The organism is Apilactobacillus kunkeei DSM 12361 = ATCC 700308 (assembly GCF_001281265.1).
In the GTDB taxonomy this organism is placed as follows: domain Bacteria; phylum Bacillota; class Bacilli; order Lactobacillales; family Lactobacillaceae; genus Apilactobacillus; species Apilactobacillus kunkeei.
In genome coordinates, this window is sequence record NZ_JXDB01000013.1 from 1 (window position 1) to 57671 (window position 57671).

Below are 57671 nucleotides of genomic sequence, written 5' to 3' on the forward strand. Positions count from 1 at the left end.
CCAATCCCCTGTAGAATACAGAAAATCAGTTGCCCAATTAAATAGTTAGAAAGCTGCTTTTATTTATTTGTTCAAAATAATAGTTGCAGTTCCATTAATCTAGCTCTTTTTTTAATCATCTTTGCTGGGTAGAATCGATAAAAAGATATCAGATAATATTAATAAGATATCAATTGCTTGTAAATACCATGGTAGATGTTTAATTGCATAAACAAGCAATGATGGTATTACGAATGTGATAATAACCAGATATGGGCTTATCCCAATATCTCGGAAACGCCTCACGTATTGAGAAATATTGGGAATAATTGTTAATATTGAATAAACTATATAAATTTGAACACCTAGTTTATAATCGACTTGCTCAATTCCAGCGATAATTCCAGTGATGATTGTTAATCCTAAAAAACTCCACCAAAACTCTGATCTAGTACTACGACCTTTAAAATCAAAGTATCGGGTCCAATACATAGAAAATCCTTCAATAAAACTTAACATCACTTCACATCCAAATTTACTTTCTATTTAATGTTACATTCGAAAAATATTGTACCACTAAATCTTTCATTTTGGCACAAAAAAAGAGCGTTTACACGCCCTTTTTGATGTTTAATTATTTTCTATCTTTGCTTGGCATTACTAAAATAATGAAACCAATGATTGAGATAATTAGAACTAGGGTTTGAACTAGTACGTGCTTTTCGTATAAGTTTGATCTAGTTAATACAGCTGGAACCCCGTAGGTAATTAGTAGGAACCATGGAGTTACACCTGCGTCACGGTAACGACGGAAGTATAGTGAAATGGTAGGAATTACTGATGCAATCCAGTATAGGATACATACTGCGATACCAATTAATGCAGCAATACCGAATGACTTGTCGGCATGGCCGGTTGCAAATGATGTAGCCACTGCTACACCACCGAATGCTAGTGCAAAGACTGCGTAGATAATGGAGTTAATTAAGAATACCCACCAGAATTCTGATCTGGTACTTACTCCAGTAAAGTTAAAGTAGTTTTTCCAAAATTGTTTGTATGCTTTAATCATAATTATATTTCCCCTTTTTTCATATTCTATGTACATATTAATTAATCGCTTACAAAAAATCAATTTAAGAAATTATTAAGAATGCTTCGGATTATCTAATAATGATATAATTGAAGATACACGAGATATTTAGGGGGATTTTCATATGAACAATGTCGATATTTTAGAACAACAAGTTTTCGCTGCACGTAAGAAATTATCTACTCAGGAACAACTAATGGTAAACGATTATGTAGAAAATAATGCCATTAGCCCGGTGGCCGCATGGTTGCTATGGGTATTTTTAGGAGAATTCGGTGCACACCGTTTCCTATTTAAGAAGCCCTATGCTGCTTTAATGCTAATCCTAGAAATAATTGGATGGGTCACAATCTTCTTTATCATCGGTCTTGGTTTTCTAAGTGCCGTATGGATCTGGTGGATTGTCGATGCCTTCTCAATCCAATCATGGTTAAAGGAAAGCCGTCTACAAGCTGCATACAAAGGAATCACCCAAGTAACTGGTAAATCAGTGGAAGAATTAAGTGGTATTAACTACTCTTCATTTAATGGTGCTTCTTTTGTAAATTACAGCAACCAACCCCAACAACCAACTCAAGGTCAAGATCAAAATAATTTTGATCCTAACACTGGTCAACCTATCAACAACCAACCAGTAAATAATCAAACATCTTCAGCAAATGTTGAACCACAACAAAGTAATAATTCAACAAATTCTCAATCATCTAACGATACAGATGGCGATTTTACTGACTTCAGCAAACCAAAAGAATAACGTTTTGAGAGCTTCCAAAAAAATTGGAAGCTTTTTTTGTTGCATTATTTTTGTTAACCTGTTATCTTATATGTAACATGTTAATTATAAAGTAACAACTAGAAAGGTTGATGAAATTATGAAATACGCAATTAGTGCTGTTACCGGTAATTTCGGTAAAGAAGCAATCAAAGTTTTAATGAAAAACGTCCACAGATCAGATATCGTGGCTCTAGCAAGAAATGTAGAAAAGGCTGAAAAACAACTTCCAGCTGGCCTAGACGTCCGTCCATTCGATTACGGTAATCCTGATCAAATGGCAGAATCACTTGAAGGTATCGACAAGTTATTGTTTGTGTCATCACAACCAAACCCTGTCCTACCTCGTATGACTCAACACCAAAATGTTATCGATGCTGCTAAAAAAGCTGGTGTAGAATTCATTGTTTACACTAGTTTCCCACACGCAGAAACAGCTGATAACTTCTTATCACATGATCACACTCAAACAGAAGCAGCTATCAAGGAAAGTGGTATTGCTCACGCATTCGTTCGTAACAACTGGTATTTAGAAAACGAAGCCACTGTTTTAAAACCTGCCAGTGAGGGTCAACCATTCGTATACGGTGCCGGCGACGGTCACGTTGGTTGGGCATTAGAATCAGAATACGCTGAAGGTGCAGTTCGTGTCCTATTAAGCAAGTCACCAAAAGAAATATATGAATTCGCTGGTGAATCTCGTACTTACGCTGATTTAGCTGAAGCATTAAAGAATGCTACTGGAAAGGACTTTCCTGTTATTTCTGCTTCAGCTGAGGACTACAAGAAAGGCTTGAAGGATGCTGGATTAGATGATGCAACAGTTGAAATGGTATCAGATATTCAATCATTAATCGCTGATGGTCAATTAGACGAAGATACAAATGATTTAACTGCTGTGATTAGTCATTCACTTACACCAATTGAAGAAGCAATCAAGAAGGTAATCAAGTAATGAAGTATTCACATCGTTTGAGTGATGCTGTTCATATTTTGACCTACATTGGCGCTTCTGAAATCGTAGAAGATGATTTATCAAGTCGCGCAATCGCTGGTAGCATTAATTCCAATCCAAGCCTTGTCCGTCGTTTAATGTCGTCCCTAAAAAATGCTGGATTAATCACAAGCGAACCCGGACGCGCTGCTGTATCGTTAAGTAAGCCAACTAATGAAATTACCCTTCTCGATGTTTACAAGGCAATCGAAGAACCCGATTTATTCCATGTTGATGAAGAAACTAATCAACAATGTCCAATCGGCGCAAATATTCAATCTGCTTTGCATAAAGCATACAATGAAGTTCAACAACAAGCAGAATCCGAAATGAGCAAAATTACTCTAGCAGATATAGTAAAAGATGTTGTTGACGGCAATAAAAAAACACTATCCTAACGGATAGTGCTTTTTTAAATATGTACTTACTTTAATCATTGATAAAATCAAGTACCTTTATCTTACAAATATTAAGCTAATGCTGCACCAATAAATGATAGTACGAACAAGATAAAGATAATACCAATAAATGAAATAATAGTACCAGCAATTGCAAGACCTTTAGGTTGCTTAAATAAACCAATAATTGAGAAGATGGCACCTAATAACCATACAATAAAGTCAACAAATGGAATCCATGAAGTAACCAATAAAGCGATTAATGATAATACGAAACCGGCAGTACCGATACCATTAGCCTTAGCTTGGTTGATGTAAATTGATTGGTTACCACCGTTTGGTTGACCATTTTGTTGTTGAAAATCTGGTTGTTGGTTGTTTGAACCGTTATCCATTATGAAAAATCCCCCTAAATATAAATAAAAATAATTACATCTAATCGTTTTATAATTATTTCTTAACATAATAATAACCAAAAATAGACATAGGGTCAATTTTTTCTTATATTAAATTTACATTTTGTTTATTTTACATGTACCCATGATTAAAGTTTCTTAGTTTCTTTAGCGTTAACATTGAAACGACTGCAATTAGATACATTAGTGACATGAATACCATAATTTCGATCAATGAGAACTTAGCCATTAATAGTCCCATCAACACTGGCGAAAAACCACCTACAGATTTACCGATTGCCATAATCATGTTATTTGCTGTGGTTCTAATGTTGGTAGGATATAATCGACTAATAATGGCACCAAAACCACCATAGAAACCTGCTGCAAAGAATCCTGCTAGCGCACTAAACACTAGTAACGTCATGGCACTATGAGAAATTGCAATACCATAAATTGCCACAGCTGCAGACAACATAAAGAACGCAAAGGCAACTCTGGGACCAATTTTATCCATAATGTAACCAAAACTAATCATTCCCAAACTGATACCAACGATTGTCGCAATCATCCATAGTGACGACTTTGAAATTGAAACATGAAGTTGTTTTTGCATAATTGTTGGTAACCAAATCATTAATCCATAGTAACCAGCGTTTTCAACAATTACCATAATGGTGATGACAATCGTTTGCCATGCTAGTTGTGGCGTCTTAAATAGTTCAGAAAATGACACATGTGGAAGCTTGTGATTTTTCTGAACTTCAGCTTCATAAACCGGACTTTCCTTTAGGTGACGACGAATGAAATATGCTAATGCAACTGGAATTAATCCAAATAGGAATAATGTGTTCCAACCAAACATCGGAAGAACAATCGAAGCTATAATAGCAGCCATGATTCCACCCATTTGACCACCGGCGGCTGAGAAAGAAATAATCTTGCCCACCTTAAATCCTTGGAAATGTTCAGAAATCAATGACACCCCTGCACCAAATTCTCCACCAGATCCAACTCCAGCTAAAAATCTTAGTAGATAAATTTCATAAATGTTGTGAGCAAAGAATAATAATCCAGTAGCAAGAGCAAATAAGAAAATTGTATGTGAGAAGATTTTGACACGACCAAATCGATCGGCCAAAATTCCGAATAACAACCCACCAAATAGTTTACCTAAATTGGTAATAGTTGAAGTAAGTCCAGCTGCGGCAGGACTAATATGTAAACTCAAAATCATCGACGATAGCGCAAAAGATAAGAACATGCTATCCATATTTTCTAGCGCAAAACCAACAGTGGTAGAGGCTAGCGTCTTTTTTTGATCAAAACTAAAATGCTTTGATTCGTTAATGACATCCATTTAAAAGCTCCTCTTTTCGTTAAATAACGAACATTAATTGTATTTCCTTTTATAATATACGTATATTATGCTACTGTATTGAAAAAATGGCAATGTTTTTATATTTTTATCTACATTTAATATATGGATAATTAGACGCCATTAGAAATATTCCAATAAAAAAGGATGATTAACTAATTAATCATCCTTTTTGTTTTCCAAATTATTTTCAATATTTTGTTCTCTTTGTGAAGCTTCGATACGAATTAACATTTCCATTTGTAATTGATTCAACTGACTTTGATGCTTGTTATATTTTGTTTGTAAATCAACCTTGGCATGTAATAACTTTAATTCTTCTTCTGAACGTAGGTTAACGTGGTAATCATTTCTACGGTCTAAATCATCTTTTTCTCCAGCACGGTTTTGACTCATCATAATGATAGGTGCTTGAATTGCAGAAATACATGAAAGTGCCAAATTCAAAAGAATGAATGGATATGGATCAAAATGCCAACCGAATAATTGCATAACATTAATAATCATCCAACCAACTAAAAAGATAATAAAAGAGATTACAAACCCCCATGAACCACCAACTTTAGCTACTTGATCAGCCAGTTTTTTCCCAAACGTGTAGTTTTCTTGAAGTGCCTTATCGGCATCAATTACTTTAAAATCTTCGTTATTAATTTTTTGAGTTAAACGACGATCAATTTTATTAAACGCGGCCTCATCTTTTTGCATTGCTTTTTTAATATCAGCATATTGTTGTGCGTAATTTTCCATTATTTCAACTCCTAAAATATGTATAAACAAAAGTCTATACTTTATTCACAAGATATACAAAGATAAAATCTTACAGTAAAAAAGCTATGGTATAGACCATAGCTTTTTACTTATCTAAATGCTTTGTCACCGATATCAGTTCGGTACGAATAATCGTTTGTATTAACGTTGTCAGCAATTGCTTGATTAACTAATTTTTGTGCCTTTTTTAAGTCTTTATTCGAAGTAATTACCATCATAATACGTCCACCATAACTAACTAGTTGTTCATCTTGTTCTTCTACTCCCGCATAAACTACCGCAAGTTTATCATCGCTAAATTGAGGTAGTGTTAATCCGTTTTTATGGTTACCAGGGTACCCCTTAGCGGCTAGGACGTTACCAAGGAAGTATCGGTCGGTTTGCCAATCAACGTTTTGTTCTTGATGGTTCATTAGTTTGACAATCACATCCCCCAAATCACCTTGTAATTGTGGCAAGATGACTTGAGTTTCCGGATCACCCATTCGAACGTTGAATTCGATTACTTTAACACCATCTTTAGTCAAAATTAATCCAGCGTATAGAAAACCTTGGAACAAAATGCCTCGTTTGTGCATTTCATCCAACACGGGTCTAATCACCTTCACTAATCCTTCGTTTAAGACGTTATCACGAAATTGCGGAAGTGGACTGTATGCGCCCATTCCACCAGTATTGGGGCCCTTATCACCATCATAGATGCGCTTGTGATCTTGAGCTAATGGCATGGTTATGATATCCAATCCGTTTACCATTACAATCATCGAAAATTCTTGACCTTCCAGGTATTCTTCAATCAGGATTTCTTGGTGAACGTTATTATCATAGATTGAAGACAATGTTTCTTTGGCTTCTGCTAAGTCTTTAATGATGAAAACACCTTTTCCAGCAGCCAAACCGTTTAATTTCACAACAACTGGAAAATCATGTTCCTCCAAGTATTTGATAGATTCATCATAATTACTAAAAGTAGCATAGGCAGCTGTTGGGACACCAGCTGATTTCATCACTTCTTTAGCGAACTCCTTAGAGCTTTCCAATTGAGCAGCCTCTTTATTGGGGCCAAAAACCTTCAAACCAGCATTGGTAAATCTGTCAACAATGCCATCACTAAGTGGTTTTTCGGGACCGATTACCGTCCAATCAATTTGATTATCCAAGGCAAATTCAATTAGAACATCGAAATCTAGTTCTTCAATATCTAAGGTTTGAACCCTATCGATTACATTCATCATGGGATTACCAGGTGCTACAAAAACTTCTCGATTGACGTTCTTAGCTAAACTTTGTGCCATCGCATATTCGCGACCGCCTGAACCAATCAATAACCATTTTTCCATCTTCATCATAACCTCACTCTAGTGTTTGAAATGACGGTTGCCACTAAATACAAGGGCAATACCTAACTCGTCTGCTTTATCAATTGAATCTTGATCGCGAATACTTCCACCGGGTTCAACAATTGCTGTGATACCATGTTTTGCGGCAAATTCAACACAGTCATCCATTGGAAAGTATGCATCTGAACCTAATACTGCGTTTGCATAATCAGGCTTAGTTTCAGCCTTCTTGATAGCAATCTTAGTTGAATCAATACGGTTAGGTTGACCAGAACCAACACCTAAGGTCTGATGGTCGGTGGTAACTACGATTGCATTACTTTTAACGTGCTTAACAGCGTTTTGAGCAAATGCTAAAGCCTTCATTTGCTTTTCAGTTGGTTGTTTCTTTGAGACAACTTTGTATTCCGTTGGTTCTTCATGAAGTAAGTCACGTTCTTGAACTAACATTCCACCTAGCACACTTACTAAATCTTTCTTGTCAGGGTTAATCTTATCGAAATCAACAGTTAATAGACGGATGTTTTTCTTCTTAGCTAATACGTCGTAAGCTTCGTCAGTAAATGATGGAGCAATTACTATTTCCAAGAAGATAGCGTGCATCTTTTCGGCTGTTGCTAGGTCAACTTCTCGGTTTAAAGCGATGATTCCACCAAAGATTGAAGTTGAATCTGATTCATAAGCTAGGTTCCAAGCAGTTAGCAAGTCATCTGCAGTTCCAATACCACATGGGTTCATGTGCTTTAATGCCACAACAGTAGCTTGATCTGGAAATTCTGCGACAATACGAAGGGCGGCGTCTGCATCCCTAACGTTGTTGTATGATAGCTTCTTACCATGTAATTGTTTTGCATTAGCTAGCGAATATTTTTCAGGAATTGGTTCCTTGTAGTATGCCGCTTTTTGGTGACTGTTTTCACCGTAACGCATTGCTTCTACCTTTTCATATGTGAAAGTTAGCTTTTCTGGGAATTCTTCTTTGGTTAGGTAGTTGGCGATTAAAGCATCGTAAGCAGCAGTATGTCTAAATACCTTCGCTGCCAAACCGCTTCTGTATTCAGCATCAATTTCATCGGCGTCGTATCTTGCAATGTAGTCGTCATAGTCAGATACATCAGTAATTACGATCACGTCTTGGCTGTTCTTAGCAGCGGCTCTTAGCATTGAAGGACCACCGATATCAATATTTTCAATTGCATCGGCATATGTAACGTCTGGTTTTTCAATTGTTTCTTTAAATGGATACAAATTGACACAGACCAAATCGATTAATCCAATATTTTGTTCCTTTAGTTGTTGCATGTGTTCTTGATTGTCGCGACGAGCAAGAATTCCAGCGTGAATACGAGGATGTAATGTCTTCACACGACCATCTAGCATTTCTGAAAAATTAGTAATTTCTTCAACAGCGATCGCATCAACACCATTGTCCAATAATGTCTTCAATGTTCCACCAGTTGAGACAATATCGTAATCGCGTTGTTCTAGTTGCTTGGCAAATTCAACAATTCCATTCTTATCTGAGACACTTATCAATGCTAACTTTTTCAATTTAAATAACTCCCTTTTTAATTAATTGTAAAATCGTGCGTGGGTACAACTGATGTTCAACATCATGAATTCGATTTTCCAAATCCGCTAACGAATCACCTTCTTTTCTAAAAACCTCTTCTTGAGCAATAATCTGACCAGAGTCAATCCCCGAATCCACAAAATGAATCGTGACTCCCGTCTTATTAACTCCAGAATTATATGCATCTAGAATTCCTTGTTTTCCTGGAAAACTCGGTAGCAATGCTGGATGGATATTAATAATCTTGTTAGGAAAAGCATTTAGCAATGTATCACCTACAATACGCATATACCCGGCGAGTATAATAACTTTTACACCTTGTTCCTTTAATGCCTCTAAGATACGTCCCTCACGAATAGATCTTTTTTCACCCTTATGAAGCTCTTCTATCAAGACGTCAATACCTTTTCTTTTCGCTCTTTGCACTACATAAGCATCATGATGATCACATACTAATAACCTAATATCGATTGGTAGCTCTGCTTCAGCAATGGCGTCGAAGTTAGTTCCATTTCCGGAAGCAAAAATGGCAACCGGAAGCTTAGTCGATTTCAACTGCTTGTTGCTCACGTTTTACCACCTCACCAATCTCAAAATATTCTAGGCCGTTGTCTGTAAAGTAGTTGGTCACTGCTTGAACGTACTCTTCAGGAGCAACTAATACCATGCCAATTCCCTGGTTAAATACCAAATCCATATCACTTTGATCAAGGTTTCCCCAATCTTGTAGGCACTTGAAGATATTTGGCACTGACCAAGATGAACGGTCAATTTTAGCAGTCAAATCATTCGGAATTACTCGAGATAAATTATCAGCAATTCCTCCACCGGTGATATTGGCAATTGCATGAATCGCACCAGACTCAACGATTCCCTTAACATAGTGATAGTACAAACGCGTTGGGGTTAGTAATTCATCAATTAATGGTTGTGATAGTCCTTGGTATGTGGCGTTTAAATCAAGATTGGCATCCTTGATAATCTTTCGAACTAATGAGTACCCATTAGAGTGAATTCCAGATGACTTCAAACCGATTAACTTGTCACCTTTTTCCACGTTTTGTGAACCTAACAAACGCTTTTTATCAGCAATTCCTACCGCAAAACCGCTAAGGTCATAATCATCTTTCTTATAGATACCAGGCATTTCAGCCATTTCTCCTCCAATCAAGGAAAGGCCAGCTTGCTTACATCCCATCACAACACCAGAAACGATTTCTTTAATTTCTTCCGGAAGTAATTTACCAATTCCGATGTAATCTAAGAAAAATAATGGTTTCGCACCTTGTGCCAAGATGTCATTAGCACACATTGCGACCAAATCAACACCAATTGTGGTGTGACGTTTAGCTTGAATTGCTAACATCAACTTAGTACCCACACCATCAGTTCCTGAAATCAAAACTGGATCATCATATTTAGCGAAATGTGATTGAAGTGAATACATTGCGCCGAATCCACCTAGGCCATCAATTACGCTTTGATCATAAGTAGAAGCAACCATATTTTTAATGGAATCTACTGCCTTTTCGCCACTCTCAACATCGACACCGGCTTCTTTATATTGGTTAGCCATTCACTTCATCCTCCTCATATAGATGTAGTCTTTTTGCTTCTGAATCATATGTTTCTTGGTAGTCATACAAAGGTGTTGGATACTTGCCGTCAAAATAGGCTGTACACAAACCATGGTATTGATTGTCGCAATCAAGATCGATTGCATTGATTAACCCCTCAACACTTAGATACTTTAAAGAATCAGCTCCGATGATGTTTTTAATTTCTTCAACACTGTGATTGGCACCGATTAATTCGCTTGGCTTTTGAATATCGATTCCGTAAAAACATGGGTACTTCAAATCAGGTGAAGCAATTCGAACGTGGACTGATTTCGCTCCAGCATCCTTTAACATTTTGACGATAAAACGACTGGTAGTTCCACGGACGATTGAGTCGTCTACTAAGATGACGTCCTTGTCCTTGATGACTGATTTAACAACGGAAAGTTTCATTGAAACCCCGCGTTCACGTCGTTCTTGAGTTGGCTCTATAAATGTTCTGGCAACGTATTGATTCTTAATCAATCCCATTTCGTATGGAATGCCACTTTCAATTGCATATCCCATCGCCGCAGAAAGCGATGAGTTTGGCACCCCAATCACAACATCAGCCTTGGTTGGATTTTCGCGAGCCACCAACGCTCCCATACGTTTTCTAGCCTCATGAACCGAAACACCATGAATTACAGAATCAGGACGAGCGAAGTAAACATATTCCATTGAACAAATGGTTAGTTCAGTATCTTCGGTAAAGTGGTCAATCTTGATTCCAGAGTCATCAACAATAATGACCTCTCCTGGTTGAACATCCCTTACATATTCGGCTTGAACTTGATCTAAAGCACATGTTTCACTGCAGATAACCACAGCGCCGTCTTTTCTTCTTCCGACAACCAAAGGACGTAATCCGTTGGGGTCACATACTGCATACATTGCGTCTGGACTAAGTAATACATAGGCAAAACCACCGTGCATTTGATTGGCAGCTTCCTTGATACGACCTAAGAAAGTTTCTTGATTACTAACTTCAATCAAGTCACCGAAAATCTCACTATCAGAATCAGATTGGAAGATAGTTCCAGTTTTTCTAAGCATTTCTTTTAGAGTGTCAGCATTAGTTAAGTTTCCATTATGTGATAGTGCAAAATGAGTTTCGGTGTTTTCAAACATAAATGGTTGAACATTGTTGATGGTATGGCTTCCAGCAGTTGCGTAACGAATGTGGCCTAGTGCTGCATTTCCATGTAATCGATCAAATGAATGTGGGTCATCAAAAATAGCTCCAAGTAAACCTTGTCCGCGATATCGGTTTAGTCGTTTATTAGCGTCAATGGCAAGAATTCCAGCACCTTCTTGACCACGATGCTGCAAAGCGTGGAGACCACTGTAAGCGACTTTGGCAGCCGGACCTTCAACACCCCAGACTCCAAAAACACCACATTCATCGTTTAAGCTTTTGACTTCATTTGGCATGATAAACTTTCCTTCCAGATGGTTTTTAATGTAGTCACATCATCAACATATTGACCATCTTGTAGTCGTAGATTGATTTGTTGACTATCGTCGGTTACTCCAATCAAATGGGCTTTTTTACCAGCTAGTTTTTCAAAGGATTCTCGGTCTTCTTGGCTGACTGATACCACATATCTTGATTGAGTTTCTGAAAATAATTGTGCTTTAGTAATATCGATTTCACCATTTAAACCAAGATCGTTTTCAAATAATGATTCCAGTAGCGATACGATAATGCCACCTTCGCTCACATCGTGAGCAGATTCAATTAGGTGGTTATGAATTAAATCAAGAATTAAACGTTGGTTGCTAAATTCTTCTTCCAGGTCAAAATGAATTTTTCCTGAAATTTGGCCTTCTAGATGTTTTTGAATTTCTGAACCTGCAAAATCATCATTTGTGTCTCCAATAACGTAGACTAATTCACCAGTTTCCGAAAAGTCAGATTTAGTGATGTATTGATTATCTTCAATTAAACCAACCATCCCAATCATTGGAGTTGGGTAAATCGCCTTGTTATCAGTTTCGTTATATAGAGAAACGTTCCCAGCAATTACTGGTGTATCGAATTTTTCACAAGCCTTAGATATTCCTTCAACTGATTGATCCATTTCAAAGTAACTTTCTGAATCGTCAGGATTTCCAAAGTTCAAGCAGTCAGTGATACCGATTGGCACGGCACCGCTAGCAACAATATTTCTAGCAGCTTCTGATACAGCAATTTGACCACCTAGTTTTGGATTAAGGTAGATGTAACGACCGTTGGCATCAGTAGTCATTGCAAGTGATTTATTAGTTCCGCGAACACGAATCACTCCTGAGTCACTACCAGGTTGAACGACAGTGTTGGCTTGAACACGACAATCATATTGACGGTAAACTGACTCTTTAGAAGCGATTGTGGGTTGCCCAATAATCGTCTTAACCATGACATTAACGTTGCTAATAACTGGCACTTTGGCTTCTTTAACGTTCTTTAAACGTTCAGGTTCTACAACATCGTGTTGGTATTCTGGAACATCGTTTACCAAACTTGAAGTTGGAATGTCACAAACAACTTCACCATGATGAATCAATCTGTATTGTTTATCATCATTAACATGACCAATGACAACAGCGTCTAGGTGATGTTTTTCAAAGATTTCAAGAATTTCATCTTCATGGCCCGCTTTGACACAAAGCAACATTCTTTCTTGTGATTCGGATAGCATAATTTCATATGGCGTCATCCCAATTTCTCTTTGAGGAACTAAGTCTAAATCAAGATCCACTCCACTATTAGCTTTGTCAGCCATTTCAGCTGAAGAAGATACTAGACCAGCTGCACCCATGTCTTGAATTCCAACTAAGATATCCTTGTGGTTATGAGTCACTTCCAGACATGCATCAACAAGTAATTTTTCCATAAATGGATCACCAACTTGAACCGCAGAACGATCAGATTCTTCTTCAGTACTGAATTGACTTGAAGCAAACGTTGCACCGTTAATTCCATCACGTCCAGTCTTAGCGCCGACGTAGATGATGGAGTTTCCAGCACCTGAAGCTCTTCCTGCCTCGATGTCTTCTTGGTCCATCAATCCGACACACATAACATTTACCAAAGGGTTACCGTCATAACATGGATCAAAACTTATTTCACCACCAACTGTTGGCACCCCAATACAGTTACCATAACCAGCTATTCCAGCAACAACCTTATCTAATAAAAATCGATTTTTATCATTAGTTAATTCACCGAAACGAAGACTATCTAAAGAAGCGACCGGTTTAGCTCCCATTGAGAAAATATCCCTGATGATTCCACCCACACCAGTAGCAGCACCTTCATAAGGTTCAACATAGCTTGGATGGTTATGACTTTCGGCTTTAAATACCACCGCTTGGCCATCACCAATATCTAAAACTCCAGCACCTTCCCCAGGTCCTTGTAGAACACGAGAACCATCTGACCAGAATTTTCTTAAGACAGGCTTAGAATTCTTGTATGAGCAGTGTTCGCTCCACATTCCTGAGTACAAACCAGTTTCGGTGTAGTTAGGCAAGCGGTGCAAAATGTCATTTGAAATTAAGTTATATTCAAAATCAGTTAAACCCCAGTCTTGGTAAATCTTTTGATCTTTAATATCTTGGGGTGTAATTGTCTTTGGCTTTTCCATCTTGTTAGCTCCTAACGTGATTTAATAATGACTTGAACAACTTCAAGCCGTCAGTTCCACCTAAAATACTCTCAACGGCACGTTCTGGATGTGGCATCATCCCTAAAACATTACCTTGTTCGTTCACAACACCAGCGATGTTATCGCAACTACCGTTCGGATTGTCTTCGTAAGTGAAAACGATTTGATCGTTAGCTTTTAATTGAGCTAAAGTTTCGTCATCACAGTAATAATTACCTTCACCATGGGCGATTGGAATATCAATCACTTCTGACTCTTCGTATTGGTCGGTAAACATTGTGTCGTTATTTTGAACACGAAGCTTGGACCAATCAGAGATAAATTCCATGCTAGTGTTGTGTTGAAGCGAACCTGGTAGTAAGTTTGCTTCAGTTAAAATTTGAAATCCATTGCAGACACCCAATACCGGTTTACCTTCAGCGGCCATTTCCTTAACCGATTCCATAACTGGTGCAAAACGAGCTACGGCACCACTTCTTAGATAATCACCATAGGAGAAACCACCTGGGATTAAGACACCATCATATCCATCTAGATTAGTTGCGTCTGAAGTAACTAAATCGACGTCTTCATTTAATGAATCGCGGACTGCATAGTACATATCCATGTCACAGTTAGAGCCGGGAAAACTAATTACTGCAAATTTCATTTCGCCACTTCCTTTAAATCAAATTCAAATGATTCCATATTGTGGTTTACTAATAAGTCTTTAGCAATATCATTAACAACCTTTGATGCTTCATCTTCGCTATCAGCTTGGATGTTAACTTCAAAGTACTTACCTTGTTTAACGGCGTCGACCTTGTCGTAACCCAAACGTTGTAAGGCGTTCAATACCGCTTCACCTTGAGGATCTAAAATTGATGCTTTGTGATGAACATAAATTTGTGCTAAATACATATTTCTTCCTCCCTAAATGGCTGCTCGTAAACGATGTAGAATTTCTAGGTACCCTGGCATCATATCGCCAGCTTCTTTTCTAAAGACATCTTTATCTAGTGATTCGTTTGTGTCTTTATCAAGTAAACGACATGAATCAGGTGATATTTCATCAGCTAAAATAATTTCACCATTTTCGTTAATCCCAAACTCTAGTTTGAAATCAACTAAAGTAACGTTCATCTTGTCGAATAATCCTTTTAGGATTTGGTTAACTTTTAGACCATTAGCTTCTAGTTGAGTTAACTTATCAGCTTCGATTAAATCCAAACCAATTGCATCAGACTTCGTAACGATTGGATCGTGCAAATCATTGTCTTTATAAAAAAATTCGACAACTGGTTCTTTCAATGTTTGAAGATAATCAGTGCCGAATCTTTTTTGGAAATGTCCGGCAGCAAAGTTTCTAATTACAACTTCCAGCGGAATCATTTCAACTTTTTTATTTAATTGATCTGTTTCGTTCACACGTTCAATAAAGTGAGTATCAACGCCATTTTCGTTTAAGTATGTGAAAATCATACTTGAAATTTCGTTATTAACTGCGCCTTTGTTTTCGATTAATTCATTACGCAAACCATCCCCTGCAGTGGTGTGGTCAGTATAGTGCACACGCAATACACTTGAATCATCGGTGGTATAAAGTTCTTTAGTCTTACCTGATGTAACTAATGTAGTCATTTTAATTCTCCTCATCTAAATAATTTAACGTCTTGCAATAATTGATCGATTGATGAACCAGTCACGGTGATGTGACCCATCTTTCTTTGATGTTTAATTTCAGCCTTACCATAATCATGAAAGTTCCAATTAGGATGGTTAACTAACTCGTTTCGACCGAGTGTTAAATTGTCACCCAATAGGTTCACCATAACGGCGTTATCATTTAACTTGATATCTGGTAAAGATAGATTACAAATACTTAAAATATGTGCTTTAAATTGAGAAACATTGCAGGCCTCAATAGTGTAATGACCTGAATTATGTGGTCGTGGTGCCAGCTCGTTAACAAGAAGTCTACCATCTTCCATTAAGAAGAATTCGATTCCTAAAACACCGACTAGCTTCATTTCTGAAGCAATGTTTTCGGCAATCTGTTCAGCATTTTTATGAACCTTTCCATTAGTTCTTGCTGGTACGATACTAGTGTGTAATATATGGTCTTGATGAATATTTTCGCTAAGTGGGAAGACAATCACCTTGCCGGAAACATCTCGGTCTACCATTATGGAAACTTCCTGTACAAAAGGTTGCTTTCTTTCGTAGATCCACTCAATGCCGTCCAAGTGTTTAATGACTTCCTTTAAATCAGATTCACTATTAATGTCGAATTGACCGTGGCCATCGTAACCACCCTCTGCGGTTTTTAAAATCGCAGGAGTAGATATTTTTTGGTACGCTTTCAACAGGTCGTCGGCGTTATTTACTGGCATGTAGTCAGTAACAGGTGCTCCAATGCTTTGTAAAAAGCCCTTTTCCTTGTTTCGGTTGCTAGTGATTTCTAGTTCACTAACTGGCTGTGGGATATATGTAGTATCCGAAACCTTTTTAATTGCTTCTTGATCGACGTTTTCAAACTCATAGGTTAAAACATCTGATTTATCAGCTAACTGCTTAATGGCTGTTTCATCATCATAGTCGGCGATAATTTGAAAATCTGCAACTTGTGCTGCTGGAGCGTCAGGTGTTGGATCTAAGACTCCAACCTTATAACCCATTTCTTTGGCAACCAGTGCCATCATCTGTCCAAGCTGACCACCACCCAAAATTCCGATAGTAGCTGGTGGCAAAATTGGTTTAGTGTAATTGTTCATTACTATCAATTGCCTCCCTTGTTTGTCTTTCACGGAAATCATCTAGACTTTGCGCGATTTTGTCATTGCTAATTGCTAAAATCTGAGCCGCTAACAATGCAGCATTCTTAGCACCAGCGTCGCCAATTGCGACGGTCGCAACTGGTACTCCTGAAGGCATTTGAACGATTGATAGCAATGAATCAACTCCATTTAAGGTGCTGGTCTTAACCGGAATCCCTATTACCGGTAAAGTCGTATTTGCCGCTAACATTCCTGGTAAATGTGCTGCGCCACCCGCCGCAGCAATAATCACCTTATATTGTTCGTATTTTGCCGAACTGCCAAAAGCCTGTAATTCATTTGGCATCCGGTGAGCTGAGATTATTTTAGTGTTATAACTAATTCCTAGACTATCCAAAGTATCAATTGTTCCTTGTATTTTAGGCAAGTCAGAGATTGAACCCATTACAACTGCTACATCCATTTTTTAAAGTCTCCCCTCTAAATGGTTAAATTCATCATAACAAGTCAATTAACATTCGTCAACTAAAAAGCGAACAATATTTAAAAATAGTATATTATAGTTCGTAAAAATAGAATGTCGGCACAAAAAAAGACCAACTTAGAAAAGTCGGTCTTTTTTCACTATTTAAATTCAGAAAACGTCTTATAAATCATTTTGTACATTCGATATTGATCGTATGCATTAAATTTATCATGTAATGACACGATAATCACACGGTTCTTATTTGGTAGTTGACTGGTACTTACTAGACAGTTACCTGCCAACGGAGTGTATCCCGTCTTTAAACCATCAACGTGTAATGCTGCATCATATCTTAGTCCACCCGCTAGTAATTCATTTGCATTCTTTAGAGTTTGACCACTTTGGTGGTAGCGATAAATCTTAGCATCATTTACAACAGCTGGATATAGCTTCAATAGATGTGAAGCAATCACAGCTAGTGCTTTAGCAGATACACGGTTATAGTCATAACGTGATCCATAACGAATATAATATGGATATAAATCGGAGTTTTCCAAACCAGATGAGGAAACGAAGTGAGCTTGAGAAGCAATCCCCCATGCCTTCGCTTGTCTGTTCATCTTCTTGATGAACTTATTGTTAGTTCCAGATACCCATTGGCCAAGTGCAATGGTTGCACTATTAGATGAGGCAATTAATGAAGCCTTATACAAGTTTCTAACGCTGTACTTCTTGTTAGCTTTTAATACGTAACTGCCCAGAGAATGATGTCTACTCATTCTTGCTAAACTTGGTGATATTTTAACTTTTTGTTTCCATCCATTTTTGGTAGTTTGTGCTTTTTGAATCGCTAAGTATAATGTCATAATCTTAGCGGTCGAAGCAACGGCACGTTTGGATGTAGCATTCTTTTGGTAGTAAACCTGGTTAGTATCCATGTTCATGGCATAGGTAGCACTACTTGTCTTGTTGTACTTATCCATAGTTTTGGAGTACTTACTGTTGGCATTGGCACTTGCGCTCACAGTAACAAATGATGATCCAAGCATAAAAATAGCTAGAAACGATACCATTATGTTTTTGATTTTACTCATTTAAATTTATCCCCCTTAACGAAATCAATAGCTATATATTACAACGTTTTGACGGGATTTTAGTTTACAAATTATTACATTTATATTATGAATATTAAAAAAGGAGCCTAATAAGTAGACCCCTTTTTCTTATTACTATTTAATTGCTGATTTAACAGCTTCTTTTTCGGATTCAACCAATTCAACAGTACTTGTAATCGCTCTAGTATCCATCTTAATTTCACGGGTTAAACCTGGTGTGTCTAGTTTTGGTTCAAAGAATTCTTTGAATTCATCCAGACGGGTTCTGGTATGGAAAATGTTTGAGATAACCGTAATAAATGTAGCGAATTCCATATCACCACCAACAGTATCTTCTAGCCATTGCCATTCATTTCTGATCCAATCCCATGCGAATTGTTGACCAGCTGGATTTCTCAATACACCAGAGAACCAAGCACGTAAGTCTTGAGGTTTTACAACGCTACTGTCTTCAAAGTTAGCAACTAATTTTCCTAGTAACTTAGCATCGTTTGTTAGAGTTACTGCAGCACAAATATCTTGCTTGTAACTTGGGTCTGTTGATTGCTTGTATTCTTCGACTAATGAATCGAATTCTTCAGCGTTTGAGTAGTTCTTCATTTCATTAGCTAAGATATATACACGTGTATCAGCAGGTAATGATAATAAGTTATCTTGGTGATCTTGGAAGATTGCATGTGCGGCTTCGGCGAAATCCTTATTGCCATCATACAATGATGCACTTAAGATATATGGACGAGTTAACTTATCATTGTTACTTTCACCGTCAACACTAACTAGACCTAGTCGTTCTAGTTGTTTGTCACTTAGCTGTCTGTATAGTTTCTTCAAGTTATCTTCGTCTTCACTTCCGGGTTCAACGAACTTCTTCAAGTTGTTGGCTAGTGTGTAGACAGAATCATTAACAACATTAGATTTACTATCAGCAAATTGTTTTAATACCGGAACAACTCCTGCGTATGATACTTGCTTAGCTTCAGCTAATAAACGAAGGTCTTGTAATAATTGCATCTTATCGATTGGAGATAAGCTATTCGCATCGCTTAATATGTCAGCTTGTAATGTTTCATCATATTTAACGATAAAGTGTGAATTATTACCAATATTTACTCTAAATGGTTTTCCATTTAGCTTACGTAATTCTTGGTAGTCACCCAAATCAATAGTTTCTTCACTGAAGATGTCAGGAGCTTGGTCATAGTTAGCGTTTAAAGGAATTTGCCAACGACGGCCTTCATCCTTACCTTCACCTGTGAAAAATTGCTTTTGAGCTAGCTTCAAACGGTTATCTTCAACGTAAGCGTTCACAACTGGGTAACCTGGTTGTTCCAACCATGATTCCATAATCTTGCCCAAGTCCATACCTGCAGCCTTACCAAGTGCATCCCATAAATCAGCACCCGCAGCGTTACCGTACTTGTGAGCAGCAAAATAGTTCTTTAGACCTTCACGTAGTGCATCATCACCAATCAAGGCACGAACCATTACTAACATTCTGGCACCCTTAGCATAAACGATTGCTGCATCAAATAATGCATCAATTTCTGCTGGGTGATGGACGTCAACGTGTACTGATTGAACACCGTCCACAGCATCACGTTTTAACGCTGCAGGAACGTCTGTTGTTTGGAATACTTCCCAAATGTTCCATGAAGGTTCGATTGCATCAATTGCAACATATTCCATCATGTTCGCAAAACTCTCGTTCAACCATAAATCATCCCACCATCTCATAGTTACTAGGTCACCAAACCATTGATGAGCTAATTCATGGGCAATCACTGTAGCAACAAGTTGCTTCATTTCAAATGAAGTGTTATCTGGATCTAGCAATAGATAAGCTTCACGATAAGTTACTAGTCCCCAGTTTTCCATCGCACCTGCTGAAAAATCAGGTAGGGCTAATTGCCATGAATGTGGAAGTGGATATGGGGTTTGGTAAAAATCTTCGAAGAATTCGATTGAACGCTTGGCAATATCTAAGGCAAAATCTAATGTTTTAGCGTCATGGGCTTTAGTACCAAACACACCAACTTTAACGCCACTCTTGGTTTCAGTCATCTTGCTTTGCATATCACCAAAAGCAAATGCGACTAAATAAGTAGACATTTTTACAGTTTCGTCAAAATAATGAACGCCATTTTCAACTTTTACTTCTGGCATATTTGCTATAGCAGTTTCCCCAGGTTGTTCATCAAACTTAAGCGCTAGTTTAAACTTAGCTTTTGCTTCTGGTTCATCAATACATGGGAATGCTTGTCTAGCAAAGTTAGTTTCAAATTGAGTCCCTACAAGTTGTTTTTGTTCACCATTAACTTGGTAGTATGAGGGGTAAATTCCCATCATAGTATCTGTTAACTTAGCTGAGTATTCAATTGTTACTGCCACTTCCCCGGTCTTCCCTAAGGAAACGTTAATTACTTCATTATCATTATCCACGTTAAATTCAACGGCATCACCATCTACCAAAACGCTAGTAACATCAAAGTCTTTTTCATGAATGCCAATTTCTTCTTCACTTGCATTACCGTAAATTGTGGTCTTTCCACTAAATTTCTTTTCACTACGGTTAACATCTAAGAAAATATCGTAGTGATCAGGTTGAAATCGATTAAATAATCTAACTAATTCAGCCATCAATAACACTCCTTCTTTATCATCGTTTTCTCATTATTTTTTAATTGTACGCTATCTAAATATAAAATGCTACAAATATATTGTAGTAGCTAAAACGTTTTTATGCACATGTTAACATTTTTATATTTTTCTTTATAAAAGCTTTAATTCCTTTAACAAAACTTAACTTTATAATCATAGATATTTTTAGATAGGTAGTCTATCATTTTTATTATTAAATTAATAATAAAAGGGGAATATTTATATGAAAAAAAATTCTATTAAAACTGCCATACTTTTCTCTACCTTAGTATTTGGAACAGTTCAAGCAAATGCTTTAGTGCATCAAAATGAAACATTCTCTGTTGTGGCTCACGCTGAGAGCGACACATCTACAACAAATATTAACCAAATTAAAGATTCAACTATTAAAAACATCCTACTAACATCCGTTAATAACCAAGAAAACAAGGGATACCAAAACGCTTCAGAAATAACTAATGATGACTTACAAAATCTAACTAGCATTAACTATACTGGAAACGGATCCGATAAGATTCTTTCATTAGACAATTTCAATATAAACAGTCTACCTAACATTAAATCAATCAATATCACAAATGTTGATATGAGTAGCATCAAAGATTTAAGTCCTTTTACTCAATGGAATAAAATATCAAGTATTTCATTAAGTGGAAACAATATTTCTAGTGAACAATTAAATACATTAGGAAAATGGTCAGCAAATGATCTAACTAATTTGAATTTATCCAACAATAATATTTCAAAGCTTGCATTTTTAAAGAATATTTCAATGCCAAACATTAAATCAATTGATATTAACCACAATCAAGTGGATGATTTCACACCAGTTGTATCTCAAGACTGGACTAAACTAACTGATTTGAATGTTGGTTTTAATAACATTGAAGATATTTCTCCAATCGCAACAGTTAATTGGCCTAGTCTTCAAAACTTAAATGTCGAAAATAACAAAATTTCTGATATTTCAGTAATTTCCTCAGCAAATTGGCCAAACTTACAATATTTAGATGCTGACAACAATAACATCAGCAATATTAACGCGTTTGCTGATACTAACTGGACTAATTTACAAACAATTTCAGCTTCTGGAAATAAGATTCAAAATGTTAATGCATTAGCCGGTAAATCTTCCAAATTCAACAATTTAAACATTTTCAAAGTAAGTAATAATGAGATTAATGATATTTCATGGATGAACGGATATAGATTTAGCTATAAATCAATTGCTACTGATCAAAAAGTTAATGATAATCAAGTAATTATCAAGCCTGAAAACGGACAAAGCGTTCTGGTTCCAATAACAATTAAAGATGTAACATTGGGTAATAGTATAAACTCATCATACCTTGTAAGTGATGATGATAATGGTGCTAATTTAGAAGCATCAAATATTTCTGACCCTAATGCCACTATTATTGGAAATGACGGACAACCATTTAAACTAGTACAATCAAGTCAAACTGTTTCAAACAGTTATTCCAACGGTATTAAGGGAATCAACCTAAAATATGATGGTTCAAACACTTCCACAGTTACATTTAATTTCGCTTCTAACTTTGGTATTAATCAAAACACATATTTCACTGGACTATACACTTTAAAAGTCAACTGGGCAACTGCTAATACCCAAAGCAAAAACGTTAAAGTGACCGTAAACTATGTTGATCAAAATGGAAATCCTATTAGCAAACCGGAAACTAAGACTGTAAACTTTACTGAAACTGGTAAAAAAGTCGACGCTACTGGAGAACAAATTTGGAACAACGATTGGAAAGCCACAGGAGACACTAATTACTCATTTAGCAGCCCATCAGTTGATGGATATAAACTTGCTGATGAATCACAACAAACTATTAACGGAAATGTAAATAGTGATTCTGGTGATATAAACGAAACTGTTGTATACAAAGCTACCCAAAGTGAATCAAACTCTGACTCTAATTCAAACTCTTCCGCTTCAAGCAGTTCTAGTGCTCAATCTTCTTCTTCCAGCTCTGAAAACCAAAGCTCTAGCGCTCAATCTTCTGCTTCCAGCTCTGTAGCTCAAAGTTCTAGTGCTCAATCTTCTGCTTCTAGCTCTGAAAGCCAAAACTCTAGTGCTCAATCTTCTGCTTCTAGCTCTGTAGCTCAAAGTTCTAGTGCTCAATCTTCTGTTGCCGGCAGCCACAGCAACAATGCAGGTAATCCTACATCAAAGAAGAGTTCTACTAACACTACTCCAAGCAGCAAATCATCATCAAATCATGGTAATAACGCTGGTAATCCAAACAGAACCGTTACCATTAAGCATGTAGATCCAGCTGTGCCGGGTAACAATAACAAGGCTTCTCATCATGATGCTGAAAGTAAAAACAAGTTACCACAAACTGGTGACAAAACTGAACAAAATGTGCTAATCTCTCTTGGTGCAGTTGCAATCGCTACTGCATTAGGACTAGCTGCATTTGCTCTACGTCGTAAAAATAAATAACGATTAATCAAAAAGACCCCCGAAATTAATTCGGGGTTTTTTTAGAATAGAGAATTTAAGCGTTTTAAATCATTAATATTAAATTTACGATGCTTACCATCAACTAATTTATTACTCTTTTCGTCATGATTTACCAAACTATATTGAGATTGATCTTTAATAAATTCCTTAATAATTGCTTTTAACCACTTAGTGCTCTTAGTTTGGGTGATTTTCATCTCGACTTCTTTTTGAATAACTTGCGTAGCGTCGTTTAAATCCTTTTGTGAACTGGTAATATCATATGTATCATCGCCATAATCAAAGTATTCGTTCATAAAATTGATATATTGTGTTTCTAGACGTTTACTTGGCCACCATGCCATAAGAATTGGTCGACGATCCTTAGAAGTTGAGTTTTCCCACTTTTGCCCATTTCTAAGAATCATCTTTGGTCGATACCACGTGTTAAATGTCAGGTACCCGTCTACAGTTGATATGTTTTGTTCATCAATCTTGTAAAACGCATTATTTTTCGAATAATTGTTTTGCGGATTATACGCTGGTTTTACAATTCCTGAAGTTTCCGCTCTTGAATTCGAGATTGATAAAATCAAACCAACTCCAAACAATGCTGCCACTATCATTGCACAAGTCACAATCGACAATAGCAGTTTTTTGCGCAAGAAACTCAGCTGTCCTTTTTTCATTATAAGCACTCCTAGTTTCATATTATGATACTAATTTTACCACAAAAGAATATTTCTCTTGCTTCATTGATAAAATCATGAAATATTAGATATTATTGTTTAATTCTAGGAGATGTTTATATTGAAAGCAAAGATGTTGTTTAGGATCATCTTGTACATAATTGGACTAAATGTTTTAGCACTTGGTACAACGCTATTCGCATGCGGAAAACTCGGGGTTAGTTCGTTAGTATCTGTACCACAAACTTTATCATTTATTTTAAATACTACTTTAGGTCATGCCACTACGATGTTCTTTATTGTTTTGGTGGTCATCCAATTAATTATCATTAGAAAATTTGAATTAAAAATAGTTTTACAATTGGTCCTAGCATTTATTTTTGGTTGGCTGGTTGATTTTTATGGATTAACCGTTGGATTGAAACGAATTCCATTACAGGGATATGCTGAAAAAATCCCAGTAACTTTACTAGCTATTCTATGTACAGCATTAGGGATTTTTATGATGGTAAAAGCATCTTTCGTCCTAATTCCGGCTGATGGATTTGTTAATGTCATCAGTGATAAATTTAATAAACCATTTGGCCAAATGAAGTTTTGTTTTGACGCATCCATGATCGTCATCACAATCTTTTTAGGGTTGGCATTTTTACACCGCATTACTTCAATTGGGATTGGAACTGTTTTAGCAGTCCTTTTTGTTGGTCAATTGATTAACCTATTTAATTATATTGTGGACAAGACTAAAAAAGCTTAGAGCATTCGCTCTAAGCTTTTTTGTTATTTAAATGTACGACGATAATCTAGATAATAACTAATTATATATGCCAATACATAAAACACAATAAACTCAAAATTAATATTGTCTGACAATGCCAAATCAATATAAATTATTATTACTAAAGTGATTAATAGTGTAAATGAACGATTAATAAAATGGCTTCTTAGACATTTCTTTCGTTCTTCTTCATTATCATATTCATAATCATCTAATCCGTAACGTTTGATAACCATCGTCATATATATCGAAGAAATAAGCAATGCAAGAAAGTTAACAAATATTAAAACATTTATTACAATCATCGGACTATACAAATTGGATAATACCATCAATACAAATGTTGAAACAAAAAGATAAGTCGTTATTCCCATCGCAATTTTATTTCCAGCTTCATTAATGACACTTCTAATAAATTCATCAAAAGGTCTATTGATGCCGTAACTAAATTTAACTAATTTTGTAAAAAAAGATTCTTTCATATTCATTCACCTCATCTTTTAAATAGACGACAATACTGCATATAAATTGCCACCAAATTACCAGTAAAATAACCGATAAAAATTGGCCAAATACTTTGATACATTCCCATATATCTGAACCAAGTAGAAATCGGATACATAGCGAGTAACAAAATCAATACAGACATGAATAATCTGCTAATAATAAATCTTTTACTATAAATCTTTCGTTCTTCTTCATTATCAAATTCATAGCGATCCAATTTATTTTTTCTAATGATTCTACCTATATATGCACTTGCAACAAAATACACAAAGGTATCGGCAATAATTAAGCCACTTACTACATTCATAGGACTAAACCAACTTATCAGTACCATCAATGCATATGCTGAAATAATAAGATATACCATTAACCAAATCGCGATTTTATTTCCAGCGTCGTTAATGACGTCCTTGGCAAACTCGTCAAACGGTTTGCTAATTCCATAAAAATTTTTAACTAGTTTTATAAACAAAGGTTCCTTCACCGGTTATTCACTCCTTCATTCCAAAATAAAGTATTTAAATCTGTTTTTAGTGCTTTGGCAATATTGAAACATAGCTTCAAGCTCGGATTGTATTCTCCCTTTTCAATTAAGCTTAACGTTTGACGTGAGATCCCAACAGTCTTAGCCAAATCCTTTTGCTGCACATTTTCTTTTGTGCGTATTTCTCTAACACGATTTTCCAAAATGTTGCTCCTCTGATTATCATGTGATTTTTATATCAATTTAGGTAATATATATATTCCATATGTAAACTATATGTTACATGAATTAAAAATGCAAGTATAAAAAAAGACATCTTTTTAGACGTCTCTTTTCTTATCATTTATGATATGGACTACCTTCATTAATCATGAAGGCACGATAAATTTGTTCAGTTAGCACTAAACGCATCAATTGATGTGGCAAAGTAAAACGACCAAATGAAATTTGAGTGTCAGCACGTTTTAAAACCTTTGGTGCAAGACCAAGCGATCCACCAATCACAAAAGTAATATCTGAATGACCATATGTGGCCAACTTATCAATTTCTTTGGCGAATTCTTCAGATGCACGTTCTTTTCCAAGAATAGCTAGTGCATATACATACTCCTTGTCAGCAATCTTATCTAAAATTCTGGTTCCCTCTTTATCCATGACGTCTTGCATCTCAGATTCACTAAGGGATTCAGGCGCTTTCTCATCTGGAACTTCAATAATCCGAAACTTACAAAAACGTGATAAACGCTTGCTGTACTCATCAATTCCGGCCTTAAAATACTTTTCTTTTAATTTTCCAACCACAACTAGTTTAATATTCATTTGTGAAATCTCCTTTTTGAATTTTAGAACCACTATATTTAGTATGTGGAAATGTTGTTAACTACTACTAATATTGTCCACAGATTGTCAAGGTTTTTCACGAGTTATCCACAACTGTGTATATGCCATTTCGACCCGTGTAACACTCAAGAAATATTGACACACAGGCGTTTAACAGCACCGCGTTTTCCGTGTAACTTTCTTTTCCACAATGTTATCCACAGAGTTATCCACATGAGGTGGAAAACTAAAAAATGGCGATAATTATTGATTTTTCGGGCATATATATAGATCGAAAAAATTTTAATTCTTCTAGTTATACACCGAATGTATGTTTTTTTCTTTGTGAAAAGTTTTGGATTAAAATTTCACAAAGATTATTATACAAAATTAAGTAATCGTTCGTAAAATTTTATATAAAAAAAGCGTTGAATTTAATCAACGCTCTCATAAATAAATGGTAATTATTTAGTTGGTAATTCGCCTTCAACGATTTGGTCTAACGTTGTCATAGAAGGAATAAAGAACACGTTACCGGTCACTGGATCAGAAAAATCTAGTAAGCGGTCGGATTGCCCAAACATGTTTTCAAGCATGCGCTTAGTAACTGTCCAATGTCTAGCATAACCAATGAAGTATGTTCCGGTCTTACCTGAACTAGGATCTGAGAATGGGACATTCATTCTGACAATCTTGTGTTCAACACCATCGTCGTTATCTTGAGATGCGACGTTATGAGAATTTTCCAATTTTTCGTCATCTTCTAATTCTAAATCGGAGTATTTTTTTCTTCCGATAGCCTTTTCTTGGTCTTCCGTCTTTAATGCATTCCAAGCATCCATGTTGTGGATGTATTTTTGGGCAAATGCGTATGAACCATTTTCAAAATCAGGATCTTCATCCCCAATAATAGCGTATCCTGAAGCCTTTTGAATTTCAGGATTTTCAGTTCCATCAACAAATCCGATGATAGCTCGACCTTCAAAATATCTAAATCCCTTTGTTTCATCTTCAACGGTTGCAAAATCACGGTAGTAATTTCTAATTTGACTAGCAACTTCATATACAACTGCTTCTGAATCAGCACGAATGTGGATAAATAAATCGGCAGGTGTTGATGGTGAAGTATATTTAGGTCCCTTCACTGGTTTAAAGTCTTCTAATTCTTGTGGCTTCTTCGCGTCAGCAAATAGATAATCCCATGCTGAGTTAGAGAACCCAAACGCTACTTTCAAATGTTCTTCAGGATATCTGATATTCATTGAACGTAAAATGGCTTGTTCTCTAGATACTAATTCGACAACTTTTTCACGGTCATCGTCTGCGTTACTTCTATTAATAGTTAATGTCGTAAATAATACATTTTTTCCCGCATCTTTATATACGTCTTGTGCATCAGTAGGATCGAATGGCATGGTAGTACCTTCTTTCGTTATTTATAATGATTATAAACTAATAATCAATATTATTATAACTCATTTTAAACATGATGAACGATAAAAATTAAAAAAATTATTAAAATTTTGAGCATATATTATCATAAGTTTTTATTTAGCATTACAATGTTGGTGTATAAACATAAAGGGGGAATTATTCATGACCAAACTAACTACTGATGAAGGTCAACCATGGGCAGATAACAATCATTCATTAACTGCCGGAAATCGTGGCCCTGTTTTATTACAAGACTACCAATTAATTGAAAAATTAGCTCACTTTAACCGTGAACGTATTCCAGAAAGAGTAGTCCACGCTAAAGGCGCCGGTGCTAAGGGTGTTTTCACTCTTACCCGTGACATGAGCGATTATACAAAAGCAGACTTGTTCAACGGTAAAGGCAAGCAAACACCTCTTACCATTCGTTTCTCTGAAGTTGCTGGTGAATCAGGTTATCCTGATACCATCAGAGATGTGCGCGGTTTCGCAATGAAGTTCTACACTAATGAAGGAAATTACGACATCGTTGGTAACAACACACCTATCTTCTTTGTTAATGATCCTTTGAAGTTCCCAGACTTCATTCACTCACAAAAACGTGACCCTGCTACCCATCTTCGTTCAGAAGATATGCAATGGGACTTCTGGTCACACTCACCTGAATCACTTCACCAAGTAACCTATTTAATGGGTGACCGTGGTAATCCTGCTAGCTACGCTAACATGAATGGTTACGGTTCACATACATTCAAGTGGGTTAACGCCAAAGGAGAAGTTTACTGGGTTAAGTACCACTTCATCTCAGAACAAGGCGTTAAGAACATGACCGAAGACCAAGCCTCCAAGGTCGCTTCTGAAAACACTGACTACTTAATTCAGGATTTATATGACCGTATTAAGAATGGTGACTATCCTAAGTGGAAGGTATGTGTTCAATTAATTCCCTATGAAGAAGGATTAAATTACAAGTACGACATTTTTGATGTTACCAAGACCGTTTCTCACAAGGACTACCCACTACAAGAAATCGGTGAGTTCGTATTAAACGAAAACCCTGAAAACTACTTCAATGATGTTGAAGAAGCATCATTCTCTCCTGCTAACCTAGTTCCAGGAATTGAACCTTCAATGGATAAACTATTACAAGGTCGTTTATTTGCTTATAAAGACGCCGCTAGATACCGTTTAGGTGCCAACTACGAACATCTTCCTGTTAATAGTCCAAAAAACGAAGTTCATAACTATGCTCGTGACGGTTATATGTCCCAAGGTCAAAATGGTGACGTTAACTACGAACCAAATCAATATGAAGATGCTCCACACGAAGATCCTCATGCAAAGATTAAGCCATTTGCAGTTGAAGGCGAAGCCAACAGCTACAAGACCTATGACGAAGACCCATACTCACAAGCTGGTGCACTATATCACGTCTACTCAGACGATGAAAAAGACCGCTTAATTCAAGCTATCAAGAAACACCTAGGTAGCGTTAAGAGCCATGATACAAAAGTACGTCAAACTAAGCTATTCTACCGTGCAGATCATGACTATGGTAAACGCGTCGCAGACGCTTTAGGCCTAAATATGGATGAAATTTCTGAATAATTGATAAAAATTACGCTGGTATGATTGTTGTCATACCAGTGTTTTTTTGACTTTTGTTTCAGCAATGTAACAATTAATAATATAACTGTAACCATGTAATAACGTTACTGATATATAACTTCGATATAGTATTAACCATCATAAGAAATCGAAAGAAAAAATTTTTAAGGTATATATAAAGGAGTTATGTTTCTTGAATAACGTTACAAAATCTTTTATCAAATTCACAGTAATCGCATTTACATCATTATTAATTTTATTTGCAATTAATTTCGCTAAAAACGACATTCATGCTGATGCCTCAGTTAACTGGCAACACGTTGCTGAAAAGAATCTAAGCAAGAAAAACATCGCCGCAAGACGCTGGATTTCATTTCACGAATCAACTAACAGATATCATGCAAGAAACGGTGTTTGTTACGGTAAGTTCCAATTAGATATCAGCTACCTACATGGTGATAAATCAAAGAAGAACCAAGAATTAACTGCCAACAGATACGTTGCTAGTCGTTACGGTTCATGGGTTAACGCCAAGAAATTCTGGCAAAGACACCACTGGTACTAAAATAAAAAACAGCTTAGCTAATCGCTAGGCTGTTTTTTTTATTGTCTAAACATAATTGTTTTGTTATCCGCTTGAAGAATTTCTTGATATAACATGTGTGCAGATTCGATAGTTTGGTTAGATAAAGTCCAATACTTACCTTCTAGGTTAGTAACATCTTTTAAATCACTAAGATCAATTTCAGTTCTTATGATGTATTCAGCAGCAAAATTATTGTTATCGATTACTAAATGCTGGCTACCATCAATGGAATAACTAGGATTACTCTCAAAAACATCGACGATATCTTGTAGCAAGGCGTTGGCGGTTGGTTTTCTTCCAGCCCCTTGACCTAAGAAACCTAGTGGTCCAATCGTGTCCCCGGATAGTTGGACGTAGTTCAAATTGCCATTAACGTTCGCAACGGTATTATCAACCGGTAATAATGTTGGTTCAATTGAAATAGCTAGTTTATCTTGATTATACAAGCTCGCCTTTCCAATTAATTTAATATTCATATTACGACTCGAGAAGAAATCAACATCTTCCTTTAGTAAATTTCTAATACCGATTTTCTTAATCGCATCCCCTGGTTTAACAATTGTATTAAACGCTAAATCAGTGGAAATACATAACTTATTTTCAACATCATAACCATCGATGTCAGCTGTCGGATCAGCTTCAGCGTAACCTAAATCTTGCGCCTGCTTCAGTGCTTCGGCAAAGCTAACGTGTTGGTGTGCGATTGCATCAATAATGAAGTTACTAGTTCCATTTAGGATTCCTCCTATCGATTGAACATCGTCAATTCGTAGCGCTCTTTTGAGGTTTTGAATCCATGGTATTCCACCGGCGACACTTGGTTCAAAGCGAAACGAAACATGATTTCGTGCGGCCTCATGGATAAATTCTTCCATATACTTAGCTACAACTGCTTTATTGGCAGTAACCACATTCTTATGAGCTTTAAAAGCATCCATAATCATCTCATAAGCTGGGTGAATGCCACCCAATGTTTCTACAATCACCTTAATGTCATCATTATCTAAAATTGATTGATAATCATTAGTCTTATTTTGATTTGCATCTACTTTTTCTTTTCTTACCCATATGGCTGATACGTTTAACTTTTCGTTAAGTCGTGGGCTCTCATCGATAATTTCTTTAACCCCACCACCGACGGTTCCAAGTCCTAAAATCGCGATATCCAAACCGATCACATCTTTTCTTTTGTATGTATATAATAAACACTTGTTTTTTATTAATAAACAGATTATCATGTAATCAAATCTTTTTCAACCACACAGGAGGATATCAATTATGGAAAAATACACTAGCACTAGAGATAAAAATATCGAAATTAGTTCGTTTGATGCGATTATCAAGGGCTTTTCGGATGACGGTGGCTTATTCGTTCTGCCAGACTTAGCCAGTCATAATATTAATATCGATAAAGTTATCGACCAAAGTTACCAAGAAATTGCCTTCGATGTTGTTAAAGCATTGCTACCTGAATTTTCAGACTTCCAAATCGCCAACAGCATTCACGAAGCATACGATGATGGTTTCGATGATTACGAAATTACACCTATTAAAGATGTCGATAACTTCTCAGTTCTAGAATTATTCCATGGTCCCACCTGTGCATTCAAAGACGTCGGACTTCAATTATTACCAAAACTAATGCAACAATGCCTACCTGAAAACAAGCACGTAATGGTACTAGCAGCTACTAGTGGTGACACCGGTACTGCTGCCCTTGCTGGTTTTAAAGATGTCGACAAGATGGGGGCAATGGTCTTCTACCCACAAAACGGAGTCAGCATGGTACAAAAACAGCAAATGTTGACCACTAAGGGTTACAATACCAGAGTTGCTGCTATCAATGGTAATTTTGACGACGCGCAAACTAACGTCAAAAAAATCTTCAACAACCAAGTACTAAAGGAAAAAATTGGTGATGGCAACTCACTATCAAGTGCTAACTCAATTAATATCGGTCGTTTAGTTCCACAAATCGTTTACTATTTCGATGCTTACAAGCAAATGGTCAAAAACGGGAAAATAAACGTTGGGGACGAAATCATCTTCACCGTCCCTACCGGAAACTTTGGGGATGTTTTAGCCGGATACTACGCCAAGTTATTAGGACTACCCGTGAAGAAACTAGTAATTGCATGTAACTCAAATAAAGTCTTAGCAGATTTCTTTGAAAATGGTGTTTATGATCGTAACCGTCCATTTTTTAAGACAATTGCGCCAAGTATGGATATCCAAATTTCTAGCAACTTCGAACGTCTTTTGTATTACAAGAGCGGTGAAAACGTTGATTATGTAAAGGCACTAATGGATGACTTAGAACATGATGGCAAGTATGAAGTACTTCCAGAAATATTGGCATCCATCAAAGAAGATTTCATCTGCGGATACAGTGATGATGAAGAAATAAAAGCATCCATTAAGGAAGTCTTTGAAAAATATCACTACCTAATGGATCCGCACACTGCTTCCGGATACCGTGTTACACGTGAAACACAAGCTAATTATCCAGATACACCTGTCGTAATGCTAAGTACAGCTAGTCCATATAAATTTGTCGACGCAGTTGCTGATGCCATCATCGGCGAACACCGTCAAAATCCAATTGAAACTAGTGATCTATTAGTTGAAAAGACTGGAATCGAAATGCCAGAACAACTAAGACAAATCTGGCACGATGAAGCTATTGTCCCTGCCAAAATCAATCCTGAAGAAATGGAAGAATTGGTGGTCGATACAATAAAGGATGTGTTTGAAAATGATAAAAGTAAGAGTTCCCGCAACTAGCGCAAATATCGCGATGGGTTACGACTGTCTAGGCATGGCCATCAACCTATTTACAGCGATTGAAATTGAATATTCTGAAAAATTCAATATCACCGGTTGTGATGAAGCTTTCCAAAATGAAGACAATCTGGTCTATCAAGGATTTATTCAAGGATGTAAATATTTAAAAAGAGCGGTTCCTACCATCTCAATTGATATTCAAAGCGAAATTCCAGAATCACGTGGTCTAGGTAGCTCATCTGCTTGTATCGTCGGTGGAATAATTGGTGCATTTGAATACTTCAAAAAAGATGTCGATAAGGACGTCATCCTCCAAATTGCCACTGCCATGGAAGGACATCCCGACAACGTTGCTCCTGCCATCTATGGTGGATTATGTATGGCATTTGAAGATAGCAATGGTCACTATGACATTATCAAGTACCCCATAGATGATTCTTACTACTTCACTGCGATCATTCCGGACTTCAAAGTATCCACCAGCGAAGCCAGAAAAATTGTCCCTAAAGAAGTTAAAACTTCAACCGTAGCCCATCAACTCTCTCATTGTTTAGCAATGTTAAACGCCCTATCCAATGGTGACATAAAACAACTAAACGATTCCATCGATGATCGTTTGCATGAGCCCTACCGTCAAAAACTAATCAAAGGATTTGATGATATTAAAAATATCGTCAAATCAAATGATTCTATCGTATATATCAGCGGAAGCGGATCAACGCTAATAATCATTAGTAATTCAACTGATAGACGTGATAAAATAATAGAAGCGTTGCAAAAACGATTCGAAAAATTCGACATTAAAAATGTTGAAATCATGAACTAACGGTGGTGAGAACAATCAGTAAGTACTATATTGTCGATGACTCGCTTCTACCAGAAGCATTCGGGAAGGTCATTGAAGCAAGAAAAATGATTGATAACGGGGAAGTCAAAAACGTCAGTGAAGCCGTCAAAAAAGTCGGCATCAGTCGTGCTAGTTACTACAAGTACAAGGACTACGTTTACGAAGCCCAACAATCATCATGGCAACGAAAAGCCGTTATTTCATTTTTACTAAGTCATAAAAGTGGTATCTTATCCAAGGTTTTGAATTCCATTTCAAACCGTGATGCCAACATCTTAACTATCAACCAAAATATCCCCATTAATGATTCAGCCAGTGTCGTGATTTCACTGGACTTGAGTCAAATGGATGGAACAATCGATGAATTAATCGCAGATATCAGTTCAATTGATGGAACAAACAAGGTTAACCTAGTCGCTGTTGAGTAATTAGAAAAGAGATGCTAACACTCGGTCTAATACATAGAATGGTAATTACAATCCATAAATTACAATTTATGGATTACACTTTCATGTTTAATTCAGGCCATTCTACTTATACCCATCCGTATAGGCAAGGAGATTTAAATGATAATAAAAAAGACTCAGCAATCGCTGAGTCTTTTTTAGATTGTGCTTGTTTTGGTCTTGGTCATATATGATGCCGGTTGTTCTTTAGCAACTAATGCAGCAACGTTTCTCATATGATCACCGAAGATATTGATTAATTCTTGAATATGATCATATTCAGGATGTTCTGATAGTCGTTTCAATCTAGTACAAATCACACGACGTTCACGACTCTTAAAGCATAACTTCAATTGACGGCTAACCGTTAGCATCTTCGCTAAGCAGTATACATTAACTGTCATTGGAGCTGAGCCCATCATTTGATCATAAATTGCCTCAATAATTTCTTGGTTAGTTTGATTTTTGGGTACAAAGGTTCTTACCTTGTGTACCAATCCCTTTTTCTTTTCTAAAACATGGCCACCCTCATAAAACTGTTCACCTAACGCCATGTAAGTATGTTTCATTACATCAATGTTTTGCAAAAGTTTTGCCATGATTGTATCCACATCTTCATTCTTATTACGGATGATTAAATCCATAAAAGAATTCAAGAAGTATAACTTGTGTGGTAAATTGTCGACTATGTCGATTCGGTTATCTTCACCTAATTTAATTACACCTGCAGCCGCTAAGTCTAACAAACAGCTATCTACAAAATAAGCACGTAGACGAACATTTTTTAGCATTACGCGGCTATCTTTAGACTTACTAGTAATTAAAAAGTACATTTCAGCAGTTGTAAGAGCCATAATATAGCCTCCATGAGTAGAATAAAAGTATTCTAACACTTATTTGTCTTTTTTGTTACCTTTTTTTCTTTCGACTTCATTTCTAATCTTAATCGCTCGTTCAAAATTATTGGTGAACACCCCAGCAACGTTACGTTTCATAATGAAACGTAATCGAAGATTGCCGTTAACGGTCCAGATGCGTTCAACGTCTTCAATATCAGGTTGGTAAAAACGAAGGTGCAATGCATCTAGGTGATTAGCAGCCATGAATTCCCTAGGATTGTCAATCCGATTACCGGTCAAGAATGCAAACTTAGCATCGTGGGTAATAGTTTGAGCAATCTTAATTGAGGACAAATTAAAAGACGAGTAAATAATTGGGTGAATTAATTCGTATTCATCCACCATTTTAATAACGATTTCTTCAATGTTCTTGTAGTGAATCTTATTGGTCTTGAATTCTAAGTTAACGTAGACATCCCTGCCCTCGACTAATTCTAAGACCTCCTGTAGCTTTGGAATTGGTTCGTAATTAGACAATGAAAAACGTGATAATTCTTCATATGTATAATCCTTTACATATCCTCTACCATCAGTTGTGCGATCAATTCGTTCATCATGAATTACGACGGGGACGTTGTCCTTGGTTAAATGAACATCAAATTCTAACCCTTCAATATGGTTATGCAGTGAATAACGAAATCCTTGTAGCGAATTTTCTGGGTATAAATCTGGTACACCACGATGACCATAAATTACAGTTTTCATTTGAAAGCCCCCCTCATTTTTCTTTTCCCTAATCAATAATAATGCTATTTTTTTATTTTGCAACCAAAGTCTATATAAATGTTACAATAAACTTATTCAAAGATAAGAGGTGTGCCATGATTTACGCAATCATCAGTTTCTCAGCCAGTTACATAATGTTTGTCTTTTGCCTATTTCAAGGCGTTTTAGACATGTCTGGTCAAATTAACGAACTACATAAAGCAGAACACTCCGCAAAAAAATATCATCCAATGAGAGCGGGTCTATGGATGATTCCACCATTAAAAATCATGCTGGAACGAAACCGTTTGAAAAAGATTTTGTTAAACGCTAAATCAGATACCGACATCAAAAAATTCAGGGCTTTTTACAATGTTTCGAACCAATCAACTGCATGGGCCTACATCTCATTTGCCTGCATGCTAGACTCGATTGTATCAATTAAAACACTATTCGATGCCTTTAGATGGCACCTATCAATTCCAGTCTTCATTATTTTATCACTACTTATTATCATCGCCGGATATGCACAAGTCATGTATCGCGTATCCGATGATCGTAAGGAAAAAATCGGGGCCAAAATTAATCGACTAAAAAAACAATAATTGCGTGATGTCGTTTTGTTTTTATGCCATTTAACGTTATAATTTAGATATCACAACTCGCGGAGGAAATTATGATCATAAACGACAAAAAACTACATATGATTACCAAAGCTTTGGATAATTCACTTCGAATTAAGATTTTGTATTATTTAGAAGCCAACAATCAAAGTAATGTGTCCAACTTAATGAATTACTTTGAAACTTCCCAACCAAACATCTCTCGCCATTTGAAGATATTAGCGGATGCTAACCTAGTCTACAGTCAAAAAGATGGCCAGGAAAGAATTTATCAATTAAGTGATAACCACGTTTCTCAACTATTAGGAACTTTGAAAACCCATATTAATGATTAAGAAACATCATTCTTGACATATGCCGAATTTAGATATATAACTATATTTGTTATATAACAGAATTCGGTATATTTTTATTTGGAGGCACATAATGAAAAAAATTAAAGTAGTCGGTCTAATTGCTTTTATCAGCATGTTTATAGTTATACTTGCTGGTTGCTCTTCTACCAAGGCAAATGACCCTAAGAAAAGTATTAATGTTACTTCTTCGGTAAACTTCTATGGTGAAGTTGCTAAAAACGTTTTAGGTAAGTACGGTACGGTAACATCAATCATCAACAACCCCAATATTGACCCACATGATTTCAACCCTTCCAGTTCAGACGCCAAGAACGTTTATAAGGCTAACCTAGTGATTTACAACGGTCTAGGTTACGACTCATGGGCACAAAAACTTACCAGCAGCAACAACGATGTTGATTCAATCAACGTCGGTAGTCTAATGGGTAAAAAGACTGGCGATAATCCGCATATTTGGTACAACGTTGCCACAATGGAAAAACTGGCTAACACTCTAGCTGACAAGTTCGCTAAACTACAACCAAAACACAAGAAAGAATTTGAAGCTAATGCCAAGGCATACATTACCAAACTAAAAGTTCTAAACACTCAACTTGATGACATCAAGAAGAACAAGATGAGCAAACCAGTCGCAGTTTCAGAACCCGTTTTCGATTACTCTCTAGAAAACATGGGTTACAAGGTATCAGACACTTCATTTGAAGAAGCAACAGAAAAGGACAACGATCCAAGTCCAAAATCCATTCGTTCACTTCAAGAAGACATCAAGAACCACAAGCTTTCATTCTTCGTTGTTAATAAGCAAGTTAACAGCAAGACCGTTAACAACTTAGTAAAACTAGCGAAGGAAAACAACCTACCAATCGTCTACGTGACTGAAACTAAGCCAAGTAATGAACCTAACTACATTTCATGGATGCAAAACCAATACAAAGAAATTCAAGCAATCCAAAAATCTAAATAATTTGAAGTAAAAAAGATAAAATATTAGTATATAATGTAGTTAGAAAATATATTTGGACGAAGGAGTTTGAACCATTATGGCAATTGCACTAGTAAATGAAATGTTTAACGAATTTAACGATCCTGATTTAAGTTACAAGGATTCCAGAGATGGATACACTGAATGGTTTAAATTATCATTTCTAGTGGATGACGGTTACCACAAGTTTGAAGATGGTAAGCGCAAATTCATTCCCAAATATGACGAAGAATTACAAGAAGTTATGAGTAACTTCTTGAATAAGTACCAAAAGGAATTCGAATCATCATTCATCAACGAAAAAGAATTTGAAGTTCTAGATCGTACCAAGGAAATTGTAAAAGACTTAAAGCAAACCCTTGAAAAAGAATTTTTAATCGAAGATAAGATTAGTTTATTTGGTATCGATTTAGTTGGTAGTTGGCAAGCATTCAAGAGTTCTGGTTCTTCTAAACTAGAACAACGCTTCTACAGCGACATAACTAACCACGTTGAAAAGAAACACCAAAAATAATTAAAAAAGCAGCTAAGAAATATTCTTAGCTGCTTTTTTATACTAATTCTGCATTATTTACGTCAATAAATTGACCCTTTCCATCAACAATGCGGTAATTCTTATCAACATACTTCAATAGTCTAGCATCATGAGTAATAATAATAACCGTCTTGTTTTCACGATGTGCCAAGTCTTGTAGCATCTGCATTGACTTAACTGCCATATTTCCATCAAGAGCAGCAGTTGGTTCATCTGCCAAGATGATATCTGGATTGGTGTACAAAGCACGTAAAATTGCGACACGTTGTTGTTGACCGCCAGATAATTCATCAGGATAGTTATTCATTAGGTCATCAATTTTTAATGCTCGTGCCCATTTTGAAAATGTCTCAGTACCAATATTTTTACTTTTCTTGACCTTATCAGCTAATTTGAATTGATCAGATACCTTTAGGTAAGGCAATAAATTGTATACTTGAAGAATAAAACCGATGTGTTCCAACCTAAACTTACTTTGTTGTTTTTTATTCATATTGCCATAATCACTACCATCAATATTAATACCTCCAGATGTGGCTGAAAGAATGCCACCCAAAATCTTCATGAAGGTACTCTTTCCTGAACCAGAAGGTCCGGTAATGGCAATGACTTCACCTGAATTAGCAGAGAAATTAATATCTTCAAGAGCAGTCGTGGTGGCCATTTTGTCACCAAATACTTTGTTAACATTGGTTAATTCAATTTTTCTCATTATGAACCCCCCATTGCTTTGGCTGGATCAATCTTTGCAACAGTTCGCATTGGAATTAATCCACCAATAATTGACATCAAAATCACCATCACAGCAACTGCGCCCATCAAAGTAATGTCGAAGGTCATTGGTACTGCTGCAGGCATTGAAATGGAGGTCAAGAAAGTTAATAATCCACTGATTACCACTCCGACAATCGATAGAATCAGCGCGTTTGAAATTACGTTAATAGCTAGATATCCATTTGATACTCCTTGAACCTTTAGAACAGCAAAATATGGAATCTTTTGCATGGTTAGGACGTACAAGAAGATTGAGATTACCACTAAGGTAATTAATAGTAGAAACGCAATCATAAATTCAAAAGTGCTATTTTGAGCACTGTATCCAGGAATGTCTTGGATGAAATCTTCGATATTCATGATTTGAGTTCCGTCGACTGCCTTCTTGACGTCGCTTCTATAAATCATGGCACTTATGGTATGGTTCATGTCAGTACCAAATTTTTCGGTTTGCACGGCATCGTTGGTGGCATAAATTACCGGTGCAACATTTAATTGGTTGTTTTTAACGGTTCCGACAATCTTAAAGACGTGACCGTTTCTGCTAAACTTCACCTTTTCCCCGAGGTGATAGCCATCTGTTTCCAATAAACTTTGATCAACTACGACTTCATTATCATTAGTGAAATTATGACCCTTAACAATTTTTAAATCACGGTAGATGAATTGTTTTTTATTTAAACCAATTACTTGTGAGCCCACTTTATTACCTTCAGAAAGAGTTTGGACGTTGGCACTCATTTGAGTGATGTCTGCACGCTTGTCCGCACTGGCCTTCTTAGCTTGTTGTGCAGTAATAGTAGATTGATCCAATGAACCATTGGCATCAGAATTTAAAACAATTTTTTCAGCATTCCATGAATCGATTGCTTGACGATTAGCTTCACTTAAACCGTTAGCTAATGCAGTTAATATAAAAATCAGGTATGCAATCATCACAATTACCAAGCAAATTAGACTGTATCTAAACTTGCTTTTCTTAATTTCGCGAAGTGATAAAAACACGATTGTCCCTCCTAGTTAACTAAACCCTTATTAATTAGTTTTAACAAATTGGCAAAGTCTGATAGCGCTTGTTTCTCGTCGCCACCGTTCAATACAGTTCTAATGGTTTGGTGAGCTGCTCGACTAGCCCACTTATATGTCAAAACGATTGTCTTCATGTCAGAAATCTTTTGCCCATCAACCACTAAAATTAGTTTGTCGTCTGGTAAATTATTATAATCATATTCAACATGCTTTAATTCATATTGGTTAAATAGGACGTATTGACGATAAAACTGTTCGTAATCAGAATCCTTCAATTTATTGATAAAAGACTCAGTCGCCACATAAAAAGCATGAAGTGAATCAGTTGGTTCTGATTTCAACTGTGCAAACACATCAAAATGAACTTTTCTTAAAACCCTCTTTAAAACATATTGATAACTATCGTTAATATCGTCGAAATACTTGTAGAAAGAACCGCGCGCGATTGAACAATCTTTAATAATTCTTGCTACTTGTGCGTCCATTAATCGATGATCTGAAAACTCCTTAATCAATGCATTGAAAACTTGGTTTTGCTTATCTTCATTTAAATTTAAAAAAGTTTGTGTAGGCATTTATAACTACTCCTTTTTCGTGGTGACATGATGTCATTTTTTAATATATTACTCATAGAGTGACACCGTGTCAACTGATTTGTATTAAAAAAACACTGAAAAATTTCAGTGTTCTTCACTCTTACTTGTTAATCTTTCTTACAGCAGCTTGTGCAGCTTCGTTCATGATGTTCCAAGGACGATCAAATCCTGGTTGGAAGAAGAAGTCAGCGTAAGCTAAATCATAAACAGTTGCATGTTGTTGAATTGCAAATGAAATGGTATTGATGTTTGCAGTAACATCTCTAGTTGACATGATTTGGCCACCCAAGATACGACCATCAGTTGGATCAAATGTAATCTTGAAGTAAACCTTAGCATTTCCTGCTTCTTGTGAAACAAATGGAGGAACTGCCCAATCTTCGATTAGTACTGATTCTGCACCAGTAACACCGCACTTTTCTTGAGTATCTTGCTTAACACCAGTTGAAGCAAAGTGATAGTTAAATACTGAAAGTGCTGATGAACCTGAAACAGCAGTCATTTTTAATTCTCTTCCAGCAGCGTTAGCAGCAGCAGTACGTCCTTGACGACGGGCATTTGATGCTAAAGCGATTGATGATAATTCGCCAGTTGGTGCATATGGAACCTTAGTTGCATCACCAACAGCGTAAATATCTTTAACACTAGTTTCTTGGTGTTCGTCAATCTTAATACGGCCACGTTCATCTAAGTCTAATAGTCCTTTTACTAATGAAGTATTTGGAATAACACCGGCAGTTTCAACAACTAATTCGGCATCAAAAGTACCTTGATCAGTCTTAACAGCTGAAACCTTACCGTCTTTTCCGACAAATTCAGAAACGTTAACGCTACCAACAAAGTTAACACCGTTTTCCTTGAATTCTTGGGTTAATTTTTCAGTAAATTCTGAATCTAGATAGTTACCTAATAGACGAGGATTGTGATCTACGATAGTAACTTCCTTACCTGCCTTAGCAAAAGCTTCAGCAGCTTCGATTCCAATGTAACCTGAACCAATTACAAAAACATGTTTTAAATCAGGATCTACCATTTTTTGCTTTAGTTTGATAGCCCAGTCACGACCACGCATTGCGTATAGGTTTTCTAGGTCCTTACCAGGAACATCTAGTCGACGAGGAGTAGCACCAATAGCTAAAATTAGCTTATCGTAGCTTTCATCACGTTCTGAACCATCAGCTAAGTTTTTAACATGAACTGATTTATTCTTTTCATCAATACTTGCGATTTCTTGTTGTACAAATACATGTACACCATCTTTTTCAGCATTTTCAACAGTTTCATAAGATACTGTATTTACATCCTTTACAGTACCTTCTAAGTATAATTCCATACCACATGATAGGAAGGAAATGAAATCTCCTCTTTCATACCATTGAATTTCTGCATCAGGGTTTTCTAAAAGCATTCCACGAACGGCTTCATATCCACCGTGTGAAGAACCAACTACGATAACTTTCATTAGTGTGTGGCCTCCTAATAATTTTTAATTAATATTTATATAACTTTACTTTGTGATAAATATCACATTTGATTTACAAAGGTAATTTTACCTTTTGTACGATTATATAGCAAGCAATATTAACAAAAAAGTAAAAAAATATGAATAATTTTTTATAAAAAATTAAAAATTAGTCATATTAGTAGTCAAAATCGCTTTAAAACACTTTTATTTTAATCTTTTGTCTAATACTATTATCTAAAAAATTGATTACTTCTTCAAATAAATGATATTTTCATCACAAAGTATCTGTACAAATGTTTAAATATTAATTAAATTTACCTTCATGCAATTGTGGTGACTATAAAATGCTAGTAAAATTAAAACAATAAAAAAACTATGAGGAGTTAATTACAATGAAATATGGGTTGATTAAAACTGCATTATTCACTGCAGCTGGCGCTGCGCTTGTAAAGTTATCAAAGAAAAGTATTGATATTAGAAGAGCTAACAGCGATATCTATCAACCATCTAGGGATTTCTTTGTAGATGACAACCTAAATGGCAAGAAAATAGTATTCCTTGGATCATCGGTAACAGCTGGACTTGCCGCCAAGGGAATTTCATTTGTTGATTTCTTGAGAGTAGAACATGGAGTTCACGCAATCAAGGAAGCAGTTAGCGGAACCACCTTAGCCGATGTTAATGATAAATCATACATTAGTAGAATGAAGAAGAATCTAAATTTTGATTCCCATTACGACTTGTTTGCTTGCCAACTATCTACTAATGATCAAAGAAACGGTGTTGAGATGGGAAGAATCAGCAAATCGTATGATGCTGAAGATTTTGATACTCAAACTACTATCGGTGCAATCGAGTACATAGCAGCCACTGTTCAGGATACTTGGGACTGTCCATTGGTCTTTTACACCTGTTTAAGAAAGCCAGAACCAGAATACGAATTTTTACGTGAAAAACTATTTGAATTACAAAGAAAATGGCATTTCGCAATCATCGACATTTGGAATAACAAAGCATTAAAGAAAATGAATGAAGAGAATCCTTCTTTCATGCTAGATGATACACATCCAACCTGTGCAGGATATCGTTATGGTTGGACCCCTATTTTTGTTAAAGAATTAGATCAAATGTTAGAATAATAAAATGGTCATCCATAAAAAGCGTTGTAATATCAACGTTTTATGGGTGGCTTTTTATTTTTATTAATTTTTAATGAAAAAACAGTTGCATTTTTATAATAATGATGTATTATTATTAACAACGACAGAGATATGATAACTACATAAGCAAAAATTTAGATTGACGTCTTTATTGAGTTTTCACGATACTTCGGTTAAAATTATCGTTGTTATTTGATATTTTTAATGAATTAAAGTTTCACATTTTTCTCTCATTTTATATCACATACAAACATATTTTTACTCTATTGAGTAGTTGGATTAATTTCCAAGCACATATTTCATTCTTGCTCTATGGTTCAATGGTAGAACGGCGCACTGTTAATGCGAAGGTTACTGGTTCGAGTCCAGTTAGAGCAGTTGGGTAGGATGCTACTCATAAAAAAACTTAGATTTTTATTCAATTACAGATTCTTGCTCTATGGTTCAATGGTAGAACGGCGCACTGTTAATGCGAAGGTTACTGGTTCGAGTCCAGTTAGAGCAGTTGAGTGGAATCCTACTCATCAAAAAGATAATTTTTCACCTCATTTTTGCTCCGTGGTTCAATGGTAGAATAGCGCACTGTTAATGCGATGGTTGCTGGTTCGAGTCCAGCCGGAGCAGTTGGGAGAAATCCCAAGTTAGCTTTATCCCAATGTTAACTAATAAAGCAAATTGCTTTTCCATATTTTTATTCATAATTATCTATAATTCCACATAATAAAAAGACTTAGCCATTTGACTAGGTTTTTTTATTTGATTAAAAATAAAAAAAACGATAGTCCACAGACTATCGTTTTTTTATGATCTTGTTTTCTTATGATGAATCTTCTTAACATGTTTCTTTTTGTGATGCTTTTTCTTATGATGCACTTTCTTAACATGTTTTTTCTTATGGTGTTTTTTTACTGACTTTTTTGCATGTTTTTTCTTGTGGTGCTTAATCTTCTTGGAACTAGATTTCTTAGCTGCCAAAGAAATAACTTTAGCTGTCTTTTTCTTGGAAACAGCAGTTGGCTTTATTTCTGTATTTCCATTCCTATTACCAACTTTTTGTTCTTTACTAACATCATTATTAGTTACTTGATTAGAAACAGTTCCCAAGAACCACGATTTTTGCTCACGTAGTTTACTTGCATCCACTTTTTTATGTAGTGCAGAAGAATAATGGCGATCTGTGTATTGCCATAGTACATGAGCAATTGATGGTTCATTCTTAGTGTAAGACGCTAACCAATACCCATCATATTTACTTAGTGCTTGTGAAGCATAAGTCTTCATAAAACTTAGGTATGAATAAAATAGAATTTTTCTTGATCCAACTAGTGGTCGTAAAGTATCTACCCATTTAGCAGTGGCAGCATTTGAACGGCTACGACTAATTGAAGCAATTTCAAAGTCATTGACATAGAACTTTGCATTAGGTGCTTTGTGGTATAAGTCACGAGCTTCTCTTGCGGCAGAAGCTGAAGAATTATATCTACTAAATGAATATACTCCATATGGAACATTATACTTATCTAATAGAGCTTTATTATGTTTAAAAGTCCTATCACTATAGCTTGATCCATATTGAACCCTAAGAATAGCAAATGGAACCTCTTTACTTAAATTTTTTGCCTTTTTATTAGTCAAACGTCCCTGCCATTCAGACAAGTCATAGACAGTTCGACCACTTGCGTTGGCATGTGTGTTATAGCTTTCAATTGCTCCAATCCCCGTTGTTAAAGCAAGAGAAGCGACCATTGTCATCAATATTGATTTAAACTTCAACTTAATCAATATAACTCACTCCCGTTTCTATTAATGAATCTTTGGTGCAAATTATAGACGTCAAATGTTGCAAGAATGATATAGTTATATTACAAAATATGACATTTTTATAATTTTTAGCTCAAAATGCAACACTTTCTTTCATTTTGATGATTGTTTTTAAAAAAATCCCGCATATAATAATCTGTACAAATTAATTAAAAATAAGGAGTGAAAATAATGTCATTCTTAGAATTAAAAAACATTCAAAAATCATACTACCTAGGAAAAGATGAATTTAAAGTCTTAAAAGGAATTAATTTATCATTTGAGAAAGGTGAAATGGTATCAATTCTTGGTGAATCTGGTGGTGGTAAATCTACCTTAATGAACATCATCGGTGGATTAGATAGTAAATATGAAGGTGACGTTTTATTAAATGGTAGCTCATTAAAACACGACACTGATAAACAACTAGACGAATATCGCCGTAAAACTATTGGTTTTATTTTCCAAAGTTTCAATCTAATTAGTCATTTAACAATTTTGGATAACGTGTTGGTCCCACTTGAAATGACTACTCTTTCTAAAAAAGAACAGGTTGCTCGTGCCAAGGAACTACTTGCTAAAGTAGGACTAAGTGATCACATCAATAAATACCCTAATCAATTATCAGGTGGTCAAAAACAACGTGTTTCTATTGCCCGTGCATTAGCTGGAGACCCAGAAATGTTAATAGCTGATGAACCAACTGGTGCATTGGATCCAGAAAACACCACCGAAATTCTACAAATTTTGGATAACATTGCAAAAGAAGGAAAGCTAGTCCTAACTGTTACCCACTCTCAAAAAGTTGCTGACTACGGTACTCGTATCGTCCACATGACTGACGGTAGAATTGATGAAGATAGAACTCTTCGTGATAAATACGCAGAAAGTGATGAACCATCTCTTGAATCCAAATCACTATCCTTAAAGTCAATCGTTAAAATGACATGGGATAACATCAAATATAACTCCAAACGAAACTTCTTAATCATATTTGGTGGATTAATTGGTATTTTCTCAGTTGTATTCATGCTAGGTCTTGGTAATGGTGTTAGAGGATACATTAACCATGAAATTTACTCTCAAGTTAACCCAAACAGTATTCAGGTTTCACATAAAAACACAAATGATCACTCATCATTTAAAGATAGTGACGTTAAGAGACTAGAAGCTATTAAAGGTGTTAAGTCTGTCCAAAAAGCCTACGCTTCAACCGGAATTCAAATGAAATCTGGTAGCAAAACCGCTCAATCTTCATACATGACGACTAGTTTAGCTACCATCAACGAATCTAACATCAAACACGGTTCCGCACCTAAAGATGGAGAAATATTAATTAACACTACCGCTGCAAAGTCATTAAATAAGAACAATCCTAACTCCTTAGTCGGTAAAGAAATTCAAGTTTCATTCAATGCTATGAAGAACGGAACTCCATTCCCAGTGACTAAAAAGCTAAAAGTTTCAGGGATTATTGATTCACAAAGTCCACTTACTATCATTAACTATGATACTGTCAAAGAAGCTTTATCCGACAACGGAATTCAAATTAAACCAAACTTCTTAAATGTAAATATTAAAGGTGGTGTAGGTAACGTTGATCCTGTTCAAAACAGAATCAAGGCCATCGAAGTAAATGGTAAAAAAGCTTACAGTATCCAAGGTGCCGGAGCAATTGTTTCAACTCTAAACACTTACATTAACCTTGCCGTATACGTATTGGCAGCAATTGCAGGTATTTCATTATTGGTATCAGCAATCATGATTATTGTTGTTTTATACATTAGCGTTGCTGAAAGAACCAAGGAAATCGGTATTTTACGCGCACTAGGTGCTACCAAGGGTAACATTAGAATGTTATTCGTTAGTCAATCATTATTCCTAGGTGTATTTTCATCTGTTTCAGCTGTCATTATTTCTTACCTACTTCAATTCGGTATTAACTCAGCTGTTCACGGTATGATTGATTACTCAATTATTCAAATTTCTCTTGGCAATGCCATCTTCGGAATTGTTGTTGCAATCATCATCAATTTACTAGCTTCTATCCTACCTTCTAACAAGGGTGCTAAACTAGATCCAATTGAAAGTTTAAGTGCCGAATAGCTAGTAATCCCCTATATAAAAAAACACGCTATGAAATTCATAGCGTGTTTTTTAGTATTCTCTTGTCATTAAAAAGTTATACACATAGTCTTTATCATACTCATCAAAATGGTGAATCCAAAAAACAATTATTCCTAACGCTGTTGATGCATTAAAAGCCGAAAAGAGTTTTTTATCTTTACTGCTCATATCATGAGCGAAAACATTAGTGGTAGAAACTACCATTTCCGAAAAAAACTTCAACATCTTAATCGGGAATCGAATATCGCCATTCTCACTAATCATGACTTCCAAAACTGGTTGATTATTTTCGATAACAGTTAAAAATCTGTAAATAAATTTTTTGGCAGCAGAGTCGATATCTTTGTTATCAGTTTCTTTTAAATCAGAATTAGCAGCCTTTATCTCCCCAATAATTTGATCTTCAATCTGTTCTTCCAGATCAATCTTATCAGTATAGTATCTGTAAAATGTGCTTCTGTTAATCTGTGCTTTTTTAATAATGTCGCTAACAGTGACACCTTCAACTCCCTTTTTCCTCGATACTTCAATAAAAGCATTAACAATTTTATTTCTAGTAAGTTCGCGCTTTTTTTCGTATTTCAAAATCTATTTTCCCCCCATAAAGTTTCTACTAGTTAATCTATGCAACATTAGTGTTATTATTAGTTTATTAAATATATTGAAAAGAGATGCTATAACATGTACAAGTTTGGCCTAATTAGTGGCTTTATTATTTTCCTAATTGCAGCTGTTTCGTTTATAACATTTATCTATATTATTATCCGTAAAATTTCATTACATCAAAAATTTGGCATTAATATCTGGTTCTTATTTATATCCCTAATCATCGGAATTGCAACATATGATATGGATAAAAGTTTCATTAATTTTATTCTATCACCGTTATAAGCCGCAATAAGTTAACATTTTATTAAGTTGATTTGTTTCGCTATCATCTAATTAATGCAGATGGTAGGATATTATATGTGATACTTTTTTAAGGAGTGAAATGTATGCTAAAGGTTGCTACTAACCCTAGTTTCATAGCGAGATATTTTCAAAGCTTTAATTGGGACGAAATTTTACATAATTTAACAAATATTGTTATTGATATCGTTTTAATTTCAATCTTTTTCCTAATTCTTAAAAGCATTGGTAAACGCGTAATCAATCATCTGTTTAGAAACTATGCCAGAAGAGAGCGTGGTATTCCAGCAAATAGATTGAAAACACTACACTCATTATCCGTTAACTCTTACATGTATATTCTAGTATTTTTCTGGATTTATTCTGTGTTAACTTTTATTGGAGTGCCAATTGGAACACTCCTTGCTGGTGCCGGCCTATTCTCAGTTGCCATTGGTTTAGGGGCACAAGGTCTTGCTAGTGATATCATCAATGGTTTCTTCATTCTATTTGAAAAACAAATTAGCATTGGAGACTACGTTACCATCGGTGAAGTAACTGGTACTGTTTCTGAAATTGGCCTTAGAACCACTAAAATCAGAGGTAACAATGATTCATTAAACTACATCCCTAACAGATTAATCACTAATATCTGCAACATGTCTAAGGAACGTATGAAGGCAGATATCGATATTAGAGTTAATCCTGATACCCCAATTACTCAAGTAATTAACGTTATGAAGGAAGTTAATGCTAAATACATCCCTCAAACCGAAGGTATCATTGATGAACCAGATATTTTAGGTACTGTTGATATGGGTGATGGCACTATTGCCGTTAAGGAATTTATTCCTACTACCGATGAAGCAAGATTTGATGTTCAATTCAAATTCTTACAACTTTACCTTGAAGCTATTACCGCAGCTGGTATTAAGTTGCCAAACAATAAGGTAATTGCTGACATTTCAAAATAGAGTTTCAACGCCCATTTTTGGGGCGTTTTTTACTATCATATATAAATACGAAAGGAAGTCATCATTATGTTTATTTTAGCTGCAAAAAATCCAAGTATATTAAAGCAATATGTGGATAGTTTTAAATGGAGTGATATGCTTCATAACCTTACATTTGCCATCATTGATATTCTTTTAATTTCAATTTTCTTCCTAGTTATAAAATTGATTGGTCAGATTATAATTAACCGTCTATTTGGTAGATATCTACAAAAACAAAAGAAGATTGGTCCTAAACGTGAGGAAACATTAAAGTCAATCTCATCTAACACCTACAACTACATTCTTATTTTCTTTTGGTTATATTCTATTTTAAGCATCATTGGTATTCCTGTTGGATCTCTTCTAGCTGGTGCTGGTCTTGTTACAGTTGCTTTAGGTTTAGGTGCTCAGGGATTAGCCAATGACATCATTACTGGTTTCTTCATCTTGTTTGAACACCAAATTGATGTTGGTGATTTCGTTGTGTTAGACACAATTACCGGAACCGTTTCAGAAATCGGTCTTCGTTCTACACAAATTCGTGGTGTCGATGATTCTCTTAATTTCGTACCCAACAGATACATCACAAATATCTGTAACATGTCTAAGGATCGTCTAAAGGCTGAAATTAACATTCGTGTTAACCCTGACAGCCCAATTCAACAAATCATCGACATCGTAAAAGATGTGAATGATAAAAACATCCCTAACACTAAGGGAATTATTGATGAACCACAATTATTAGGTACTGTTGATTTAGGTGATGGAACAATTGCTGTGAAAGAATGGATTCCATGTACTGACACCGAAAAATTCAACGTTCAATTTAAGTTCCTTCAATTATATTTGGAAGCAATTAAAGATGCTGGTATCACTTTACCTAATAACAAATTAATCACTCCAATCCCACAAAAATAGTCATTAAATAATGTATGTTTTATAAAATCCACAAAAACATAACTATTTTAGATTAATTCGTGTACTAATTATTTGTAACTAAATGCAAATAGTGTAAAATGGTGATTGGATTAAATTACGTATTTCCATAATTATAGTTAAAAATAAAGGAGAAGAGATATGAGCGCATGGGATATCATTCGTGATGCGACTCCTCAATTGGTCTCGGCATGTATTGCTTACACGATTCCAATTGCAATCGTATCATTTATTATTGGTTTAACTATTGCAGTTATTACCGCGTTAGTTAAAATCTCACATCGTGGTGGCCTATTCAACATTGTAAAAGCATTCTTTTACTTCTACGTATGGCTATTCAGAAGTACACCTTTATTGGTTCAATTATTCATCGTATTCTTTGGTCTTCCATACCTAAGAATTGCGGGAATCCTACCAGATGGGATTAGATTAACACCAGTAGTTGCTGGTATTATCACTTTCTCATTAAATACTGGTGCTTATGCTTCTGAAACCATCCGTGGTGCCATCCTTTCAATTCCAGACGGTCAATGGGAAGCAGCCTACTCACTAGGTATGACCAAACGAAAGGTACTATGGAGAATTATCTTGCCACAAGCTAGTCGTGTTTCATTACCACCTTTATCCAATGAATTCATTGGTTTGGTTAAAGATACTTCACTAGCTGCTTCAATTACTATCGTTGAAATGTTTGAGGTCAGCCAACAAATTGCTGCTGAAAACTATCAACCATTAATCATGTACATTCTGGTAGCTGCTATTTACGCAGTCATCTGTAGTGTTCTTACTATCTTACAAAGCTACCTAGAAAAACGAGTTTCTCGTTATTCTGTAAGTAACTAGAAAGGAGTACGTTAATGATTAACTTAAAAAACGTATCTAAAACATTTGGTAAACAACATGCATTAGATAACATCTCCCTTCAATTTCCTAAGAACAAAACTTCTGTAATTGTCGGACCATCTGGTTCCGGTAAATCTACTCTTCTTAGATCTTTAAATCTGTTGGAAACACCAGAAACTGGTGAATATGACTTTAATGATGAAAGTATTGATTTCTCCAAGAAACTAAGTTCTAAAACAATACTAAACATTCGTCGTAAAACTAGTATGGTATTTCAAAGTTTTAACCTATTTCCTCACCTAACCGTTCTAAAGAACGTTATGGAAGGACAAGTACAAGTTCTAAACAAGAGCAAAGAAGAAGCTAAGGAAATTGCTGAACAATTATTAGATAAAGTCGGAATGCTAGATAAAGCTGACGCATATCCAAGTCAACTATCAGGTGGACAAGCTCAACGTGTTGCAATTGCGAGATCATTAGCAATGCATCCCGAATACATCCTATTGGATGAACCAACCAGCGCCTTGGATCCTGAAATTGAACTAGAAGTTCTAAAAGTGTTATTAGATTTAGCCAAAGAAAAACAATCATTAGTTATTGTTACTCATAATCTTACTTTTGCTCAACGTGTTGCCGACAAGATTGTCTTCATCGAAGATGGTAAAGTTGGTTTCGATGGTGATACAAAAGACTTCTTTGAATCAGATGATCAAAGAATCAAAGATTTTCTTGCAGCAATGACTCTACAAAATATTTAAGGGGATTAATATTATGAAATTCAACAAATTATTCAAGTCTCTAGCTGTTACTTTAGCCGTATTTGGTACTGGTGCTATCTTGGCATCATGTGGTAACAGTTCAAGTTCAAAAAACTACAAATCAGAACTAACTAACAGTGGTAAATTAACCATCGGTCTAGAAGGTACATATGCACCTTACTCATACAGACAAGATGGTCAACTAAAAGGATTCGAAGTAGACTTAGCTAAAGATGTTGCTAAGAAATTAGGACTAAAAGTTAACTTCGTTCAAACTAAATGGGATAGCTTAATCGCTGGTCTTGGCAGTAACAGATACGATGCTGTTATGAACAACATGACTGTTACTCCTCAAAGAGAAAAGTTATACTCATTCTCTGAACCATATGCTTACTCATACTACACATTGATCACTAAGAGTGATAGTAAGATGATGAGCATTAAAGACATTAAGGGTATGAACATTGTTGATGGTGCCGGTACTGATAATGCAGTTGTTGCTAAGAAATTTGGTGCTAACGTATCATCAACTCCTGATAACTCAACTGGTTACCAATTAATTCAACAAGGACGTGCAGATGGTACTGTTAACTCTGTTCCAGCTTGGAAATACTTTGCTAAGCACAACTCAACTAAGGGGCTAAAAGAAATTGATGTTCCAACAAAACTACAAGCACCTGCTGAAACTTCAATTATGCTTAACAAAAACTCAAAAGCATTAACTAAGAAGATCAACCAAGCATTAGCTGAACTACGTAAAGATGGTACTATGAAGAAGCTTTCAATGAAGTACTTTGGTTCAGACATTACTACTAAGAACGATTAGTCTTAATATAGAAACAAAAAACACTCAATAATGAGTGTTTTTTTATTTTCCTAAAAGTCTAATGCAATAAAAAAGACTCCGCTTAGCGGAGTCTTTTTACTATTATTTGCGTCTTCTTCTTGATGCGAAGAATACCAACCCTAATGCAATTGCAATTAGTGCAGTACCAATAGCAACAAGAGCATTTTCATGTGTTTGATCACCAGTTTGTGGTAAACGTTTTGTATCTTTGTTAGCAGCGGTTGATACTGAAGTGTCGTTCTTATCAATAGCTGGATTACCGTCGTTGTTACCATGACTAGATGATGAAGTCCTTGGAACAACTACATGGCTTGAAGCTGAGCTTTCTGCACTACTGCTTTGTGCTGAACTTTCCGCACTGCTACTTTGTGCTGAGCTTTCCGCACTACTGCTTTGTGCTGAACTTTCCGCACTGCTACTTTGTGCTGAGCTTTCTGCACTACTGCTTTGTGCTGAACTTTCTGCACTGCTACTTTGAGTGGCACTTGAACTTGGTTCTGCACTACTACTTTGAGCTGAACTTTCCGCACTGCTGCTTTGTGATGAGCTTTCTGCACTGCTGCTTTGTGATGAACTTTCCGCACTGCTGCTTTGTGCTGAACTTTCTGCACTGCTGCTTTGTGCTGAACTTTCTGCACTACTACTTTGAGCAGCACTTGAACTTGGAGTTGCAACTTTCGTGTATCCAACGGTAGTACCAGTAAAATCAGCATCACCATCGATAGTTCCTGTTACATATAGTTGGTTTGGATCTGTTAATTCGTATCCGTCTATCTTGGGACTTTCCACTGAGTAGGAATAAGAATCAGGACTGTAACTATCATTCCACTTAATTACCCCAGTTCTTTTATTCTTAGTTCCTGTCTGTACGAATGTATAATCCCTTTCATAATCAGGAGCAATTTTTTGCTTCGTACTGTCATCGATATGGTCAATAACCAACGTATCGACAATATTTTGTTGAACTGTAGTCGTTGGATCCATGTAAACAGTTCTAGTTACATCATTTCCTAGTGGATAAAGTTGACCGGTAACGTTACTGTTGTCTTCTGGTACATATCCATCGATAGTTGGAACAGTGAAGTTATAAGTACCATCTCCACTTACGTTCGACCAGTTACCCCATGTCACTTCGTTATTTCTTGTGTCTTTAGTTCCCGTAGCTTTAAATACAGATGAACCAGTATCTGGTCTTAGAACATTTCCAGTAACTGAATCAATGTAGTTAACCTTTACATTTCTAGTAACTTGTTGGTCTGGAATTGAAACATATGGATTGATAACGTGTAACTTAGCCATACTGTTAACAGCACCATCAGCACTGTAAGTTAAGTTAATATCCTTTGTTGATTGTTGAGCAACGTTGATAGTTTGGCCATCTTTGACACCTTCATCGTTAGAAACATTTAGTTGGGGATTGTCAACATGAACATATTTGGCTGGAGTACCATCAATTGCCTGAAATACATTTACACCGTTAGTTAATGATCCAGAATTATAAGTATAGTTACCATCTTTGTCAGTGTAAACGGTGGTATCTGGAGAAATAATCCATGATTTTCCAACATTATCACTAGCTGGAACAATTGAAACATTGGCATGCATTGGTGGTACATTGTTAATAGTTGGGTCATCACCCACTGTATACTTCAAGTATCCATCCACACCATAGTTAATTGATAAGTCGCTATAAGTAAGATATGCTACAAAATCAACTGTGTTATCCGTATATTTAGATGCAGAATAATCAAACATTGGATTTCCATATTCAGATTTTAAGTAAACACCTGGTTCATTGGTAATATCTTTGTATTTACCATCCACGATTGCATATAATCTAAAATTATTTGTGTCGAAGCTTGACTTATCTGCATTTCTATTTAGTAAAGTAATTGCTCTACCATGCACGGTATTACCTTTGGAATTTGGATTCAATTCTGCTACAACAACAAAGTATGGTTTTCCATCTTTATTGGCTACTATTGGAGCGTATCCAGCGTTCGCTGTATCTCCACTATATTGAACAAGGTTTTTATAAGTGTTACTTAGTGGATAATCAGATACATCATCTGGATAAGTGTTCCAGTTAGATGGTGTGTCAGGCTTACTGTTGTCAGGTATGTTTAAGGGACGGGCTCCCATTTGTCCAGCTTGACTATCAACAGGTCTAACATCACTCTTTTTCTTTTGAAGAACCGAAATATTACCATTTGAAACAGAAATATTTGAATTTTCCCCTGCATAGTTCATTGATGCACTTACGGTTGCATTATAGGTACTATCAGGAGCGTCTTGTGGGCCCTCTTTAACTAGTAATGAAACGTTAATTTTACTATCACTTGGATATAAATCAGTGTTTGTAGTTAACGTTACCACATTGTCATTGGTAGAAACATCAAAAACATTAGCATTTCCATACCTTGTATAAGTGCTAATTGATGAGAATAAATCACTGAAATTTTTTCCTGATTGTGGATTTACGGTAAACGTAATCTTAGTTCCCTTAGGAATTACTCTTCCTAAATTGTCATTATTATTTAAAGAAACTTCATAGTTAACAGATTTACCAGCTGTTACATTTTGGGTAGATGCATCAACATTAGTAACCGTAGCAGATACATTATTAGGATCAGCTTGATATGAGCTGTTTTGTTCGTCAGCATGTGCAACAACAGCTGCTGGTGTAATATTGTTATCTTGAGAAACAACGTAACCTGTTCCTAATAGGGCAACTGTGGACATACCAATTACAACCCAGTTTTTCTTCACCTTATGTAAAATCTTCTTTTCTTTTACTTCTCTACTCATAAAATCTCCCCCTTTATATTATCTATACAGTCAGTCTAAGATAATAATGAAATAATATCAGTAGGATTTTATTTAAATTTTTATAAAGATTTTTAATGTTTTTTTAACAAAAAAAGCCCGCCTAAGCGGACCTTTTTATTTTAAGCTATTATTTACGTTTTCTTCTCATTGCTACCATGAACAATCCAACTGCCATTGCAATTAAAGCAGCACCAATTGCTACTAGAATGTTTTCATGTGTTTGATCACCAGTTTGTGGCAAACGTTCATGATTAGCAATTGATTTAGTTGAATTATTTTCATGTTGAGGAGTAATTGTCTTCTCATGTTTATCAGAAGTAGATGGTTTTCCACCGTTGTTACCATGACTTGATGGCACGCTAGAACTTTGAGGTACAGAACTGCTACTTTGTGCTGAACTTTCTGCACTGCTGCTTTGTGCTGAACTTTCTGCACTACTGCTTTGTGCTGAGCTTTCTGCACTGCTACTTTGTGCTGAGCTTTCTGCACTACTGCTTTGTGCTGAGCTTTCTGCACTACTGCTTTGTGCTGAACTTTCTGCACTGCTGCTTTGAGTGGCACTTGAACTTGGTTCTGCACTACTACTTTGAGCGGCACTTGAATTTGATTCAGCACTGCTACTTGAAGCAGCGCTTGAACTTGGTTCTGCACTACTACTTTGAGCAGCACTTGAACTTGGAGTTGCAACCTTCGTGTATCCAACGGTAGTACCAGTAAAATCATAAGCACCATCGATAGTTCCTGTTACATATAGTTGGTTTGGATCTGTTAATTCGTATCCGTCTATCTTAGGACTTTCCACTGAGTAAGAATAAGAATCAGGACTGTAACTATCATTCCACTTAATTACCCCAGTTCTTTCATTCTTAGTTCCTGTCTGTACGAATGTATAATCCCTTTCATAATCAGGAGCAATTTTTTGCTTAGTACTGACATCGATATGGTCAATAACCAACGTATCGACAACATTTCTTTGAACTGTAGTCGTTGCATCTGGTTCATATGGAACAAGCAAGTAAACGTCGGTACCATCTGTTGTTGGGTCAACTGTTCTATTTCTGACAGCATTTTTAGCATTTACTAAATGGTAGTCTTCTAGCTCAGGCGCTTTAATTGTGAACACTTTAGTAGCAGGTGTGTATGCACCGTATTGAACAATAGCACCTGTCTTAGTGTTCTTGATATTTGTACGAGTGAACGTATATGATTCTGAGACTCCTTTGTCGTACATAGGTTTTGGACCAGTGTAAGAACCAGTACTATTTGTTTCAGTAATTTGTTGACTTTTATCAGTAGGGATCACATGTACAGTAATTGTTTTACTTTCACTGACTTGTTCAGTTGGATCCATATAAACGGTTCTGACAACGTCTTCACCCAAAGGATTCAATGATCCTTTAACATCAGAACTGTCTTCAGGAACATATCCATCAATACTTGGAACTTTAAAGTCGTATTGACCTGTGCCATTTGATGGTGTCCATGCTCCCCAAATAATAGAGTTATCTCTAGTATCACGAACACCAGTGGCTGTAAATTGGACTGAAGAACTATCTGTGTGTAGAACCTTCTTAGTGTTTACGTCTACATAATTTACAGTAACGTTTCTAGTAACATTTTGACTTGGAACGGATACATATGGGTTTACAACAGTTAACGTTGCATTGGCAGTGTGAGCATTTTCAGATGTGTATGATAATTGAATTACTCTGGAAGAGTTTTGATCAACATTAATCGTTTGACCATCATTAATATTGCTATCGTTATTAATATTAACAACAGCATCATTCACTTTTTCATATCCAGCAGGTTCACCATCAACTGTCTTGAACACATTAACGTCATCTTTTAAATTGTTAGTATTGTATGCGTAGGTTCCATCTGGTTGAGTATAAACAGTCTTATTAGGAGCAACTACCCATGAGCTACCGATATCATTCTTTACAGGAACAATTTTGTAGTTCAAATCACCGATTGGTAGACTTTGTTCTCCTTCAGTACCCTCTTTATAGAAGCTACCATAACCTCTTACAAAGTAAGTAGAAGATAAGTCTGAATATGGTCTGTAAGCTACAAAATCAACGAAATCCTTGGTATATGCTGATTTTGAAAAATCTGCATATACTGCAC

At 35.9% G+C, this 57671-nt stretch carries 56 protein-coding genes and 3 tRNA genes (1 of these 59 running past the window's edge); 24 read left to right on the forward strand and 35 right to left on the reverse strand.

Going from position 1 to position 57671, the window contains the following annotated elements; all coding sequences use genetic code 11:
• Nucleotides 1-111 precede the first annotated feature (111 nt).
• Together RZ79_RS06380 and RZ79_RS06385 are read right to left on the reverse strand one after the other, a co-directional pair.
• Nucleotides 112-498 carry a DUF805 domain-containing protein gene (locus RZ79_RS06380; RefSeq protein WP_054450747.1) on the reverse strand — a complete coding sequence of 129 codons (387 nt, stop codon included), beginning with the start codon at nt 496-498 and terminating at the stop codon, nt 112-114.
• A gap of 115 nt (nt 499-613) precedes the next feature.
• Nucleotides 614-1051, reverse strand: a complete 438-nt coding sequence (locus RZ79_RS06385) for a DUF805 domain-containing protein (protein ID WP_051961047.1) — start codon at nt 1049-1051, stop codon at nt 614-616.
• A 145-nt stretch (nt 1052-1196) separates the two neighbouring features.
• Here RZ79_RS06385 and RZ79_RS06390 point away from each other — a divergent pair, with 145 nt between their 5' ends.
• The 3 genes from RZ79_RS06390 (at nt 1197) to RZ79_RS06400 (ending at nt 3236) form a co-directional block, all read left to right on the forward strand.
• Nucleotides 1197-1826: a TM2 domain-containing protein gene (locus tag RZ79_RS06390; RefSeq protein WP_054450749.1), complete on the forward strand. Its 630-nt coding sequence runs from the start codon at nt 1197-1199 to the stop codon at nt 1824-1826.
• A 118-nt stretch (nt 1827-1944) separates the two neighbouring features.
• Complete coding sequence (locus RZ79_RS06395; protein WP_054450751.1) at nt 1945-2799, forward strand: NAD(P)H-binding protein; 855 nt, start codon at nt 1945-1947, stop codon at nt 2797-2799.
• A complete protein-coding gene (locus tag RZ79_RS06400) occupies nt 2799-3236 on the forward strand; it encodes an Rrf2 family transcriptional regulator (RefSeq protein ID WP_054450753.1) in 438 nt (145 codons plus the stop codon). The genes RZ79_RS06395 and RZ79_RS06400 overlap by 1 nt, the downstream gene beginning before the upstream one ends.
• A gap of 71 nt (nt 3237-3307) precedes the next feature.
• Here RZ79_RS06400 and RZ79_RS06405 read toward each other — a convergent pair whose 3' ends face one another.
• The 16 genes from RZ79_RS06405 to RZ79_RS06480 form a co-directional block, all read right to left on the reverse strand.
• Nucleotides 3308-3631 (reverse strand): hypothetical protein, encoded by a 324-nt coding sequence (locus RZ79_RS06405; RefSeq protein ID WP_053796989.1) that lies wholly within the window; start codon nt 3629-3631, stop codon nt 3308-3310.
• Between the two features lie 133 nt (nt 3632-3764).
• Nucleotides 3765-4991, reverse strand: a complete 1227-nt coding sequence (locus tag RZ79_RS06410; protein ID WP_054450755.1) for an MFS transporter — start codon at nt 4989-4991, stop codon at nt 3765-3767.
• A gap of 177 nt (nt 4992-5168) precedes the next feature.
• Nucleotides 5169-5759, reverse strand: coding sequence for a DUF1003 domain-containing protein (locus RZ79_RS06415; protein ID WP_054450758.1), 591 nt, complete (start codon nt 5757-5759; stop codon nt 5169-5171).
• A gap of 110 nt (nt 5760-5869) precedes the next feature.
• On the reverse strand, nt 5870-7129 hold the full coding sequence (purD, locus tag RZ79_RS06420; RefSeq protein ID WP_080997496.1) for a phosphoribosylamine--glycine ligase: 1260 nt from the start codon (nt 7127-7129) through the stop codon (nt 5870-5872).
• A 9-nt stretch (nt 7130-7138) separates the two neighbouring features.
• Entirely contained in the window at nt 7139-8671 is a 1533-nt protein-coding gene (gene purH, locus RZ79_RS06425; protein WP_054450760.1) for a bifunctional phosphoribosylaminoimidazolecarboxamide formyltransferase/IMP cyclohydrolase, read from the reverse strand.
• 1 nt (nt 8672) lies between these two features.
• On the reverse strand, nt 8673-9263 hold the full coding sequence (gene purN / locus RZ79_RS06430; protein ID WP_237756547.1) for a phosphoribosylglycinamide formyltransferase: 591 nt from the start codon (nt 9261-9263) through the stop codon (nt 8673-8675).
• Entirely contained in the window at nt 9235-10269 is a 1035-nt protein-coding gene (purM, locus tag RZ79_RS06435; protein ID WP_054450762.1) for a phosphoribosylformylglycinamidine cyclo-ligase, read from the reverse strand. Before purM ends, purN begins: the two co-directional genes overlap by 29 nt.
• Nucleotides 10262-11725, reverse strand: coding sequence for an amidophosphoribosyltransferase (gene purF, locus RZ79_RS06440; protein WP_054450763.1), 1464 nt, complete (start codon nt 11723-11725; stop codon nt 10262-10264). Before purF ends, purM begins: the two co-directional genes overlap by 8 nt.
• Nucleotides 11701-13923 (reverse strand): phosphoribosylformylglycinamidine synthase subunit PurL, encoded by a 2223-nt coding sequence (gene purL / locus RZ79_RS06445; protein WP_054450765.1) that lies wholly within the window; start codon nt 13921-13923, stop codon nt 11701-11703. The genes purF and purL overlap by 25 nt, the downstream gene beginning before the upstream one ends.
• Nucleotides 13924-13927: 4 nt before the next feature.
• The gene (gene purQ / locus RZ79_RS06450; RefSeq protein WP_041153149.1) at nt 13928-14593 is read right to left on the reverse strand and encodes a phosphoribosylformylglycinamidine synthase subunit PurQ; all 666 of its coding nucleotides are present in this window, start codon (nt 14591-14593) and stop codon (nt 13928-13930) included.
• Complete coding sequence (gene purS, locus RZ79_RS06455; RefSeq protein ID WP_034531295.1) at nt 14590-14844, reverse strand: phosphoribosylformylglycinamidine synthase subunit PurS; 255 nt, start codon at nt 14842-14844, stop codon at nt 14590-14592. Before purS ends, purQ begins: the two co-directional genes overlap by 4 nt.
• A gap of 12 nt (nt 14845-14856) precedes the next feature.
• On the reverse strand, nt 14857-15564 hold the full coding sequence (gene purC / locus RZ79_RS06460) for a phosphoribosylaminoimidazolesuccinocarboxamide synthase (RefSeq protein WP_237756548.1): 708 nt from the start codon (nt 15562-15564) through the stop codon (nt 14857-14859).
• A gap of 11 nt (nt 15565-15575) precedes the next feature.
• Nucleotides 15576-16697, reverse strand: a complete 1122-nt coding sequence (gene purK / locus RZ79_RS06465; RefSeq protein ID WP_054450769.1) for a 5-(carboxyamino)imidazole ribonucleotide synthase — start codon at nt 16695-16697, stop codon at nt 15576-15578.
• Nucleotides 16681-17163 (reverse strand): 5-(carboxyamino)imidazole ribonucleotide mutase, encoded by a 483-nt coding sequence (gene purE, locus RZ79_RS06470; RefSeq protein ID WP_034531300.1) that lies wholly within the window; start codon nt 17161-17163, stop codon nt 16681-16683. Before purE ends, purK begins: the two co-directional genes overlap by 17 nt.
• 161 nt (nt 17164-17324) lie before the next feature.
• On the reverse strand, nt 17325-18260 hold the full coding sequence (locus RZ79_RS06475) for a D-alanyl-D-alanine carboxypeptidase family protein (RefSeq protein ID WP_054450770.1): 936 nt from the start codon (nt 18258-18260) through the stop codon (nt 17325-17327).
• A gap of 135 nt (nt 18261-18395) precedes the next feature.
• A complete protein-coding gene (locus tag RZ79_RS06480) occupies nt 18396-20918 on the reverse strand; it encodes a M1 family metallopeptidase (RefSeq protein WP_054450772.1) in 2523 nt (840 codons plus the stop codon).
• A 244-nt stretch (nt 20919-21162) separates the two neighbouring features.
• On the opposite strand from RZ79_RS06480, the gene RZ79_RS06485 reads away from it, so the two are divergent.
• A complete protein-coding gene (locus RZ79_RS06485; protein ID WP_054450774.1) occupies nt 21163-23412 on the forward strand; it encodes a leucine-rich repeat domain-containing protein in 2250 nt (749 codons plus the stop codon).
• A 41-nt stretch (nt 23413-23453) separates the two neighbouring features.
• Here the strand turns inward: RZ79_RS06485 and RZ79_RS06490 are convergent, their stop codons facing one another.
• Nucleotides 23454-24101 (reverse strand): glycoside hydrolase family 70 protein, encoded by a 648-nt coding sequence (locus RZ79_RS06490; RefSeq protein WP_054450775.1) that lies wholly within the window; start codon nt 24099-24101, stop codon nt 23454-23456.
• Nucleotides 24102-24222: 121 nt separating this feature from the next.
• Between RZ79_RS06490 and RZ79_RS06495 the strand changes: the two genes are divergently transcribed.
• Complete coding sequence (locus RZ79_RS06495; protein WP_054450777.1) at nt 24223-24858, forward strand: YczE/YyaS/YitT family protein; 636 nt, start codon at nt 24223-24225, stop codon at nt 24856-24858.
• Nucleotides 24859-24881: 23 nt separating this feature from the next.
• On the opposite strand, the gene RZ79_RS06500 is transcribed toward RZ79_RS06495, so the two are convergent.
• The 5 genes from RZ79_RS06500 to RZ79_RS06520 all read right to left on the reverse strand — a co-directional run bounded on the left by RZ79_RS06500 (nt 24882) and on the right by RZ79_RS06520 (nt 28104).
• Nucleotides 24882-25361, reverse strand: coding sequence for a DUF3278 domain-containing protein (locus RZ79_RS06500; protein WP_054450778.1), 480 nt, complete (start codon nt 25359-25361; stop codon nt 24882-24884).
• Between the two features lie 11 nt (nt 25362-25372).
• Complete coding sequence (locus tag RZ79_RS06505; protein WP_054450780.1) at nt 25373-25870, reverse strand: DUF3278 domain-containing protein; 498 nt, start codon at nt 25868-25870, stop codon at nt 25373-25375.
• The gene (locus RZ79_RS06510; RefSeq protein ID WP_054450782.1) at nt 25867-26073 is read right to left on the reverse strand and encodes a helix-turn-helix transcriptional regulator; all 207 of its coding nucleotides are present in this window, start codon (nt 26071-26073) and stop codon (nt 25867-25869) included. Before RZ79_RS06510 ends, RZ79_RS06505 begins: the two co-directional genes overlap by 4 nt.
• Nucleotides 26074-26209: 136 nt before the next feature.
• Nucleotides 26210-26689: a 23S rRNA (pseudouridine(1915)-N(3))-methyltransferase RlmH gene (gene rlmH / locus RZ79_RS06515; protein WP_053792152.1), complete on the reverse strand. Its 480-nt coding sequence runs from the start codon at nt 26687-26689 to the stop codon at nt 26210-26212.
• Between the two features lie 464 nt (nt 26690-27153).
• On the reverse strand, nt 27154-28104 hold the full coding sequence (locus RZ79_RS06520; protein WP_034531312.1) for a Dyp-type peroxidase: 951 nt from the start codon (nt 28102-28104) through the stop codon (nt 27154-27156).
• A 181-nt stretch (nt 28105-28285) separates the two neighbouring features.
• On the opposite strand from RZ79_RS06520, the gene RZ79_RS06525 reads away from it, so the two are divergent.
• Together RZ79_RS06525 and RZ79_RS06530 are read left to right on the forward strand one after the other, a co-directional pair.
• On the forward strand, nt 28286-29731 hold the full coding sequence (locus RZ79_RS06525; protein WP_041153161.1) for a catalase: 1446 nt from the start codon (nt 28286-28288) through the stop codon (nt 29729-29731).
• Between the two features lie 253 nt (nt 29732-29984).
• On the forward strand, nt 29985-30296 hold the full coding sequence (locus tag RZ79_RS06530) for an aggregation-promoting factor C-terminal-like domain-containing protein (RefSeq protein WP_474857985.1): 312 nt from the start codon (nt 29985-29987) through the stop codon (nt 30294-30296).
• A 38-nt stretch (nt 30297-30334) separates the two neighbouring features.
• On the opposite strand, the gene RZ79_RS06535 is transcribed toward RZ79_RS06530, so the two are convergent.
• A complete protein-coding gene (locus tag RZ79_RS06535; RefSeq protein WP_054450786.1) occupies nt 30335-31486 on the reverse strand; it encodes a homoserine dehydrogenase in 1152 nt (383 codons plus the stop codon).
• A 109-nt stretch (nt 31487-31595) separates the two neighbouring features.
• On the opposite strand from RZ79_RS06535, the gene thrC reads away from it, so the two are divergent.
• From thrC to RZ79_RS06550, 3 genes are read left to right on the forward strand one after another with little or no spacing between them, the layout of a single operon-like run.
• Nucleotides 31596-33101: a threonine synthase gene (gene thrC / locus RZ79_RS06540; protein WP_237756549.1), complete on the forward strand. Its 1506-nt coding sequence runs from the start codon at nt 31596-31598 to the stop codon at nt 33099-33101.
• On the forward strand, nt 33073-33927 hold the full coding sequence (gene thrB / locus RZ79_RS06545) for a homoserine kinase (protein ID WP_054450790.1): 855 nt from the start codon (nt 33073-33075) through the stop codon (nt 33925-33927). Before thrC ends, thrB begins: the two co-directional genes overlap by 29 nt.
• A 14-nt stretch (nt 33928-33941) precedes the next feature.
• Entirely contained in the window at nt 33942-34376 is a 435-nt protein-coding gene (locus RZ79_RS06550; protein WP_054450826.1) for an ACT domain-containing protein, read from the forward strand.
• A 176-nt stretch (nt 34377-34552) separates the two neighbouring features.
• Here RZ79_RS06550 and RZ79_RS06555 read toward each other — a convergent pair whose 3' ends face one another.
• Together RZ79_RS06555 and RZ79_RS06560 are read right to left on the reverse strand one after the other, a co-directional pair.
• Nucleotides 34553-35248, reverse strand: coding sequence for a GPP34 family phosphoprotein (locus RZ79_RS06555; RefSeq protein ID WP_053795908.1), 696 nt, complete (start codon nt 35246-35248; stop codon nt 34553-34555).
• 39 nt (nt 35249-35287) lie between these two features.
• Nucleotides 35288-35998 carry a glycerophosphodiester phosphodiesterase family protein gene (locus tag RZ79_RS06560; RefSeq protein WP_054450792.1) on the reverse strand — a complete coding sequence of 237 codons (711 nt, stop codon included), beginning with the start codon at nt 35996-35998 and terminating at the stop codon, nt 35288-35290.
• 116 nt (nt 35999-36114) lie between these two features.
• Here RZ79_RS06560 and RZ79_RS06565 point away from each other — a divergent pair, with 116 nt between their 5' ends.
• The 4 genes from RZ79_RS06565 to RZ79_RS06580 all read left to right on the forward strand — a co-directional run bounded on the left by RZ79_RS06565 (nt 36115) and on the right by RZ79_RS06580 (nt 38473).
• Nucleotides 36115-36603, forward strand: coding sequence for a hypothetical protein (locus RZ79_RS06565; RefSeq protein WP_054450794.1), 489 nt, complete (start codon nt 36115-36117; stop codon nt 36601-36603).
• Between the two features lie 71 nt (nt 36604-36674).
• On the forward strand, nt 36675-36956 hold the full coding sequence (locus RZ79_RS06570) for an ArsR/SmtB family transcription factor (RefSeq protein WP_237756550.1): 282 nt from the start codon (nt 36675-36677) through the stop codon (nt 36954-36956).
• A gap of 91 nt (nt 36957-37047) precedes the next feature.
• Entirely contained in the window at nt 37048-37941 is an 894-nt protein-coding gene (locus RZ79_RS06575) for a metal ABC transporter solute-binding protein, Zn/Mn family (RefSeq protein WP_054450796.1), read from the forward strand.
• A gap of 76 nt (nt 37942-38017) precedes the next feature.
• On the forward strand, nt 38018-38473 hold the full coding sequence (locus tag RZ79_RS06580; protein ID WP_034531352.1) for a hypothetical protein: 456 nt from the start codon (nt 38018-38020) through the stop codon (nt 38471-38473).
• Between the two features lie 37 nt (nt 38474-38510).
• Here RZ79_RS06580 and RZ79_RS06585 read toward each other — a convergent pair whose 3' ends face one another.
• From RZ79_RS06585 to RZ79_RS06600, 4 genes are all read right to left on the reverse strand, one after another.
• Nucleotides 38511-39206 (reverse strand): ABC transporter ATP-binding protein, encoded by a 696-nt coding sequence (locus RZ79_RS06585; protein ID WP_054450798.1) that lies wholly within the window; start codon nt 39204-39206, stop codon nt 38511-38513.
• Nucleotides 39206-40273 carry an ABC transporter permease gene (locus RZ79_RS06590; protein WP_054450800.1) on the reverse strand — a complete coding sequence of 356 codons (1068 nt, stop codon included), beginning with the start codon at nt 40271-40273 and terminating at the stop codon, nt 39206-39208. The genes RZ79_RS06585 and RZ79_RS06590 overlap by 1 nt, the downstream gene beginning before the upstream one ends.
• A gap of 11 nt (nt 40274-40284) precedes the next feature.
• On the reverse strand, nt 40285-40872 hold the full coding sequence (locus tag RZ79_RS06595; RefSeq protein WP_054450802.1) for a TetR/AcrR family transcriptional regulator: 588 nt from the start codon (nt 40870-40872) through the stop codon (nt 40285-40287).
• A gap of 121 nt (nt 40873-40993) precedes the next feature.
• Nucleotides 40994-42355 carry an FAD-dependent oxidoreductase gene (locus RZ79_RS06600; protein ID WP_054450804.1) on the reverse strand — a complete coding sequence of 454 codons (1362 nt, stop codon included), beginning with the start codon at nt 42353-42355 and terminating at the stop codon, nt 40994-40996.
• Between the two features lie 395 nt (nt 42356-42750).
• On the opposite strand from RZ79_RS06600, the gene RZ79_RS06605 reads away from it, so the two are divergent.
• The 4 genes from RZ79_RS06605 (at nt 42751) to RZ79_RS06620 (ending at nt 44142) form a co-directional block, all read left to right on the forward strand.
• Nucleotides 42751-43497, forward strand: a complete 747-nt coding sequence (locus RZ79_RS06605; RefSeq protein ID WP_053795915.1) for an SGNH/GDSL hydrolase family protein — start codon at nt 42751-42753, stop codon at nt 43495-43497.
• A 327-nt stretch (nt 43498-43824) separates the two neighbouring features.
• Nucleotides 43825-43896, forward strand: a tRNA-Asn gene (locus RZ79_RS06610).
• 55 nt (nt 43897-43951) lie between these two features.
• Nucleotides 43952-44023 (forward strand) — tRNA-Asn (locus RZ79_RS06615).
• 47 nt (nt 44024-44070) lie between these two features.
• Nucleotides 44071-44142, forward strand: a tRNA-Asn gene (locus RZ79_RS06620).
• A gap of 177 nt (nt 44143-44319) precedes the next feature.
• On the opposite strand, the gene RZ79_RS06625 is transcribed toward RZ79_RS06620, so the two are convergent.
• Nucleotides 44320-45300 (reverse strand): GH25 family lysozyme, encoded by a 981-nt coding sequence (locus tag RZ79_RS06625; RefSeq protein ID WP_054450806.1) that lies wholly within the window; start codon nt 45298-45300, stop codon nt 44320-44322.
• Nucleotides 45301-45510: 210 nt separating this feature from the next.
• Between RZ79_RS06625 and RZ79_RS06630 the strand changes: the two genes are divergently transcribed.
• A complete protein-coding gene (locus RZ79_RS06630; RefSeq protein ID WP_054450808.1) occupies nt 45511-47424 on the forward strand; it encodes an ABC transporter ATP-binding protein/permease in 1914 nt (637 codons plus the stop codon).
• A gap of 51 nt (nt 47425-47475) precedes the next feature.
• Here RZ79_RS06630 and RZ79_RS06635 read toward each other — a convergent pair whose 3' ends face one another.
• A complete protein-coding gene (locus RZ79_RS06635; RefSeq protein ID WP_054450810.1) occupies nt 47476-48030 on the reverse strand; it encodes a TetR/AcrR family transcriptional regulator in 555 nt (184 codons plus the stop codon).
• 410 nt (nt 48031-48440) lie between these two features.
• Between RZ79_RS06635 and RZ79_RS06645 the strand changes: the two genes are divergently transcribed.
• The 5 genes from RZ79_RS06645 to RZ79_RS06665 all read left to right on the forward strand — a co-directional run bounded on the left by RZ79_RS06645 (nt 48441) and on the right by RZ79_RS06665 (nt 52691).
• Nucleotides 48441-49307 carry a mechanosensitive ion channel family protein gene (locus tag RZ79_RS06645; protein WP_054450814.1) on the forward strand — a complete coding sequence of 289 codons (867 nt, stop codon included), beginning with the start codon at nt 48441-48443 and terminating at the stop codon, nt 49305-49307.
• Nucleotides 49308-49373: 66 nt separating this feature from the next.
• Nucleotides 49374-50246 carry a mechanosensitive ion channel family protein gene (locus RZ79_RS06650; protein WP_054450815.1) on the forward strand — a complete coding sequence of 291 codons (873 nt, stop codon included), beginning with the start codon at nt 49374-49376 and terminating at the stop codon, nt 50244-50246.
• Between the two features lie 159 nt (nt 50247-50405).
• The gene (locus RZ79_RS06655; RefSeq protein WP_034531334.1) at nt 50406-51107 is read left to right on the forward strand and encodes an amino acid ABC transporter permease; all 702 of its coding nucleotides are present in this window, start codon (nt 50406-50408) and stop codon (nt 51105-51107) included.
• Between the two features lie 14 nt (nt 51108-51121).
• Nucleotides 51122-51865 (forward strand): amino acid ABC transporter ATP-binding protein, encoded by a 744-nt coding sequence (locus RZ79_RS06660; protein WP_054450817.1) that lies wholly within the window; start codon nt 51122-51124, stop codon nt 51863-51865.
• Between the two features lie 13 nt (nt 51866-51878).
• A complete protein-coding gene (locus tag RZ79_RS06665; RefSeq protein ID WP_053795922.1) occupies nt 51879-52691 on the forward strand; it encodes a transporter substrate-binding domain-containing protein in 813 nt (270 codons plus the stop codon).
• Nucleotides 52692-52793: 102 nt separating this feature from the next.
• On the opposite strand, the gene RZ79_RS06670 is transcribed toward RZ79_RS06665, so the two are convergent.
• Nucleotides 52794-55520, reverse strand: coding sequence for a mucin-binding protein (locus tag RZ79_RS06670; RefSeq protein WP_054450819.1), 2727 nt, complete (start codon nt 55518-55520; stop codon nt 52794-52796).
• A 148-nt stretch (nt 55521-55668) separates the two neighbouring features.
• A protein-coding gene (locus RZ79_RS06675; RefSeq protein WP_054450821.1) for a mucin-binding protein crosses the window boundary here: on the reverse strand, nt 55669-57671 show its 3' portion. 1219 nt of this gene lie beyond the right edge of the window; 2003 of the gene's 3222 nt are visible here — the last part of the coding sequence; its start codon lies off the right edge, out of view; it ends in the stop codon at nt 55669-55671.

Coding starts and splice junctions, on each gene's coding strand:
- RZ79_RS06380 (WP_054450747.1), bottom strand. CDS start 498: ATGTTAAGTTTTATTGAAGGATTTTCTATGTATTGGACCCGATACTTT.
- RZ79_RS06385 (WP_051961047.1), bottom strand. CDS start 1,051: ATGATTAAAGCATACAAACAATTTTGGAAAAACTACTTTAACTTTACT.
- RZ79_RS06390 (WP_054450749.1), top strand. CDS start 1,197: ATGAACAATGTCGATATTTTAGAACAACAAGTTTTCGCTGCACGTAAG.
- RZ79_RS06395 (WP_054450751.1), top strand. CDS start 1,945: ATGAAATACGCAATTAGTGCTGTTACCGGTAATTTCGGTAAAGAAGCA.
- RZ79_RS06400 (WP_054450753.1), top strand. CDS start 2,799: ATGAAGTATTCACATCGTTTGAGTGATGCTGTTCATATTTTGACCTAC.
- RZ79_RS06405 (WP_053796989.1), bottom strand. CDS start 3,631: ATGGATAACGGTTCAAACAACCAACAACCAGATTTTCAACAACAAAAT.
- RZ79_RS06410 (WP_054450755.1), bottom strand. CDS start 4,991: ATGGATGTCATTAACGAATCAAAGCATTTTAGTTTTGATCAAAAAAAG.
- RZ79_RS06415 (WP_054450758.1), bottom strand. CDS start 5,759: ATGGAAAATTACGCACAACAATATGCTGATATTAAAAAAGCAATGCAA.
- purD (WP_080997496.1), bottom strand. CDS start 7,129: ATGATGAAGATGGAAAAATGGTTATTGATTGGTTCAGGCGGTCGCGAA.
- purM (WP_054450762.1), bottom strand. CDS start 10,269: ATGGCTAACCAATATAAAGAAGCCGGTGTCGATGTTGAGAGTGGCGAA.
- purF (WP_054450763.1), bottom strand. CDS start 11,725: ATGCCAAATGAAGTCAAAAGCTTAAACGATGAATGTGGTGTTTTTGGA.
- purL (WP_054450765.1), bottom strand. CDS start 13,923: ATGGAAAAGCCAAAGACAATTACACCCCAAGATATTAAAGATCAAAAG.
- purQ (WP_041153149.1), bottom strand. CDS start 14,593: ATGAAATTTGCAGTAATTAGTTTTCCCGGCTCTAACTGTGACATGGAT.
- purS (WP_034531295.1), bottom strand. CDS start 14,844: ATGTATTTAGCACAAATTTATGTTCATCACAAAGCATCAATTTTAGAT.
- purC (WP_237756548.1), bottom strand. CDS start 15,564: ATGACTACATTAGTTACATCAGGTAAGACTAAAGAACTTTATACCACC.
- purK (WP_054450769.1), bottom strand. CDS start 16,697: ATGAACAATTACACTAAACCAATTTTGCCACCAGCTACTATCGGAATT.
- purE (WP_034531300.1), bottom strand. CDS start 17,163: ATGGATGTAGCAGTTGTAATGGGTTCAATCTCTGACTTGCCTAAAATA.
- RZ79_RS06475 (WP_054450770.1), bottom strand. CDS start 18,260: ATGAGTAAAATCAAAAACATAATGGTATCGTTTCTAGCTATTTTTATG.
- RZ79_RS06480 (WP_054450772.1), bottom strand. CDS start 20,918: ATGGCTGAATTAGTTAGATTATTTAATCGATTTCAACCTGATCACTAC.
- RZ79_RS06485 (WP_054450774.1), top strand. CDS start 21,163: ATGAAAAAAAATTCTATTAAAACTGCCATACTTTTCTCTACCTTAGTA.
- RZ79_RS06490 (WP_054450775.1), bottom strand. CDS start 24,101: ATGAAAAAAGGACAGCTGAGTTTCTTGCGCAAAAAACTGCTATTGTCG.
- RZ79_RS06500 (WP_054450778.1), bottom strand. CDS start 25,361: ATGAAAGAATCTTTTTTTACAAAATTAGTTAAATTTAGTTACGGCATC.
- rlmH (WP_053792152.1), bottom strand. CDS start 26,689: ATGAATATTAAACTAGTTGTGGTTGGAAAATTAAAAGAAAAGTATTTT.
- RZ79_RS06520 (WP_034531312.1), bottom strand. CDS start 28,104: ATGCCATTCGATCCTACTGATGCACAAGACGTATATAAAGATGCGGGA.
- RZ79_RS06525 (WP_041153161.1), top strand. CDS start 28,286: ATGACCAAACTAACTACTGATGAAGGTCAACCATGGGCAGATAACAAT.
- thrC (WP_237756549.1), top strand. CDS start 31,596: ATGGAAAAATACACTAGCACTAGAGATAAAAATATCGAAATTAGTTCG.
- thrB (WP_054450790.1), top strand. CDS start 33,073: ATGATAAAAGTAAGAGTTCCCGCAACTAGCGCAAATATCGCGATGGGT.
- RZ79_RS06555 (WP_053795908.1), bottom strand. CDS start 35,248: ATGGCTCTTACAACTGCTGAAATGTACTTTTTAATTACTAGTAAGTCT.
- RZ79_RS06560 (WP_054450792.1), bottom strand. CDS start 35,998: ATGAAAACTGTAATTTATGGTCATCGTGGTGTACCAGATTTATACCCA.
- RZ79_RS06565 (WP_054450794.1), top strand. CDS start 36,115: ATGATTTACGCAATCATCAGTTTCTCAGCCAGTTACATAATGTTTGTC.
- RZ79_RS06570 (WP_237756550.1), top strand. CDS start 36,675: ATGATCATAAACGACAAAAAACTACATATGATTACCAAAGCTTTGGAT.
- RZ79_RS06575 (WP_054450796.1), top strand. CDS start 37,048: ATGAAAAAAATTAAAGTAGTCGGTCTAATTGCTTTTATCAGCATGTTT.
- RZ79_RS06580 (WP_034531352.1), top strand. CDS start 38,018: ATGGCAATTGCACTAGTAAATGAAATGTTTAACGAATTTAACGATCCT.
- RZ79_RS06585 (WP_054450798.1), bottom strand. CDS start 39,206: ATGAGAAAAATTGAATTAACCAATGTTAACAAAGTATTTGGTGACAAA.
- RZ79_RS06595 (WP_054450802.1), bottom strand. CDS start 40,872: ATGCCTACACAAACTTTTTTAAATTTAAATGAAGATAAGCAAAACCAA.
- RZ79_RS06600 (WP_054450804.1), bottom strand. CDS start 42,355: ATGAAAGTTATCGTAGTTGGTTCTTCACACGGTGGATATGAAGCCGTT.
- RZ79_RS06605 (WP_053795915.1), top strand. CDS start 42,751: ATGAAATATGGGTTGATTAAAACTGCATTATTCACTGCAGCTGGCGCT.
- RZ79_RS06630 (WP_054450808.1), top strand. CDS start 45,511: ATGTCATTCTTAGAATTAAAAAACATTCAAAAATCATACTACCTAGGA.
- RZ79_RS06645 (WP_054450814.1), top strand. CDS start 48,441: ATGCTAAAGGTTGCTACTAACCCTAGTTTCATAGCGAGATATTTTCAA.
- RZ79_RS06650 (WP_054450815.1), top strand. CDS start 49,374: ATGTTTATTTTAGCTGCAAAAAATCCAAGTATATTAAAGCAATATGTG.
- RZ79_RS06655 (WP_034531334.1), top strand. CDS start 50,406: ATGAGCGCATGGGATATCATTCGTGATGCGACTCCTCAATTGGTCTCG.
- RZ79_RS06660 (WP_054450817.1), top strand. CDS start 51,122: ATGATTAACTTAAAAAACGTATCTAAAACATTTGGTAAACAACATGCA.
- RZ79_RS06665 (WP_053795922.1), top strand. CDS start 51,879: ATGAAATTCAACAAATTATTCAAGTCTCTAGCTGTTACTTTAGCCGTA.
- RZ79_RS06670 (WP_054450819.1), bottom strand. CDS start 55,520: ATGAGTAGAGAAGTAAAAGAAAAGAAGATTTTACATAAGGTGAAGAAA.